The organism is Candidatus Enterococcus murrayae (assembly GCF_017315985.1).
GTDB lineage: Bacteria > Bacillota > Bacilli > Lactobacillales > Enterococcaceae > Enterococcus_A > Enterococcus_A murrayae.
The window spans coordinates 173,015-227,072 of record NZ_JAFLVR010000001.1 but is presented as its reverse complement, the minus strand read 5'-3'; the positions used below and the strand labels follow the sequence as shown (position 1 = coordinate 227,072).

Here is a 54,058-nt window from a genome sequence, read left to right as displayed (position 1 = left end):
ATATAATGTTAGTAGGGACTTTTAATAATGCAGAGAGGAATTGATAAAACGCTTGATACGTTATTTTATTAAGGTTTGTGTCATTATAATAAAACATTCGGCGTTTTTATTATTAAGCTTTGCACATTAAAATGCAATATAAGAACGGATTATCGTTCACTCAAAAAGGTGGTTCTCATGGAAAATACAAAACAAAATAAAAAACAACAAATGGATGACGCTAAGAGAACATTTTTGTCGGGAGAAAATTTTTATGCACAACATTTATTAGGTGTTCATCTAGAGAATGATGGGTATATCTTTAGAGCATGGGCACCAAATGCGTTAGCTGTGTCCCTCGTTGGTGATTTCAATGATTGGCAAGATTTGCCCATGGAAAAGGATGAATCAAGCGGAATCTGGCAGGTATTTACTAATAAAGCAAATGAGGGTGATCTCTACAAATTTAAAGTGAAACAAGCAGACGGCCGAGAAATTTTAAAAATAGACCCCTTTGCTGTCCGATTTGAGAAAAGACCTGGAAATGCAGCAGAGATCTATCATTTCCCTGAAAAGAAATGGAAGGATGGATTATGGCGCGGACGCAATAAACGTATGAACGCTTTTAAGAGACCGCTGAATATATATGAACTGCATGCTAGCTCATGGCGACATCATGAGGATGGGACACCTTACAGCTTTGCCGATTTAACGAAGGAGCTGGTCCCTTATTTAGTTGAAATGAATTATACTCATGTGGAATTTATGCCGTTAATGGAGCATCCATTAGGGCGTTCTTGGGGATATCAATTGATTGGCTATTTTGCCTTGAGTTCTTATTATGGTACACCAGCAGAATTTCAAGATTTTGTTGAGGCTTGTCATTTGAATAATATTGGAGTGCTAGTTGACTGGGTACCTGGCCATTACTGTATTAATGAAGACACGCTACCTTATTATGACGGTACGCCACAATTTGAATACACTGATCCGGATCGTGCTAAAAATAATCGTTGGGGATCAATTAATTTTGATCTTGGGAAACCACAAGTTCAAAGTTTTCTGATTTCTAGTGCGATGTATTGGATTGAGATGTTCCATATTGATGGCATAAGAGTTGATGCTGTCTCAAGTATAATTTATCGTGACTATGATGATGGCCCATGGACGCCCAATCATGAAGGTGGAAATCGTAATTTTGAAGGATATTACTTTTTACAAAAGCTAAATGCTGTCATCAAATTAGCGCATCCAAATGTTTTAATGATTGCGGAGGAAAGTTCTTCTGAGACTCCTGTGACTGGGATGATTGAAAGTGGTTCGTTAGGTTTTGATTTTAAATGGAACATGGGTTGGATGAACGATGTTTTACGTTTTTATGAGATGGATCCGATATATCGAAAAGATAATTTTAATTTGATTACATTTTCTTTCATGTACATGATGCAAGAGAATTTCATTTTACCATTGTCGCATGATGAAGTTGTTCATGGTAAGAAGAGTTTGATGCACAAAATGTGGGGTGATCGCTATAAGCAATTTGCACAGTTACGGAATCTATATACTTATTTTATGACTCATCCAGGTAAAAAATTACTATTTATGGGAAGTGAATGGGGTCAATTTTTAGAGTGGAAGTTTGATAAAGGACTTGAATGGAAAGATTTGTCGGATTCAATGAATCATTCTATGCAGCATTTTACTGCAAAACTGAACGACTTCTATAGAAATCAAACTGCTTTATGGGAATTAGAAGATTCTTATGACACGATTGAAATTATTGATGCCGATAATACTGAAGAGTCTGTCTTAACCTTTATGAGAAAAGGAAAACGCAAGAAGGATTTCTTGATTGTCGTTTTGAATATGACTCCGATTGAACGGCAAGATTTCCATATTGGTGTGCCATATTCAGGAACGTATAAAGAAATTTGGAACACTGAAATGAAAGAATTCGGTGGAACTTGGACGAAGCATAATGAGGATCGTCAAAGTGAATCAATTAATTTTAAAGAGTACGCTCAGTTGATCAAAACGACTGTGCCAGCTTTAGGAGCTATCATTTTAAAACCAGAATCAATCAATACACGTAAGAAATAGAAGGGAGGTCGATGGAGGAAAGTCCTTCATCAAAATAAAATGAAAACAGAAATTTTAGCAATGATTTTAGCCGGCGGGAAGGGATCTCGCCTCGGTAAACTAACACAAAAAATTGCAAAACCTGCTGTCCCTTTTGGCGGTCGTTATCGAATTATTGATTTTACTTTGAGTAATTGTATTAATTCAGGAATTAACAACGTTGGGGTGGTCACCCAATACCAACCTTTAGCGTTAAATAATCATATTGGAAATGGTTCCAGTTGGGGCTTTGATGGGTTAAACTCAGGTGTTACGATCTTACAGCCGTATTCTAGCAATGATGGAAGCAAATGGTTTGAGGGAACAGCACACGCAATTTATCAAAATATGGATTATATTGATCAGATGGATCCACAGTATGTTTTGGTATTGTCGGGTGATCACATCTATAAAATGGATTATGAAGCGATGTTAGAGGATCATAAGGCGAATAATGCAGCACTAACAGTTGCAGTAATTGAAGTGCCAATTGAAGAAGCTTCTCGATTTGGAATCATGAACACTGATGAGAATGATCGAATTATTGAATTTGAAGAAAAACCAGAAGAACCGAAAAGCAACTTGGCTTCAATGGGAATTTATATTTTTAACTGGAGTCGTTTACGCAGCGTATTATTGAATAGCTATAAAAAAGATGATCAAATGCTAGACTTTGGTAAGCACGTGATACCAGCATACTTAGAAAGTGGCGAGAATGTTTTTGCCTATCGATTTGACGGCTACTGGAAAGATGTAGGTACGATTGACTCTCTCTGGGAAGCTAGCATGGAATTCATCGATCCAGATCATAGTTTAAATATTCGAGATAAAAACTGGCGTGTTTTAGCAAAAAATACTATTTCGCCACCTCACTTCTTGACTGAAAATGCTGATGTAAAGAATTCATTGGTAGTAGATGGCTGCTATGTCGCTGGATATGTGGAACACAGTATTTTATCTGATGATGTTCAGGTCAAAGAAGGAGCTAAAGTAGTCGATAGTGTTGTTATGCCAGGTGCGACAATTGGAAAAAATGTACAAATCACAAAAGCAATTATTGGTGAGAATGCGATCATTGGTGATGATGCTGTTGTGGATGGTTCGGACGAAATTGCAGTTGTTGGATATTCAGAAGTGATTGGAGTGTTGACAAGTGAGAGCGAATAAAATGTGTGCCATTCTGGGAAATGTATATGAATGTCCAGAATTATTACCATTAACTGAAAAAAGACCATTGGCTACATTACCTTTCGATTGTAAATATCGGTTGATTGACTTCAATTTGTCGAATGCAATTAATGCCAATATCAAATCTGTCTATATGGTTTTCAATCAAGGAATGACAAAATCCGTATTTGATCATATCGGTGGCGGACGCGAGTGGCATCTAGATAGTGTCGATAGTCGTTACTTTATCCACTTTTACCAAGACTTTTTGAAAAAGAAAGCAGAAGGCCGTCCCTATTTTGAATCAATAATCGATTATTTAAATAAATCAAAATCAGAATATACTGTCTTTATGGGGAACCGCATGCTATGCAATATTGATTTAGAGGCAGTTTTAAAAATTCACCTACAGAGTGATAGTGTTATGACTGTCGTCTACAAGAAAATGCCGAAGGAACAAATTTATCGCCAAGATGAAATTTTAGAAGTGGATGAACACGGTATAATAAACGGACATCATAACTTCTTAGAAGATAAAACCGATGATGAAATACTCAATCTTAGTATGAAAATCTTTATTTGCCGTACAGATTGGCTGATCAATGCTTTACACGAAGGGCAAAGTTTGGGTGGTCCCGTAGCATTAGTTGATTTCTTGACTTTAGCAATGAATCAAGTAAAAACAAATGCCTATGAGTATACTGGTTTTCTGAGTAATATTTTTGATATTAAGTCTTATTATGATGCGAATATGGCAATGTTAGATCCAAAAAAATTCACATCTTTATTGTATTCTAAGCAAAAGATATATACAAAATTAAAAAATGAAGTGGCTACGTATTATTCTCCAACTTCGGAAGTTAAAAATAGTCAATTTGCAACGGGTTGCCTTGTTGATGGCAAGGCCCACGGCTCTCTTTTCTCAAGAAGTGTTGTAATCGAAAAAGGTGCTGAGGTCGTAGATTCAATCATAATGGCAAGCTGTAGTATTCATGAAAATGCGTATATTAAACATGCGATTTTAGATAAAAATGTTGTCGTTGAGCCAGGAATAAAAATTATTGGTTCGGCAGAGCAGCCAGTTGTGATCAAGAAAAATACACATGTGCTAAGCGACGTTTACGGAGGCGAGTAAAAACGTGAAGACATTATTTGTAGCAGCGGAATGTGCACCCTTTTTTAAAACAGGAGGATTGGGTGATGTTGCGGGGGCTTTACCGAAAGCGTTGAAGGAAAAAGGCACGGATATAAAAGTTGTTTTACCATATTTTACAAAAATGCCGGATCGCTATAAAGAGCAACTGGAGGATCTATTTTCTTATGATGTCTATGTTGGTTGGCGCAAGCAGTATTGCGGTGTTAAATACTTGCGAATGAATGACATTGACTATTATTTCTTAGATAATCTCTATTACTTCAATCGGCCGGAATTGTACGGTTATTATGACGACGGGGAACGCTTTGCTTTTTATCAACAAGCAGTCATCGAGTTGATGGAGAAAATTGAGTTTATTCCTGATGTGATGCATTTGAACGACTATCATACATCCTTTATACCGTTTTTACTAAAAGAAAAATATCGATGGATTCAAAAACTCAATCAAATACGTACCGTTCTTACTATTCACAACATTGAATTTCAAGGGCAATACGATCGAGAAGTGCTGCATGATTTATTTGGTATAGGGAGTGAGCGGTATGATGATGGAACTATTCGCTTTAATGATTGTGTGAACTTTATGAAAGCTGGTATTCTTTATGCAGATCGTGTAACTACAGTGAGTCCATCTTATGCTGAAGAAATCAAAACGGCTGAGTTTGGAGCGGGTTTAGATGTGATTTTACGAATGGAAAGCGGGAAGCTGCATGGAATATTGAATGGGATTGATTACGATTCCTTTGATCCAGCAAAAGATCCAGCGATTTTTGCAAATTATGATGCAAAACAGCTTAATAAAAAAACGGAAAACAAGGTTCAACTGCAAAAATTATTAGATTTGCCGGTTCGTCCGGATGTGCCTTTGATTGGGATTGTTAGCCGATTAACTTATCAAAAAGGTTTTCATTTGCTCTTGCAAGAGATGGAAAATTTGATGCAATTTGATGTACAACTGGTTTTAATTGGAACTGGTGATCCTAATTTTGAAAACCAATTCGAATATTTTGGAGAAAAATTCTCGCATAAGACAAGTATTCATATTGCATTCGATGTAACTCTGGCACAAAAGGTTTACGCAGGGGCGGATATGTTTTTGATGCCTTCAGCTTTTGAGCCTTGTGGTTTATCGCAAATGATTTCTATGCGGTATGGTACGTTACCGATTGTGCATGAAATTGGTGGTCTAAGAGATACCGTCCAACCGTACAATCCGATTACAAACGAAGGAACAGGCTTTGGATTTAATATTTTTGAACCATTCTATTTAATGAACACGTTAAAACAAGCAATCGAGCTTTATCACGACCACCAAAACATTTGGCAAAAGATGATGAACGAAGCGATGTCGCGTGATTTTAGTTGGGATGGGTCTAGTCGTCAATATTTAGAACTATACAAACAAATGTAGGATTCGAAAAGCCAGAATCTAAGCCTCGAGCTATGGATTTTGGCTTTTTCTATCATAAATTTTGCTATAACAATAATTAAATCTTATTTATAAAAAGTGTAGGTTGGAGATGAAAAAAATGAACAAAACAGAATTTAAGCAATCATTCAGTCGCCGTTTGGCTGAAAAATTTGCGATGGGTGTCACAGATGCTTCGCCAAACGAACTTTATCAAACGTTGGGTTCATTAATGACTTCGGCATATTCACAAAATTGGCAGCAGACATGGAAAGACTATCGCGAAGCAGAGCAAAAGCAAGCTTATTATTTTTCTATTGAATTTTTGCCGGGAAAAATGTTAAAGAGTAATCTATTGAATATGGGCTGGCTAGATCTGGTAACAGAGGGCTTAAGCGAGTTAGGCATCAATTTAGATGATTTGGCAGAAGTTGAACCTGATATGGCTCTAGGAAACGGCGGATTAGGTCGATTAGCCTCTTGCTTTATGGATTCGATTGCTTCAATGGGATTGCCAGGAAATGGTAATGGTATCCGATATAAATATGGACTTTTTAAGCAGCGTTTTGTTGATAATTATCAGGTAGAATTGCCAGATGAATGGCTTCAAAATGGAAATCTTTGGGAGGTACGCAAAGAAAGCAAAGCGGTGGATGTACGCATTGGCGGAGATGTATACATGAGCCATGATGAATTTGGTATTTTAAAGCCGAACTATCATGGCGGAATGATTTTACGAGCTGTTCCATACGATACAGGGATGGTTGGCTATCAGAATGGTACCGTTAATACAATGCGACTGTGGTCAGTAGAGATCTCACCAGAGGAAGAAGAGCGTTATCGTAGTATTGAAGATCGACGAGCAGTAGAAGATTTGACTTCAGTACTTTATCCTGATGATTCTAATGAAGCGGGAAGAAAACTACGTCTATCACAAGAATACTTTTTCGTTTCAGCAGGTGTACAGAGTATATTACGCTATTATAAGCAACTCAATAAGCCCATCGATGACATCAATCAATATATCGCAATTCATATCAACGATACGCACCCGGCGATGTGTGTTGCCGAATTCATGCGTCTTCTAGTTGATGAACAGGAATTAGGATGGGAACGGGCTTGGAATTTAACTCAGGAAGTGATGAGTTATACCAACCATACAATCATGGCTGAAGCCTTAGAAAAATGGTCGATTAACATGATGAAGAGTGTCTGTCCTAGAATCTATCAAATTATAGAAGAAATTGATAGGCGTTTTGTCGAGGAGATGACCGGTGTTCATGATTTTGATTTAATTCAAAGAACAAGAATTATTCAGAACAACCAGGTGCATATGGCCCATCTTGCGATTATTGGCTCTCATTCGACAAATGGTGTAGCCAAGTTACATTCGGATCTCTTAAAATCAGTTGTTCTGCACGATTTTTACCTGATTTATCCAGCACGTTTCAATAATAAAACAAATGGTATCGCGATGCGCCGTTGGACACAGTTAGCCAATCCTGCATTGAGTAAAGTACTTGATAAAACCATTGGAAACTCTTGGAGGAAAAAGCCAAGCGATCTACGTTTATTATTGAATTATGAGGAAGACGATCAAGTACTTGATATGTTGGACCAGGCAAAATTAGAGAATAAAGCACGTCTGGCTAACTATATTCAAGAGCATTATGGAATCAAAGTAAATACACATGCTATTTTTGATGTTCAAATCAAACGATTGCATGCTTATAAACGTCAATTATTAAATCTATTGCATATAATCAAATTGTACTTAGATTTAAAAGAAAATCCTGAATTACCAATTGAACCGCGAGTGTTCATTTTTGGGGCAAAGGCTGCGCCAAGTTATCATTACGCAAAATCCATTATCAAAGTGATAAATGAGACTGCACGTTTGATTAATCAAGACACGACGATAAACGATAAACTGAAAGTTGTATTTTTAGAAAATTATAATGTAAGTTTGGCGGAACGGATTATTCCAGCAGCAGATGTTAGTGAACAAATTTCTTTAGCATCAAAAGAAGCTTCAGGGACATCTAATATGAAGCTAATGTTGAATGGAGCGGTGACGATAGCGACTTTGGATGGTGCGAACGTTGAAATTCGAGATGCTGTTGGTGATGAAAATATTGCTATTTTTGGTTTGACTGAGTCTGAAGTTTATCAATATTATGAGAATAAAAATTATTCTTCGGCAGAAATTTATCGAGAGAATGCCGTCATACACAAAGTAGTTAAAACACTAATCGACGGAACTATTCCCAATATTTTTGCGGAAGGTCAAGAGATCTTTGATTCGTTGATCAAATATAATGATGAATTTTTTGTCTTACGTGATTTTGAAGATTACTGTTCAGCACAAGAATCAGTGAATCAAGCTTATCAAGAGAAACGTCGTTGGCTGCAAATAAGCTTACGTAACATTGCTAATGCAGGACGCTTTTCTTCAGACAATACGGTTCAACGCTATGCAGACGATATTTGGCAAATAGAGCCTGTATTTGCCCACGAAGACGATCGAGGTGTAACGCAGCATGACTCATATTTACTTTAATCCATGGATAGAACGCTATAAGCAACCATTTGGAGCTGTTCAAGAAGGAACGATGGTCAAAATCTGGCTATCAGTTCCTGAGCAGCAAAAAACAAAAGTCTTTTTGATTGTACGAAAAGAAGGAAGTTCAGTGGGACAGAAAATATTTCCAATGGAACCTGCTTCAGAAGATCGCTTTCATTTTCAAACGATCATGGATCAAGGATGGGGACTATATTTTTATTATTTTAAAGTGGTACACGAATCGGAAGATTACGAAACGATCCAATACTATGGCTTCAATGATCAAGGCGGCGAAGGAAGAATCTACAGTTCGGAACAAGAAGTGGTGCCTTATCAGTTAACCTGCTATCAAAAACCAGAGATCGCTCCTAAATGGTATCGGAATGCTGTTTTTTATCAAATTTTTCCTGATCGATTTGCAAATGGAAATCCTGATCGAACAATCAATCAGCCAAAAAAGAATTCTTTCATTTATGCGACTGAAGAAGATGAACCATTTTATATTAAAAATCAGAAGAATGAGATTGCTCGCTGGGACTTTTTTGGAGGGAACTTTAAAGGAATTCAAGAGAAAATTCCTTATTTACAAGAACTGGGAATTACTGCTTTATATTTGAATCCGATTTTTGAGGCTACTTCTAATCATCGTTATGATACGAATGACTATTTCAAGGTAGATGGTGTTTTAGGTACTGAAGAAGATTTTCGTAGTTTAATAGCTGCTTTGCATACAGCTGGGATTGCTGTAGTGTTAGATGGAGTGTTTTCTCACGTAGGTAAAGATAGCCGTTATTTTAATATCTCTGGTCTTTACGGCGAAAATACTGGAGCTGCACGTGATCCGCAAAGTAAATATCACGATTGGTTTACGTTTAATCATTATCCTGATGACTATAAGTCTTGGTGGGGAGTGGCCGATCTACCAGAAGTACGCAAAGAAAACCCTAATTATCAGGAATTCATTTATGGTGATTTGGACAGTGTTTTGTCCAAGTGGACCTCGATAGGGGTTGATGGCTGGCGTTTAGACGTTGCTGATGAGTTGACAGATGATTTTATCGCGGGTATTCGAAAAAACCTTTTATCCTATCAAGAAAAAATTTTGATTGGCGAGGTATGGGAAGATGCATCAAATAAGATTGCATACGATACACGACGAAAATATGTTTTTGGAGATCATTTACAAGGAGTAATGAACTACCCATTACGGCAACAAATTTTAGATCTCTTAAAACGAACACGCTCATTAAAGAATATCTGTGAGGAAATGATTCGATATCAAGAAAACTATCCAGCAGATTTCTATTATAATCAATTAAATAATATTGGGACTCATGACACTGAGCGCATTTTAACTATGCTCAATGGTTCTGTTGAGGCATTGGATCAGGCATGGGGACTAATGTTCATGATGCCTGGGATTCCTTGTGTGTATTATGGAGATGAAGCTGGATTGACGGGTGGTAAAGATCCTGATAATCGAAAATTTTTCCCATGGCAATCCATTGATCATCGTTTATTTAAAAATTGTCAAAAGTGGATTAACCGGAGAAAAAAACACGATGTGCTAAAGCATGGACATTTTTTCCCTTTTTATTCTCAAAAGCAACAAATTTTCGGAATCATTCGCTATACCGAAGAAGCCTATGTGATCTATGCACTCAATTTATCAGATGAAGAGCAAAGTTTAAATGTAGGAGAATTATCAAGCCCGCGTGCTTATCAAGGAGATTATGAAGTACTAGCGCGTATTTTGGATGGTGAAGTATTGGCTCCAAGAGGTAGCTTATTTGTGCATGATGCCGATTAATTCTGATGATTTTCTCTAGTTCTTCTGTTACTTAGGAATTTAAAAGCATTTTTTCAGCATTTATGCTAAACTATGCTATATCAGAACGATAAGGATGATATTATGCAAACTTACAGCAGAAAAAAGAGCCGTTTTCCTGCTTTTGATGATGAAGCAGGGGTTAAATTAGTACAAACCAATCAGCGTGTCTTATTTGATGGACAAGATGACTTAATTACAAGTTATCGCTTGGAAGCAAAAGATATTTTTGAGCGACCAATGCCAAAAGCTAAACGGACACGTCGTGTTAGCTTAGACGAGGAACCACGTAGAGAGCTAGATCATCATAAAGCAAACTTACCAATGTATCAGGGAGAACGAAAAGAATCGAAAAAGGTAAAACTATTTGAGGAGCGTAAACCCAAAGAGGCGACTACGTCCAAGACAACGTTTAATACGCGAAATGGTCGCAGTGCAACACCTTTCTCACCAAAATTTGTTCCTTCTTCTTTGATTCCAGATGAACCAGCTAATGCTATTTCACCAAAAGAACTAATGCAGCGAATGGAAAAATCGCGGCAATCTTATATTTTGTTTGCGCCTGAAAATGAGCAGAAGCAACCGGCGATCGAAAGAAAAAATTCTCGTCAACGTTTAGATCGCTCATTACGAGGGATTATGCAAGAGGAAAGCTCTAGTATCGAAAATAGTAAATATTTTCATGAGTAAAGCAGAAGGTGCCGACAGGTATCCTTCTGTTGTTTTACGATGATAGGAGAGAAAAAAGAACATGAATCCATTTGAGGAAAAAATTGGCCAATTACGGGCGGGAGATATTGAGAAAATAGAAGTAACACGTGATGAATTTTTCTTGTTTCGAGAGGCGTGGATTAAACAAGAAGATAAAAAGTTTTTTCGTGGTATTGCAGGGTTAAAGGGAAATATCACGTACGTCTATGATACAACGATCGTGTAAACTATTGACTTTTTCATTTTAGCCCGCTATCATGAGAAAAGATTCTGCGGTGATGTTGGAATTGGCAGACAAGCATGACTAAGGATCATGTGAGAGCGATCTCGTGTGGGTTCGAGTCCCATTCGCCGCACTTGGATGTACCGATTATGGTGCATCTTTTTTTTGAGGAATAAAACAGCAGAAATACGTTTGCATTTTATCTTTCGGCTAAAAACCTTTTGTGTATTTTGATCGCAAGAGTTGCTTGTCAACTAGTCATCAGATAAAATTAACTTATTAAAATGTGAATTCGCATATTTTGGAGGAAGTGGCAATGGAAGCGATTGGTCAAGTCTTAAAAGAGTTCAGAAAAGAACACGGCATGACACAAAAGGATCTTTCTGAAGGGATTTGTTCTCAAAGTGTCTTGAGTCGAATTGAAAATAATGAAGAGATTCCTAATATTATCGTGATTCAGCAATTATGTCATCGGCTGGGGATTACGATTGATCAATTGATGCTGGATTTCTTACCGGAAGAATTGTTCCTGCGTAAGTATTTCAATAAAATGTTTATGTATTTGCGTATCGGAAAGTATCTAGAGATACGAACGACATTGGATTATCTAGATGAACGACAAATTACTCACTTAGATAAAGATCGCCAGTTAGCCTGCTTTTTTAAAGGTGTTTGTGCTTATTTTATCGATGAGGCTCCAGAAAAAGCATTAGAGCAAATTGTTCAGGGGCTTTCAATCTGTGTATCAAAAAAATATACTGGCTATTTTGACAGTAAAATTTTGCTTTTAAGTTTTGCTGGAAAAATGAATTCTGTGCTTGGGCGAGTGAATGAAGCACAAAGCTACTACAACCAAAGTTTTGAACTATTTCAAACGATGATGGCTGATTATTCAGAGCGAAGTGAATTGAGTAATCTTTTTGTAAATTATGGTACTTTTTTGGTTAAGCAAGAGCGTTTGGATTTGGCTGAGAAAGTTGTTGATATGGGATTGAAGTGGAATCGTCAACAATGCAGTTATTATAAATTAAGAGAACTTTTAGAATTAAAAATACGGATGTTAGAAGCTCGAGATGAGCTTCATACAGTGATCAACTATCGAAAAATGCTGCGAGCGATTGAAAAAATAAAAGATTTATAGAATGGTCTACACCATTCTTGACTTATTATGAATTCAGGAGTAACTTTAAAGTACTAAGACAAAAAGGGAGAGCTCACAATGAAAACATTTATTTATGCTGACAAATTCTTTTTAAACTCTGGTGTTAAAGGTGCAGGTTATTTAGATGTCACTGCTGGCATTTTTGGAACATATACGAAAGAAAAACCAGAAGGAGCAGAAATAATCGACCAATCTGGAAAATGGATTGCTCCTGGTTTAGTTGATACTCACATACATGGCTATAAGAATCACGATGTAATGGACAATGATGCTGAAGGAATCAAAGTTATGTCTGAAGGTCTGCTGTCATGTGGTGTTACTAGTTTTCTACCCACAACTTTGACATCTTCAAAAGAACATTTGAAAGATGTTGCTGAAACAATCGGTAAGGTTTATCAAGAGGTTGATGGGGCAAAAATTCAAGGGATTTATTTCGAAGGACCATTCTTTACTGAAGAGCATAAAGGTGCACAAAATCCTAGTTATTTTGGTGATCCAGATTTGGATACTTTCCATGAATGGCAAGAAGCATCAGGTGGTTTGATTAAAAAAATTGCTTTGGCTCCTGAACGTAAAGGGGTAAGAGAATTTGTTAAAACTGTGACTGATGAAGGTGTTGTTGTTTCGCTTGGACATTCTAACGCTACAATAGAAGAAGCCCAAGAGGCGGTGGAAGCTGGTGCAAGCGTCTTTGTACATGCTTATAATGGTATGCGCGGATTTAATCATCGTGAACCTGGCATGGTTGGTGCTTTGTTAACTTTACAGCATGTGTTTTCTGAATTGATTTGCGATGGTCATCATGTACATCCACAGGCTGCTGAAGTATTGATGGAAAAAGCGGGTCATGATCATGTTGCGTTGATTACTGATTGCATGATGGCAGGCGGTATGCCAGAAGGAAATTACAATTTAGGCGAATTTCCAGTAGTTGTGAAGGAAGGAACTGCACGACTTGAATCGGGAAACTTGGCTGGAAGTATTTTAAAACTAAAAGAAGCAATCAAAAATGTTGTTGAATGGGAGATTGCAACGCCAGAGCAAGCAATTATGATGGCATCATATGTACCAGCTGTCAGCTGTAATATTGATGATAAATGTGGTATGATCGCTGAAGGCCGCGCAGCTGATTTTATCGTCTTGGATTCTAATATGGATTTAGTTGCCACGTACCTTGATGGTGTTGAACGTTATCACGCTTAATTATTTTAATAAACTCGGTCTAGTTGGCCGAGTTTTTTGTTTTATACTAGTTTATTATGGTTAAATTTTTTTGAAAAATGTATAAAGGAAAGGAGAAAGTACGTGAAGTCAAATTCTGAACACAACTCGATAACAAGTAAAGACAGTTTTCTTAGGATTATTGATTTATTGAACGAGCTCGATATTCGTTATTGGATAGAAGGAGGCTGGGGTATTGACGTTCTCGTCGGAAAACAAACGAGACCTCATCGAGATATCGATATTGATTTTGATGCTGAAGAGGAGCAGTTGCTGCTTAATAAGTTGATCGAAATGGGCTACAAAATAATTACCGATCAACGGCCAACACGTGCAGAACTGTATCATCCTAATTATGGATACATTGATATCCATCCATTTATCATTAGTGATGCAGGTATAATGCAACAAGCAAACCCCGAGGGTGGGTATTATGAACTGGATGCGGAGTGGTTTTCCAAAAGAATATTTGAGGGGCGGCAAATACCTTGTGTTTCTGTGGAAGGGCAAAGAATTTTTCATAGCGGCTATGACCTAAGAGCAGTAGACCATGCTGATTTAAAAGCTTTAAAAAGAGCCTTCCCGCAGGAGTTTGAATGCTAGATGTGACATCTAAAAAATTATCATCGAAAGTAGTTAATCACCGCTATTACTTAAATAAGCTTGTACTTCTTGATGACTGAGTTTTCTTACTTCTGTTTTAGAAAACTCTTCAAAGTGTACTTGGCGATAGAGAGCGTAATGTTTTTTGGCATATTTTTTCTTGTTGTTTGCTAAGTATTCTGTAAAATCATCGTCATTAAGAAAAATCTTATAGGATTTTCGATTTGATTCACTGATGATTTCGTAAATTCCGCAGGGCATGTGGTATAAGTAATCGGCGGCTCGTAGATATAATTGTGCGATTTCTAAACTTTTAAATGGGAAATCAATTCTGCGCAGTTGGCGATTACTATCTTTTTGGATGCAGATACATCTGCCACAAGTACCGCAAATGTACTGGTCATGATTTTCTAAACACTCTCGTTTGCCAAGTAGTGGGGTTGCGCGATCGCTTACTGCGTAGCATTCGATACATACTTTCATAAAGCACCTCCTTATCTCTATTATCATTTCAAAAACTGGTATTTTCAATCACTTAATAGAAAAATCATCGTAATTTTTTTAAGCTGATGACATCTGTCGTTGGCTTTTTTTTAAGCTATGTTAAACTAAAAAGAGCATGAACAGTTTTTGAAAATGGGGGATATGGAATGGCTTATATTGACGTGATCGATGAAAGCAAACATTATAAAATGGGTGAAACGGTCATTAAAGCAAATGAAAAGATTAACTTTTCGATTGAGAAAGGTGAAGTTGCGGTAATCCTTGGACCAAGCGGAGCAGGAAAATCGACTGTGTTAAATATTTTAGGTGGAATGGATAGTTGTGATGAAGGGAAAATAATAGTGGATGGCACAGATATTGCTGCTTTCAATGACAAGGAACTAACTACATATCGGCGCAATGACGTCGGCTTTGTTTTCCAATTTTATAATTTAGTTCCTAACTTAACTGCGAAGGAGAATGTTGAGCTGGCTTCTCAAATTGTCACAGATGCCATGGAACCCGAAGAAGTATTACATTCTGTCGGATTAGGAGAACGGATGGATAATTTTCCTGCCCAATTATCTGGTGGAGAACAGCAGCGGGTTACGATTGCTCGTGCCTTGGCGAAAAGACCAAAGTTGTTATTGTGTGATGAGCCTACAGGTGCTCTGGATTTTGAGACGGGAAAACAGATTTTGAAAATATTGCAAGAGACAGCTAGAAAAAATGGAACAACCGTTGTAATCATCACACATAATTCAGCGATTGCGCCCATGGCTGATCGAGTGATTCGAATCAATGATGCTCGAGTACGTAGTGAAGAGTTGAATGAAAATCCTCAGTCAATTGAAGATATTCAATGGTAAGAGGTGATTAAAATGAGAAAAGCGATGCGACGTTCCAATTGGCGTGAAATTCGGCAATCAAAAACACGTTTTTTTTCAATTCTAGGCATTATTTTTTTGGGTGTCGCTTTTTATGTTGGCTTACGTGCTACAGGACCAGACATGCTGAAGACGGCCGCAAGCTATTACAAAAAGCAGAATTTAGCTGATATGCGTGTTGTTTCTTCCTTAGGAATTTCTGATAAGGACATTGATATTATCAAAGAAATTGAAGGTGTAAAGGCGGAAGGCCGCTATTTTAAAGATATTAATCTTAGTAAAAAAAATCAGATTTTTCGAATATTCAGTTATGACACAAAACAATCAATGAACCGAGCAGTTGTTACGCAAGGACGACTACCTAGAAAACCGAACGAGATTGTTTTGGATGAGTTTGCCAGAAAAAAAGGCTATAAATTGAATCAAAACTTTGAATTTACAGCTGACGATCCTGATAAAGCATTTAACCGACAAAATTTTAAAATTGTCGGTTTTGTTAAAAGTCCGGAGTTTATTGAAAATATCTCTCGTGGGAATACGATGATCGGAAAAGGCTCAATTGATTGCTTCGCTTTTATTCTGCCAGATAATTTCACTCAGGCAGTGTATTCAGAGGCTTTAGTAGAATTTAGAAATTTGAAAAACAGTGAAGCCTATTCAAATCAGTATAAAAGAAAATTAAAGCAAAATAAAATGAAGTTGAAAAATCAATTAAAACAGAAAGCTACTGAGAGCTTGGCAGAAAGAAAAATAGAGCAGCAAGTGTTGCTTGATCAGGAGAAAGAAAAATTTCAGAAGCAAACAGCGCTAAATTTCAGTGGACTTTCCTCAGAACAATTCTCAGAGCTAGCTGTGAGCCATCCTGAAATAGCAAGACAGCTGGAGACTATAGAGAAGCAACAGAAAAAAATCGATTCTCTAGCTGCTCCTCAGTATCATCTTTTTATCAGATCAGAGAACCCAGGCTATAGCGAATATGAGGATAATGCAAAACGAATTTCCTCGTTAGCCTCGGTTTTTCCGTGGATATTCTTTTTGATCGCTGCTTTAGTGACCTTGACCACGATGACTAGAATGGTCGAGGAAAAACGAAATGAACTTGGGACATTTAAGGCTTTAGGCTATCGCAATGGAGAAATTGCTGAAAAGTTTTTACTCTATGCTACATTAGCAGGTGGACTTGGAACATTGCTAGGTCTTGCAGTCGGTTTTTATTTACTGCCAATAATCATCTTTAATGCTTACGGACAGTTGTATAATATAGAAAACGTTGTGACACCGTGGTATTTAAATTATGCTTTAATTGCTTTGGCAGTATCATTAGTGTGTTCTGTGGGTTCGGCTTGGATTGTCTTGCGTTACGACTTACAAACAACACCGGCTATTTTAATGCAGCCCAGAGCGCCTAAAAATGGCAAACGAATCTTTTTAGAACGACTGACTTTTATATGGGGCCGACTTTCTTTTAGTCAAAAAGTTACATTGCGTAATTTATTTCGTTACAAACAACGGATGTTGATGACTGTGATTGGAATCGCTGGCTGCATGTCGATGATTATTACTGGATTTGGTCTGCGCGATTCGATTGGCGAGATTGTTACGCTGCAATTTGACAAGCTCTGGCACTATCAAGGCACAACTGTTTTTAAAGCAGTCCCTTCGGCTAAAGAAGAAGAGACGTACGTAAGTGAATTAAACACTTTTTCGAATTATCAGGATCACTTGTTTGTTTCTATAGAAGCTTTTACCGCCCAAAAAGCAGATGTTTCAAAACAAGAAATTAGTCTTTCTGTACCTAAAGAAATTAACCGGCTGGATACGTTCTTATCATTTAGGAATCGTAAAACGGGGAAAATTTATTCGTTGGATGATAAAGGCGTTATCATAAACGAAAAATTGGCTAAGCTATTTGATTTAAGAAAAGGAAGCAATTTAGAAATCAAATCGGTTTCAGGAAATATGTATTCGGTAAAAGTTGCTTCAATCGCAGAGAACTATGTAGGTCATTTTATTTATATGACACCAACTTATTATCAAAAAATTTTTAATAACCAACCAAAATACAACACCGATCTCTTGCTTTTCAGCAATGAACCGAGTAAGCGTATTGAAGATCAGATGGCAAAGCAACTAATGGAGAATCCAGATATTTCTAATGTAAGCTTTATGTCGAAGTCAAAAAATGCATTGAAGGATACTGTCAAGAGTCTCAATATCATTATGTGGGTGCTAATTGTATCAGCGGGATTATTGGCTTTTATTGTGTTGTACAATTTGACTAATATCAATATTTCAGAACGAATTAGAGAATTATCTACGATTAAGGTACTGGGCTTTTATGATAATGAAGTGATTCGCTATGTTTATCGTGAAAATATTTTGTTAACTTTGATGGGAATTCTCTTGGGCCTATTTCTTGGGAAAATCGAACATAGATACATTTTACAGACGGTTGAGTTAGATATGACGATGTTTTCACCAGATATTCAGCCGCTTAGCTATATTTACGCGAGTATGATCACTTTGTTTTTTACGCTGATTGTCGGTATCATCATGTATTTCCGATTAAAGAAAATAGATATGATTGAAGCATTGAAGGCGAATGATTAAAAGAACAAAAAGGAGCAATCTCATTTTTGATGAGACTGCTCCTTTATTTGTTTACGTACATCGTACAGCATTTTATTTAAATCTGCTTCTTTTTTGCGCAACTCAACTAGATCCTCTTTGATCTGCTTTTCTTTTTCATCTGTCTGAGGAGAAATGACTCCATTCAACGAGATGCCAATGATTGTTCCAATAAACGTATCCAATACTCGATTCAATGCGTAAAGAAAGGATTCGCCTTGTGGAATACTCAAGGCAATCAAAAGCATGGTAGCAATTGCTGAAATAATTCCAGAATTATTATTAAGTCCATCAGAAATTACGATTACTAAAATTACAAATAAAGGCAACACGAATAGTTCTACGAAAAAATCATTTTTGAAAAATGCTTGGACATAGTAAAAAATTAACGCCAGCAACCCGCCTAGCGAGTTTCCTAATACTCGTGAACGGCCAAAGGAAATACTAGTCGTCAAATCCTGCCGCAAAGAAAAGACGGCAGCTAATGCAGCGATTAAAGGTGATCCACGGTCGGTCACATGGAATAATAAAATGCACAGCAGCACGGCCAGTGCAGTTTTCATCGTTCGCATGCCCAGACGAAAACGACCAATTTGCAATTTTTCTCCCTCTTTCTTTTCTTTATATATAATAGTTTAGCGGAAGTTTGACAAAAAAACAAAAGGCATTACTTAAGTAACACCTCTTGTCAAAAATTTTCTATTGTTGGTACCAAATTTTCTGCATTTGATCTAGAATCTCAATCACGTCTTTCGTATAGAAGAGCGATTTATTAGGGAGAGTCCCCTTAATCATTTTCACCATATTTTCGATTTCATAATTCATAGCATTTCCTGTGAAGCCAGATTCAATCAATTCTTTAGTTCCATCATTGAAGAGTAATTCGGCTTTATCTGCTCTAGGATAGTCATCGATGGTTAAATAACCATTTTCAAAAGCGACGATACCTTTTTTCGGCATTTTTGCTTGAAAAGTCAGACTAACAGCAGCCAGTTCATTCCTTTGATTTTGTAAAATTGTTACTGATTGCTCATCGACTCCAGTTGCAAAAGGAACCATTGTTGAAGCAACAACATCTGGTTGCTCAGACAAGAACCAGCGAGCAAAAGACACTGCGTAGGTTCCGATATCAAGCAAAGCTCCTCCGGCCAGATCAGGATTAAAGAAACGGTTTGTTGGATCAGGATCTTTATAACTACCAAAGGGGGCTTGGATCATTTTCAACTTTCCTAGTCGACCGCTATCCATTAAAGCATGGAGTTCTTGGTATAAAGGCATATTAAAAATCGTCATAGCTTCAGCTACTACTAATTGTTTTTGTTCAGCTAGTTCGATGACTTCCTGCAACTCTGATAAATTCATGGTGATTGCTTTTTCGCACAGAACATGTTTGCCGGCTTGTAACGCTAGCATGATATGTTCATGATGCTGGCGATTTGGGACAGCGATATATATAATTGAAACATCATCATCAGCCAATAACTCATCGTAGCTGCCATATGCCTTTGGTAGATTATATAGTTTCGCAAAATCCTCCGCCTTTTGTTGGCTGCGTGAAGCACAGGCGGTTAAATTGCTCGTTGTTTGGTCAAAATTTTTCGCAAAATCATGAGCGATTCCCCCCAGCCCAACAATTCCCCATTGTAAGTCTGTCATAACGTTCCTCCTTAATTTGAAGTTCAAACATTTATTTTTCGGCTTAATCAATCACTATGAATAAGAGATCAAGTAGAAGCTTCATTGAAAGTATAGCAGTAAATATTAAAATATTTCAATCGATTTGCCAAAGGACTGTATTTTTTCTAAAAATTCAGTAGAATAAGAGAGGAGGGATTTTTTCGTGAATAAAATATATTTAGATTTAGTAATGAGCGCAATTTTTGAACAATTTCATACAGAACAAGATTTTTATCAAGATTATTTAGGCGTCAATGAAATTCAATGGCAACAGTGGAAGGCCGGTCAAAATAATTTAACTCCTGAAGCCAATCAAAAGATTAAGAATCTATTTAGCGATTATGAATGGATGTTGAGTCAAAAAGTTATTCGTCAAACCTTTTTGTTCCCGGAAAAGCGTCCAACAGCGGTTGCAGAATATCGTGAGATGAAAACGATCGTTGCTCAGAAATGGATCGCCAGCGGCTTAGCTCAAGTTGAGATGATTCCTTTTAAGAATAAAAATGAAGAGGAGAACCACGACTATATCGACCTGCGAGTAACCATTGATTACAATAATTGGGGATATAGTGATATACTAAGTTTTCGTTTGCCGGCCCATATCCAAAATCAAATTGCCAGCGCACATAAAAAGACCGCGCTGCTTGATTGGGTAAACGAAAATCTTACAGAGACATATACGTCATTGGACGATTAATGAGAGGATTTTTAATTTGAAGAAAACTGTAGGACTACTTTCAGTCATTATCATGTTTGGAATGACCGCCTATTCGCTTTTTTATAGTGCACCTGCAGAATCAGATGCGAAGAAAGCAACAGCAACTACCTATTCATTTGAAAATAACAAGACAACTACAAAAAAGAAGAATGCTGTACAAAAGGCGTTGCCTGATTCTAATGCAAAAGATTGGAATCTTGTTTTAGTCGGACCAAAAAATAAAATTGAAAATGAAGTTGCTGAAAGCCAGTTAACTACGCTGTCAGATAACAGCCATCAAGTCGACAGTCGAATAGCCGCAGACTACGAGGCATTTTCGGAAGCAGCAACGAAAGCTGGATTCCCTTTAGTAATCATTTCAGCTTTTCGCTCGGTCGATTCGCAAAAGGAAGTTTTTAATACAAATGTGAATGGATTGGTCAGCGGAAATGGGATGACCGAACAAGATGCGATTTCAAAAACGAAAGAGACTATTACAGAACCTGGATATAGCGAACACCATACTGGACTTGCTGTTGATATCGTGGATCAAGATTGGTATAACACTTATTCGACACAAGTATTGGATGCTTCTTACGGTGGTCAGCCTGGAGCAAACTGGATTGCAGAAAATGCGCCAAAATATGGGTTTATCATTCGCTACCCCAAAGATCGGCAGGATATAACTGGTATAACTTATGAGCCATGGCATATCCGGTACGTTGGTAAGGAAAATGCTGAATATATTACCAAACATGATCTGACGCTTGAAGAGTTTTTGAAACAGTTGTCAGCTAAGTAAGGAGTTACTATGCCTAAAAAAACATATAAAAAACGAAAGGCCAAAATTTCGATCCCGCTTATTTTCGCGGGAATCTTAGTGATTGGGTTAGCTTTCGTTTTTTCTTTACATACATTATCTGATTTTGGAGTTGAAAATGAACAAGGAGAGGAAACACTTTCCCGTCAAGAGTTTATTGACAAACTTGCTCCACACGCGAAGGAGTTGCAACAAGGATACGGCGTTTTACCTAGTATTATTCTCGGACAAGCCATCTTGGAATCTAATTGGGGACAATCACAGCTTGCCAGCCAATATAAAAACCTTTTTGGCATCAAAGCTTCGGGAAATCAGCCTAAAGTCAGCCTCGAGACAAAGGAGTATATGAATGAGCAATGGATTACTATCCAAGGGGAGTTCAAAGTATACAATTCTTGGAATGAATCTTTAGACGATCATACGATGCTTTTTGTCAATGGGACGAATTGGGATCCTAAGCTTTATGCAGGGGTCTTAACGGCTACTGATTATCGCCAGGCAGCACAAGCTCTGCAAACAGCGGGATATGCCACCGACCCTGATTATGCGAACAAAATCATAAGTGTCATTGAAACATATAATTTGGAACAGTACGATCATTCATAGTAAACTCAACATAGGAAGTTGATAGGGAGATGAATTTGAATGGCAGATAATTACGTACCTGAAATTATGACTGAATTGCGACAAGATATTGTTCGTGTACCAAAAGTCATCCAAAACGCAACAGGAATCAGTATTTTTGGTAAAAGGATTCGTTCGATAATTTTTACGACGGATATCGCAATTATTCGAAATACAGATGCAGATGCAGTGATTGCTGTATATCCATTTACTCCGCACCCGGCAATTACTAAAAGTATTATTGAAGCAGCTGACATTCCAGTATTTTCAGGTGTCGCCGGAGGACTAACACACGGATCACGTTCAGCATATATGGGAATGTTTGCAGAATCTCAGGGAAGTCTAGGTGTTGTAGTAAACGGACCAACTCCAGTAGAGACGATCCAGGCTATTTATGATGTGGTTGATGTGCCTGTGATTGCGACAGTTACATCAAAGTACTCGAAGATTGAAGAAAAGCTGGCAGCCGGTGTTGATATAATCAATATAAGTGCTGGAAAAGACACTGTTCAAGCTGTGAAATACTTTAGAGAAGCATATCCAGAACTCCCGATCATTGCTACTGGCGGTCCAGATGAAGAAACGATCGAAGCGACGATTGCTGCAGGGGCTAATGCGATAACCTATACACCGCCTTCAAATGGTGTATTGTTTAGCAAGAAGATGGAAAAATATCGTAAAATGGAATACGATGAGGAGCATCAATAGAAAAGACGCTGAAAACTACTCTGGTTTTCAGCGTCTTTTTAGCTTCATTTAAGTTAGGATTGAGATACTCACCTTAATATAAGCTAGTAAATGAGGTGAAAAAAATCAAACGCTTAGTAAAATGGATACTCACAATTATCATACTTTTTGGTAGCAGTATTATCTTTTTTTCTCAAAATAAACGATTGCACGCAGATAGTAGCGAAGTGAATAAGGAGGAGCAGACAGAAATTTTAACGGTTGATAATGAAAACACGAAAACAAAGCTCATAGATGTTCCGATCGAAAATCAAAATTCAGGGATAATCCCTTTAGAAAATGGCTGTGAAATCACCGCGCTATCAATGTTGCTAAATTATTATGATTATGGAACCAATAAAAATGATTTAGCGGAATTGTTGAACTATGTACCTGTTTATGAAAATGAAGCGGAAGAAATTCGAGGGAATCCTCACGAAGGATTTGTTGGAAATATTTACACGGGCTATGAGGCAATGGGCGTAGCTGTGGAACCAATTGCCGAGGTTGCAGAAAAAATAGTTTCAAAAAAGCAAAGTGTTGTTGCTAGCAGCAACACTGAATTTACTGATTTAGAAACTTTAATTCAAAAGGGGACTCCCGTCTGGGTTATTACAACAGTAGACTTTAAAATTCCAACGGCCAAAGATTTTAGGACATGGGAAACAACTAGCGGTGAAGTAACTGTTTCACCACTTTGCCATTCAGTCGTCATTGTTGGAGTAGACGATCAAAATGTTTATGTAAATGATCCCTATGGTTATAAAAATCGAATCGTTGATAAAGAAGATTTCGAAAACGTTTTTGATAAAATGGGAAGACAATCACTTTATTTAAAATAAGTTAAAAAAGGCACGGGAGTTACTCCGTGCCGCTATTTATGCAAAAATATGTTGGAAAGTTGGTAATAATTGATCGAAAGAAGTTAATTCAATATCGTGAATTTGTGATGTTCCTTTTGGTAATTGCCGATTACGATGGTTCAACCAAAGTGATTGCCAGCCAGCTCGTTTTGAACCGATTACATCGTTATTAAAGTTGTCACCAACGTATAAAGAACACTCAGGATTTAGATCAAACTGTTTTTTACCAAGGTCAAAAATCTCAACATCAGGTTTTTCATAACCTGTTGCTTGTGAAATAATAATATTGTCTTCGTTGACCCAATTCAATAACCCCAATTGTAAAATTTTTTTGTATTGGTGATCGGTTGGTCCGTTTGTGATGATGCTGATGGGCACTTTTTTGTCTTTTAAAAAATCTAGTGTTTTTTCAACTTCTTGGTGCATAGTGATAGCATCTAGTTCATCCTCATAAACATCTTGGAACATTAATGCCTCATTATCGGTGATGTGGGGATAATCCAAATCCTTCAAAGATTGGCTGATCCGATGGGATCGCATGAATTCTAATGTCCATTCTTGTGTAATGACCTTGTTAAAGTTTGCATCACTATGAACACGGAAACGAGTATAAAGCGGAAGCATATCTTCTTCACTTACTAAAGGAAATAAATTTTGAACAGCCTTGCGAAATGGTTCTTGTTGATCGTAAATAGTATCATCGATATCAAATACGACAGTTTCAATCAAAATAGACACGCCTTTCATTTTCAGCAAATTTTCAAATAATTACAGTAGCTATTTTAGTACAAAAAATCACACAAAAAAAGAGGTAAATCCTTGATTAGAAAAGGTTTTTACTACTAAAAAAGACAAACCGCAGTCTATCAATTTTCAGTTTTTTTAACTAAAAAAAGATTTCTTTTTGATTTCTAATCTATTATGATTAGAAGAAAGGATTGGAAGGATGGGGGAAGAAGAATGCGCAGAAAAAAAAGACAAGTAACGGATTTAGATTTAATCAAAAACTTTGTGAAAAAGACACAAGTTGTACGAATTGCATTAAATGGTGAGGAGTATCCTTATGTTGTACCAGTAAATTTTGGTTATGAATGGGCTGAGGAGAAACTAATACTTTTTGTTCATGGGGCAAATGATGGAAAAAAAGTATCGATGCTCCAAGAAAATCCTAAGGTTGCCATTGAGATGGATGGAAATCATAAATTAATAGAAGGCACGATGAATGCAGCCACTTATTCCTATGCATATCAAAGTTTAATTGGGTTTGGAAAAGCCGAATTAGTAGATGAGTTAGAGGAGAAGCGACGAGCTTTGCATCTTTTGATGGCACATGCAGCTGAAGACGCTCAATTTGACGAAATACCTGAAGGAATGTTAAAACGAACTGGTATTATCAAAATAACTTTAGCTTCGTATACAATGAAAGAAAACCTTCACCCAGAAAACAAATAAAAAAGATTCAAAACCGATAAAAATTTCGGTTTTGAATCTTTTTTTATTTGTTACTTTTCTTTAGTCGATACTCCTCAAAATAGGCAGCATTGCCGTGACTTTGAATTTTGGCATAAATTCCCATCACTATCGCGCCGATTGTATTGGTTAAAAGATCTCCCATCGTATCCATCAAAGCAGCCCGTCCTACTAATAACTTGCCTGCTGACGTAGCATATCTTTGAAGGTTCATATCGGCAGCTGAATCGCAGAGAAACTCCCAAAATTCCCAGAAGACACCACACACACCAGCAAATGCAAAACCAAAAAGTAGAAACAGCCATGGTGATGATTTACTGATATCTGCCTCTTTCATAAAGAAGCCAATCAAGCCATAACCTAATGCAGTTAGGACCATTGGGCTAACAGTATGCAAAATTTTGTCCCAAAAAGAAATAATCGAGATCATGTGCAAGGAAGTTCCTAAAAAGACGGAGATAATTAAAAAGAACCAATAAAAATAAATCACTTTTTCGGGTAAAATGATCTTGAACAATTTTTCAATTAGTTCTGGTAAAAATATCAACATAATACCAGCTAAACATTCGATTACAAAAATTATCCCTTGTTTTGTTGAATATTTGCCAATCGAAAATTCAAAAATATTATAGACCAGGCAAAGGGCCCCAAACACCAACAACGCAATCCGATATTTTTTATAAGTCACGGAAATCACTACCTTCTAAAAAAGATTTGATTTTTTGCAAAAGAGCCTCTTCATTACTGACGATAGTACCATTCAATTTGATCAGACCAACTGTATACAAATTAAGATAATGAAATTGATTTTCTGCAGGCGTCTGAAGTGCATCGATCTTTTGCTGATTATCTGCACCTTGTTGACGGGAATCGGTGTACAGAGCAATGATAGGAATTCCTTTTGCATAAGCGACACCGATTTCTGATGCAACACCTGCATCAATTGTCAGACCATCTAATAGAGCGATCATCAAATCACTCTTTAAAACTTCCTCGGTATCCGCAAGAGCAATCATCTTACTGTCAGCGTAGGCAGTTTTATCATTGATGCCTTCATTTTCCTGTGGTAGGTAAATTGTCAGGTCTGCATCAAGTTCACGGATTTTTTTTACTAAATATTGATTATAAAATAAGTCACTTTGTGCAAATAACGGTGCGGCAAAATAAATATGTTTAGAAGTAGTCACTAAAATAAGCCTCCATATCTGGTATTGTTGTTTCTAATAATTCAATTGCTTTTTTGTCAGCATCCAGCCGTTCGATACGAGCAAGATAAGCAGGACGACGGTAATTCATCAACATACAGGTCAATGTTTGAATGTTCAGTCGGATTCTTTTGCCATTAGGTTGATCGCTAATCTTCAATTTGCCAGTATCATCCCAATTAAGTGCGAATAGTCCATTATTCCACTCAGCAATAGGATCATCGACTTCAAAATAAAAGGGTTCTACAGATTTTTCAAAGGGATACTCTAATAGGAACTCTTTCACATCAACAATTCGTGCCATAAAAAAAGGAGCAATGGTTTCTGTGATCTCGCTGTCATCAAGTAAGAAGGAGAGTGGTTCGTTTTTGAAAATATCTCCTTTGACCCAATATACCATTGAGAAGTGAGCACTAATAAAATTCCATAAACCGTTTCGTGCTTCTTGATTTAAATAAAACATTTCCTTAATATGAAAAATTTCATCTGAGATCCAGTAAAAAAGCACGCCTGTCGGCTTCTTGTTGACATCATAGTAAATGGCTGCGATTCGCTCTTCCTCGTTTTCGAAACGCCAGTATTCTTCCCAGTTCAATTCTTTGCGAATCATTGCTCCATGATTATTTAAAGCAAATTCGTGATACACTTGGTAAACATCAGGATCATCGACTTCCTTACGTTCAACAATGCCTGGAAGATCAACTTGCTTAGGCAATTGTGTATCCTTGATTTTGAAGCTGAGCTTATCCGACATAATTTCCCAGCCTTTGCGACGATAATATGGGATGTTGTAAGGGTACAAGTAGGAAATCCATTGACGGTCTTCACGCATTTGGATCAAGGCCTTCTCAATCAAGTCCTTCATTAGTCCATGGTTGGCATATTCAGGATAAGTCCCAACCCCAGTTACACCCCCCATTTGAAAAAGCTTCCCGTGAATATTTACTTCACAAGGGTAAATGGCAATCTGAGAAATCAAATTTTCATCGTGGAACCAACCAAAAACCTTAGATTGCTCCAGCACAGGTTGCTTCGCTCGAACCATTTCCCGCTTACTTTCGTATCCGCTGTTTTCGATATCACTTTCTGTTACTTGAAAAACATAGCTGAGCAATTCGTCATATTGCGCTAAATGTTCCTCACCAACTGGCTTCAAGACTAATTGTTTCTTAAAGTCACTGTCCATTCTTTCATCTCCTGATTCTTGCTGTGAAATTATTGATCTTAGAAAAAATAAATCGGATTCTATTCTAATGGGCATTCGACAAAATATATTCTTATAAGACTACTCTTCATTTAAGAAAGTTTTTTTGGAAATGCACTTAATCATCAATACGCCCCCGTTTTACAAACGTGCTTGAGCAAGAGTAAAGTTGGCGGATTGAGCCCCGATTTTAGTTTACATCTTAAGTATAGCAAAAGCAGGATTATATTTCTCTTACCGACTTTGGGAAATAGGGGAAAAGACTTTTTTTCTATTAGAAACGTTGGTATAATTGACAGTGCTGATTAAAAGAAATGAGGAACTTTGATGAATATAGAAGAAATGAAGAAACGCCAAGGGATGATTCGAAATTTTTCGATCATTGCACATATCGATCACGGAAAATCTACGCTAGCTGACCGGATCTTAGAACAGACAAATACTGTAAGTTCCCGTGAAATGCAGGAACAGTTACTAGATTCAATGGATCTTGAACGTGAACGTGGAATTACAATTAAGCTAAATGCGGTAGAACTGCATTATACAGCCAATGATGGTCAAACTTATATTTTTCATTTGATTGACACACCAGGACATGTCGACTTTACTTATGAAGTTTCACGAAGCTTAGCTGCCTGTGAAGGTGCAGTATTAGTCGTTGATGCAGCTCAAGGAATAGAAGCGCAAACATTAGCAAATGTCTATTTAGCTTTAGATAACGATTTAGAAATTTTGCCGGTTATCAATAAAATTGATTTGCCAGCTGCTGATCCAGAGCGAGTACGTAAGGAAATTGAAGACGTGATCGGTATTGATGCTGAAGATGCTGTTCTAGCAAGTGCAAAAACGGGTATTGGTATCAGCGAAATCTTAGAACAAATTGTAACAAATGTCCCAGCGCCAAGTGGAAAATTGGAAGCTCCGTTGAAGGCATTGATCTTCGACTCAGTTTATGATAGCTACCGAGGAGTCGTACTGAATGTTCGTATCACTGATGGTATTGTTCGCCCTGGTGACAAGATTCAATTAATGAGTAATGGTAAAACCTTCGATGTGACAGAAGTTGGAGTCTTTTCACCAAAAGCGGTACAGCGAGATTACTTGATGGTGGGGGACGTTGGATATATAACGGCTAGTATAAAGTCTGTCCAAGATACTCGTGTTGGGGATACTGTAACTCTTGCCAATAATCCAGCTGAAGAAGCATTGGCCGGCTATCGTAAAATGAATCCAATGGTGTTCTGTGGATTGTATCCAATTGATACTTCTCGTTACAATGATTTGCGTGAAGCATTGGAAAAATTACAATTAAACGATGCGGCTTTACAGTTTGAACCGGAAACTTCTCAAGCTTTAGGCTTTGGTTTCCGTTGCGGATTTTTAGGGCTCCTGCACATGGATGTTGTGCAAGAACGTTTAGAACGTGAGTTCAATTTGGAGTTAATCACAACGGCACCGTCAGTTATCTATCATGTGAACTTAACTGATGGAACGCAATTAATTGTTGATAATCCGTCTGATTTCCCTGATCCATCAAAAATTCAGAACGTTGAAGAACCGTTTGTAAAAGCCAATATTATGGTTCCAAATGATTACGTTGGTGCCGTAATGGAGCTCTCACAACGCAAACGTGGTGAATTCATCACGATGGACTACTTAGATGATTACCGTGTGAATGTTGTTTACAATATCCCATTATCAGAAATTGTGTTTGATTTCTTTGATAAACTAAAATCTAGCACAAAGGGTTACGCATCATTGGATTATGAAATGGCTGATTATCGAGAAAGCCGTCTTGTTAAAATGGATATTCTGTTAAATGCTGAAAAAGTCGATGCATTAAGCTTTATTGTTCACCGTGAGTTTGCTCAAGAGCGCGGTCGTGCAATCGTTGATAAATTGAAAACCTTGATTCCGCGTCAACAATTCGAAGTGCCGATCCAGGCAACAATCGGTACTAAAATTGTTGCTCGTACTGATATCAAAGCTTTACGTAAAAATGTGTTGGCAAAATGTTACGGCGGGGATGTTTCTCGTAAGCGTAAGTTGCTGGAGAAACAAAAAGAAGGTAAGAAACGAATGAAACAAATTGGTTCAGTAGAGGTACCTCAAGAAGCCTTCATGGCTGTGTTGAAAATGGACGAGGACGAACCTAAGAAGAAATAGGCACGAATTATGCTTATTGTTTTGAGGCGTTGGATGAGAATGTCCTTCGCCTCATTTTTTTAAATGATTAAAAATTTATTTTTAAGGACCAACTAATAAGGAAGGATCTAATTATGGATCGAATAAAAGCATTATTAGCAGAAAAATTTGGCTATACGCAATTTAGAAGCGGACAGGAAGAAATTATCCAAAAAGTTCTGCAGCATCAAAATGTCTTAGGGATCATGCCTACTGGTGGCGGGAAATCGATTTGTTATCAATTGCCGGCACTAGTACTTGATGGGTTGACGCTGGTAATTTCTCCTTTGATCTCCCTAATGAAGGACCAAGTAGACAGCTTGAATGAGATAGGAATCCCAGCAGCTTTTATCAATAGTACATTATCCAATTTAGAAATGAACGAACGGCTGAAGCAAGCGGCTCGAGGAGAGATCAAGCTGCTATATGTTGCTCCTGAGCGTCTAGAATCAGTGGATTTTCGCGAATTATTACGATATGTTCCTATCGAGCTTTTAGCGGTTGATGAAGCTCATTGTATTTCACAATGGGGGCATGACTTTCGTCCGAGTTATCTAAAATTGGCAGAAACAATTGAGAACTTTGATCAACAGCCAACGATTATTGCGTTAACCGCTACGGCAACACCACAGGTAGCAGATGATATTTCTAGTTTGTTACATATTTCGAAAGAGAATGAAGTGAAGACAGGTTTCGCCCGTGAAAATCTAGCTTTTCAAGTTGTAAAAGAACAAAAGGATCTTTATTTACTGGAATACTTAAAACTTAATAGAGGGCAGTCTGGAATCATTTATGCTTCAACACGAAAAGAAGTCGATCGTTTATATCATTTGTTGAAGCATCATGATTTCGCTGTAGGGAAGTATCATGGAGGTTTGAATGGGGACGATCGCTTGAAAAATCAAGAGGACTTTCTTTTTGATCGAATTGAGGTGATGATTGCAACGAATGCTTTTGGTATGGGAATTAATAAAAGCAATGTTCGTTTTGTGATCCATGCACAGATTCCAGGAAATCTGGAATCTTATTACCAAGAGGCCGGTCGTGCCGGAAGGGATGGTTTGCCGAGTGAAGCAGTATTGCTCTATGCACCTCATGATATTCAGATTCAACACTTTTTCATTGAACAATCTCAATCGGAAATAAATTATCAACAAAATGAATACACGAAATTACGAGAAATGAATCAATATGCACACACACAAATGTGTTTGCAACGCTATATCTTGAAATATTTTGGCGAAGATCAGGCAGATTGTGGAAGATGTAGTAACTGCTTAGATGAGCGAGAACAAGTTGATATTACAGTTGATACGCAAAAAGTATTGTCTTGTGTGAAGCGTATGGGAGAAAAATTTGGAAAAGCACTCGTCGCGAAAGTCTTGACGGGATCGAACGATCAAAAAATAAATCAATGGAAGTTCCAACAGCTGCCTACATATGGGCTAATGAAAGATCATTCGCAAAAAGAGGTTGCTAACCTGATTGATTATCTTACAGCAGAACGCTATTTGATTCCTTCCGAAGGTCAATACCCTGTGTTGACAGTTTCTGAACAAGGGATTTCTGTTCTTTTGGGCAAACAAGAAGTATATCGCAAACAGGCACCAGTGAAACAATTGGTGGCAGATAATGAACTTTTTGAAAAAATGAGAACTTTGCGATCTCAGCTCGCTCAAGAAAAAAATTTACCGCCATATGTCATTTTCTCGGATAAAACATTAACAGAATTAGCCGAAAAGCAACCTCAAACATCGTTAGAATTCTTACAAATTAAAGGAGTAGGAAAAAGTAAACTAGACAATTATGGCGATCAATTCTTGGCGCTTCTAAAAAAGGAAAACTAATTATTGCAGATCGAGTTTCTTCATCTTGAGGAAAAACGATCTGTTTTTTAGTTGAGGAATAAGATAAAAAGCTATTGCACTGAGCTGTGAGCACAATGCAATAGCTTTTATTGAGGAAAAAAATCTCGGTAAAACTGTTTGAACAGAAAAATCGTTTTGAATGAGGATAAAGATCAAATTATTTCAAATATTTGTGGAACGACTGTATCAATTCTAAGCAATTCATCTTCCGAAAGAATTTTTCCATCTTTACGCCAAATATTCACTCGACGTTGTTCCTTTTCAAGTGCATAATTTTCTGTAACATATTTAGCTCGGGGATTATTCAAAAATTTTTTAATAAACTGCGCGCGTAATTGGTTAAGTGACAACCCATTTTCTCCTTGTTTTAAGAAGGGGGACTCATAATGGTAAACACGTTGATCAGTTGAAATCGTTCCTCGCATAGTAATCTCCTTTAGTCATTTTAGTGAACCTATTCTAGCAGTAATTTTCGTTAAAAAAATAGAGTTATGGAAGTTCGTTAACTAATTGAAGCAATGAATTAGTGTAACTTAATCAAAGATACGCTAAGCAAGTTTGTTTTCTTTAAAAATAAAGAAGAATGTCTATATAGAGTCCAAATGGGTTGACCATGATTTAACAACAGTAGGTCCAACTCGTTCATTTAGAATTTATGGATGATTATCTTTGATAGTTGTGATTTTGAAGATAAATGCTTGAGAGAAATCTTGAAATTTTGTCATAATTTTTTTTTCATTATGGATGATAGAAAGATGTAGTGTTTGAAAATATTTTTTAATTTTACTATTTTTATAAAATTGTATTCGAACAAGATCCATCAATAGAACGGTAATCCCTCCAGCAAATCCACAGTTATACAGGTTGATTCCTGCTGTCAGATACTGTGTATTTCTGGTAACTAATGAAAAAAAGCCGCCAGAAAATGTACCTGTAACTAAACCATATTTTCGAGTCATCGGTGCAAGAGTGCTGGCAAAAAGGATGATGACAATATTGTTCGTTGTTGCAAGATCCTGATAGAAAAGCAATGCGGTTAGAAATACTCCAAGCGCTGGGAAAAAGAAGTAACGAAATTTAAAATTATACATACTAAAACCAGCGAAAGTTAAAATGGCACCGACCAAAATTCCGCTCAAAGGAACTTTTAGTACGAGCGTGAGAATCACTGCAAGATATCCATATAAGGAAAAACGAGCAATTTTCTTTAAGTCTGAGAGCAGATACTTTGAACGAGTGATATTTTTTTTATAGAAATAAAGAAAGACGAGAAGAGGTACAGTGAAAAGAGCAACAAGAAAATAAAACAAAGCGCGGTGATGCTCAAAAGAAAGAGCATGCGGAACAATTTTTATAGCTAAGACATTTCGAGTAGTCAAATTTCCGATGACACCGATAAAACCAGCAGAAAATCCCATATTATATAAATTTAATTCTTTTGTGTGAACTTTTAGAAACTCAAAGATTGGTAAAATCAAGTATCCAATCAATAGCCCCGCAATTAAAGCAATCATTGTATTAGGAATAATGAAATGATCCGGCGCACTATAAATGGTACTAACAATTGGTGAGAGACAAGTACTTAATAATCCCATAACTAATAGATCTTGTCTGCCAGAGTGATGAATTCGCAGATAAAGCAAACATCCAAAAATAATTGGAGCTGAGTTTACAATATTTTTTCCGAAAAAAGAAAAACCAGAGAGCATCATGATCACTGAAACAGTAAGTGAACAAAAATGATGTTTATGTTTACGCAAAAGAAACAGACTACTTAAGGTTAGAATCCCGCTATTTAGAAAAGCAGGTCCAACACCAGCAATATGCACATAATCCGTTACCAAATTACTCGGTGAACTGATAATGTGCTGCATTCCTATAATTAACTTTTGAGGACTGGCTAAGAAAAAGGCAGTCAATGTAATAGTTAAACCATATGAAATTAAAAAGACAAATATAAGATTTGTAGAAAGCAACGCTTGATTGGAACTTTTCAAAGAACCACACTCCTTTAAGTGACTTGAACGACAGTTACCCCCATATTTTGAAACTCCTCTAAAACTGTATCTGAACTAAATTTATCTGTGATTAAGTAATCAAAAGAGGAAACATCAGCTATTTTAAATTTAGATGTTATTCCGATTTTTCGGTGATCCGCTACTAAAATTTTACATCGGGTTGTTTTTTTAACCATCATTTCGTTGATAGCAGCCTCATTGATGAATTTGGTAGTGACCCCATTCTCTAAATCAACCCCATTACAGCCAATAATACACACATCTGCATTAACAGCAGATATAGTATTGATTGCGACATCTCCCACTAAGGACTCCTTTGGATAGCGCATCTCACCACCTGTCAAAACATAATTATAGTTGGCATTTTGCAATGAATAATTGATTTTCAAATTATTTGTTATGATTGTTAAATGCTCAGCATGCATAAAATCGACGGTCTTTAAAGCAGTCGAACTGGAATTAATAAAAATCGTGTCATCATCATGTATATACTTGTTTGCTTCTTGAGCAATGGCCTGCTTTATTCGAACAGGACCAGAATGATCATTATCAAGCTTGTTATCAAAATTAAAAATACAATAGCCAAATTTACGAATAATATCATTTTTTTCCTCTAACAAGTGAAGGTCACGACGAATCGTACTAAGCGATACATCTAAAGCCTCAGCTAACTCTAAAGTGGTCATGTGTTCATTCTTTTCTAAAATATCTAAAATGTCTTTATGTCGTTTATCAATATTAATGATCGAATTTTTCAATTTTCTTCCCCTTGCATAAAATAGTGATATAAATAATATGGTCTGTACAAAAAAATGAAACCGTTTTATATGATTTTATTATACATTTTTAGATAGATGATTTATATAGAAAATCTTAAAAAAATCAAAAATTCGTATAAATAGCGATTTATATGATTTTTTTAAATAGGACTTTAGCCCTATATCATTTAGTGCTGAAGCTATGTAAAATATAAGTAACAAGTTACCTAATTTAGCTGTTAGGAGATATAATTATGAGTGTAAAGAATTTAACAGAAGCATTTAAAAGAGGTCGAGATAAACAACAACGAGCGATTTTTGCTAGTTTATTTATTTTAAGCAATCGATTACAGACATCGTTCGATAAAGTAGATCCATTTATAACTATGAAGCAATTTATGGTTTTAGTGATGATCAAGCAAGCTCCTGATAAAACACTTGACTTGACTAGTTGTGGCGAGCTATTGGGATGCTCTAGGCAAAATATCAAAAAATTAGCAATAGTATTAGAATCGAAAAAGTTAATCATGATCTCTCGAAACAGTAATGACCGAAGAAGAACAAACTTAGCTCTAACAGCAAAAGGAGAAGAATATTTCCAATCAGTAGCTCAGCTGCACAGCAAGGCGCTCGGTATTATTTTTGAAGAATATACAGATCAGGAGTTAGAACTATTTTTTTCTGTTTTTATGAAATTGTATGATGGGACAGAAAAGCTAGAAGCAACAGAAAATGAAATAATCAAGGAGGAAATAGAATGACCAGTATCGTGATTTACGCAACAAAAAAAGGAAGTACTGGGCTTTATGCAAAAACCTTTGCTGAAAAAAATGATTATCAGATTTTTGAATATACACAAGCCCCTCCAGAGGAACTGGCAAGTGCGGAAAAGATTTTCTATTTTGGCAGTGTTTATGCTGGAAATGTACTAGGTTTGGATGAACTGAAGAAAAAAATTTCTACTAGCCAGCAAATTACTATTATCTCAGTTGGGCTAACTTCAAAAAATGATCAAGAAAAACTGGCTGAGATCCATAATGGGATTATGAAAATATTTCCAGAAGCGAAGATGTTTCATTTAAGGGGACGACTTGAAAAAGAACAACTGAAATTACCAGAAAAGCTTATAGTTAAAATGATTAGTAAAGCTAGTAAGAAAAAAGCAGCTCACGAGAAACTTAACATTGAGGAAGCTATTGAAAAAGTTGCTGATATCGGTAGTGTAGATTATATCAATTTGGAGGAATTAGAGATCATTAAGTAGTAAAAAGGGGGACAAACAAATGAAAAAGCTGATTACTATTTTTCTGGTCATAGTGGTCCTTATTTTGTGTGTGAAAATCGGTGCAAGTATTTTAACAAAAAATACTTTAAGGAAAGTGAAAATCAATGAGATTGATTTATCACGAGTAACAGATGGTGAGTATGAAGGAGCTGCAACGATTAAACCAGTATCTGTAAAGGTAAATGTATTAGTAGAAGACGGCAAAATCGCTACTATTAGAATGGTTGATCATGTGACAGGTTTAGGAAAAAATGGCGAGAAAATCGTCGATAAGATTATAGGCGAGCAAAGTTTAGATGTGGATGCTATAAGTGGGGCTACTCAAAGCAGTGTTACGATCATGAAAGCGGTCGAGGATGCTTTGTCAGAGAATAATTAAGATTTCTGACGAACGTTAATATTAAAAAAGGTGCTCTTTCTGTTTAGCGGAAAGAGCACCTTTTTTTATCACTATAAATAATACTTAAATAAATCTGGCAGATCAACACGAACAAGTTCTTCTGAAGCTAAAACTAGCTGATTTTTTGAATTATAAACAGTCCCTAAGTGGTGGATCACGGAGAGTCCGCTTTGTACATTGAATAGCTTAGACTGCTGATCGGTTAATTGATTGATTGATACTTGATTCATGCCCTTATATTTTGGATCGATATTAAAAGTATCTAGGAGTTGATAAAGTGAGCCTGATAAATCATTTTCAAATAAGAAAGTATATTCTAGCGGAAAATAATTTTTTTCAAGCATAATCGGTACGCCATCAATTTTACGAATACGTTCGACAGTTATAACGTTATCGGAACTAAATAATCGATCAAAATCAATGGGAGCAGGAAGCTCCTGAATAGAGCGAACCTCAGAAGTTAGTTTTTTTCCCTGATCTTGACAAACTTGAGTTAATGACAAGCTTCTTTGTTGAGTCTTGCTGTGTTTTTTTACGAAGGTGCCTTTTCCTTGGAGACGGAACAAATAGCCTTCTTCCACTAATTCGTCAATTGCCTTGCGAACAGTAATTCTGCTTACATTAAAGCTTCTTTGAAATTGTGCTTCAGAAAGCAGTTTGTCGCCAGCTTTGAGTTCCTCTTGTTTGATTTGTTGAAGAATGGCTTCTTTGATCTGTAAATAGAGAGGTTTATTCTTATCAACAATTTCTTGAACCATCATCACACCGCCTTTTCTTTATTATAAGCAAAGTAATCTGATAGTTCAACTATAGTACAAGTTTAATTTATTGCCATCAACTCGTATTGAAATAATCTCCAACATGTATTATACTTGTATTGCAAAAGGTGGAAATTACTAAAAAGAAAGTGAGGAGTTACAATGGAACTAAGAAGTATCATCGAGGAAATAAACAAGGAGCAGCAGGCAGTTGGCGGGATTAAAAATGTGGTGTGGTTAGCAGCAGGTGGAAGTTATGGCGGTTTTTATCCAGGGGACTATTTTTTAAATCAAGAGGCGTCAGAAATTCGATCTAGAAATATCACTAGTAATGAGTTTGTTAAAGCACCACCGGCTTTTGTTGGAAAAAATACATTGGCAGTTATTTGTTCAATGCGGGGAACTCCTGAAACGATCGAAGCAGCTAAGCTTGCCAAAAAACTTGGCGCAGCAACCATCGCCTTATATGTAGATGAATCAGAATTAACGGAAATCTGCGATTACCAAATTGGTTATGATTCTGTTGCAGTAGACAGCAGCGATTTTTCTAAAACCAACTCTGCTTACGGATTAAAAATTGCAATGCTAGTAATGGATGTCGTTGAGGGATACGAGCATATTGAGCTTGCACTGGAAAATTTTAAAGCGGTTAACAACATTTATAATCAAGCAGTTACAAAGATTCGAACCAAAGCGATTAAATGGGCGATTCAAAATCGTGAATCAACATCCGTTCATGTCATGGCGAGTGGGGCAACATTTGGAGCGGCCTATGTTTTCTCGATTTGTAATATCATGGAAATGCTGCAAATTGATTCTCCAACTGTTAATTGCTGTGATTTCTTTCATGGACCTTTTGAAGTAATCGATGAAGAGACTTCAGTCTTCCTTCTTATTGGTGAGGGCAACAATCGATCAAATGATGAACGAGCGGATCGCTTTTTGAAGGAGTTTGGTGGAAAGAAAGTTTTTCGGTTGGATGCACAAGATATTGGTATAAACAAGTTTGATTCAAAAGTTAGTGAACACTTCAATCACTTGATTTTCTCTCCAATTTTAAACAATGTCTTTATGCGTGAACTGGCTTACCAAATCAAAAAGGATTATATGACACGGACTTACATGTGGAAGGCACAATATAATTAATCAATCCTATCACTCAGCAACTAAGTTTCTGCTGAGTGATTTTTTGCATGATAGTATAAAAGAAAAAAGATTTGATTTTGAACATTTCTAAAAAACAGCAATCGCCTCGTTCAATTTTCCTTCAACACTTTCTCCACACAATTTTTCCATCACTCTTCAAAGTGTTGAAAGCGCTTGTTTTTTCCTTGGTACTAGTAGTTTTAAAGCTTCTAACAGAAGTTGGCACGGTAGTTGCTTAATATAAAAGCGAGAAGAGTTATAAGGAGGATAGGGAATGAACAAGATTATTTTAGCAAGCCACGGAGAATTTTCACAAGGATTAAAACAGACGGCATCAATGATTATTGGCGATGAAGGAAATATTTTCGCGCTATCTGCATTTCGCGACGAAGATGAGCCTATCAAAAGTCAGGTAGAACATCTACTAGAAGAAATAGGTCACGATGATGTTTACATTTTGACGGATATTTTTGGCGGGAGCGTCAACAATGATTTGTTAATGATTCAAAAGGAACATCAGGAAGTCCATTTACTCGCGGGGATGAATTTACCATTGGTGATTTCTATTGCCACCCAGACTGAAAAAATAAAATCAGATCAGTTGACAACAATTATTGAAGAGAGTCGCCAAGGAATAATTGATTGCAAACAGTTATTAGTGACAGAGATTAATATTGGAGGAGACGATTTATGATTAAACTAGTAAGAATTGATTACCGATTGTTACACGGACAAGTAGTTTTTTCCTGGACTAAGTCGCAAGGAATCAATCGCATCATCGTAATCAATAAAGAAGCTGCCACGGATGAATTCAAAAAAATGTCTTTGAATCTAGCTAAACCGACAGGAGTAAAGTTGAATATCTTTACTGTCGAAGAGGCATTATCAAAAATGATAAAAGTAGAAACATTAAAAGAAAATATTATGTTGATTTTCGGAAATACAAAAGAAACTTTAGCTTTTTGTGAAGCATATCCAAAAATCAAAGAAATCAACTATGGTGGAATACCAAAGACGAACAACGGGAAGCAATTTGGTAGTGCGATTTTCTTAAATGAAGAGGAACAGGTAGAAGCAAAAAAATTGAAGGAGATGGGAATAAAGCAATATATGCAGCAGATACCAACCTCTAAATCAGAAGATTTAAATAAATTAATTTAAAAGGAGGGCTTTAAATGTTGGTTCAATCAATAGTTTTAGGATTGATTGGTGTATTTGTCATGTTAGACTCTCGGCTGTTAGGACGATTAAATTTTGAACGTCCGCTGATTGTTGGGACCCTTGTAGGTTTAGCTTTGGGGGATCTGGAAAAGGGGTTGTTGGTGGGAGCTTCGATTGAATTGATCTCACTAGGAGTTGTTCAAGTTGGAGCTGCCGTACCAGCGGATATGACATTAGGCGCAGTTATCGCAACAGCATTTGCAATTTTATCTGGTTCAAACGCCGAAACAGCTTTAACAATTGCGATTCCGATCGCGATTTTAGGACAGCTTTTGGGGATTTTGATGCGGACTGTTTTAGCCAGTTTGACACACCGAGCCGATTCTTTAATTGAGGAAGGGAAATTTAAAAGCGCACAGCACATTCACATAGTCTGGGGAACGATTTTGTATTCAGTGATGTATTTTGTACCAATCTTCTTAGCTATCTATTTTGGTACAGACTTAGTTAAGACGATCGTTGATGCGATTCCTGAATGGATTACTGATGGGTTGAGTTTAGCAAGTAAGCTTCTGCCGGCATATGGGTTTGCTTTATTGCTGCAAACGATGCTGTCTAAAAAAATGATGCCATTTTTAGTTTTAGGTTTCTTGATCACTGCTTATTCAGGATTAGGAATTACAGGAGTCGCTTTATTTGCCGGAATTGTCGCTTTTGTCATGTATCAAATTGAAGCAAATAAATCTGGTGGAAACGGTGGTAATGGTGCAACAGAAGAACCTGATGCATTAGATGATCTATAAAAGGAGGTTAACAAAATGGCAAAAGAAAAAGATCAAAATGGTCGAAAATACTGGCAATTCTTTTGGCGCTCATGGGCTATTCAGGATTCTTGGAACTATGAACGTGCTATGAATATGGGTTTCTTATACGGAATTGCTCCAACATTGGACCGTATTTACAAGGATCCTAAAGATGAAGAGTTGAAAAAAGAAGCCTATCAACGTCATATGCTTTATTACAACTGCACCCCACAAACAAGTGCTTTTGTATTAGGCTTAGCAGCTTCGATGGAAGAACAATATTATGAGGACCAAGAAGGGTTTAACCCAGATACAATCAACTCAGTAAAAACGTCATTGATGGGACCATTGTCTGGAATTGGTGATTCCTTCTTCCAAGGAACTGTTCGTGTTTTGGCGTTTGGATTAGGAATTAATTTGGCACAGCAGGGAAGTATTTTAGGGCCGATTTTAGCCATGATTATTTCCTTTGTTCCATCTTACCTAGTGACTTATTATGGTGGGAAATTTGGTTATAACATGGGGAACAAATATTTGGCTAAACTTTATGAAGGCGGTTTGATGGACCGGGTGATGTATGTCTGCTCGATTATCGGTTTGATGGTTATTGGTGCAATGATCGCCAGCATGATTGGAATTACGACACCCATCAAATTCGGTAAAACATTTGTATTGCAAGATGTTTTGGATAGTATCATGCCTCAAATGTTACCGTTTGCCTTAACGATGTTTATGTATTGGTTGCTGCAAAAGAAAGTAAATACAAGCATTATGCTTTTAATTTGTATTATTGGCGGCTTGATTTTGAGTGCTCTAGGGATTTTTGTTTAATTCTGGTAGTTGAAGCAGACTCGTGATGTGGTGCAAACATCACTGTTTCGTTTCTCTAAATAAAAAAGAAAACTGAGGAGGAATTCAGAAAGATGAATTCAACGATGGAACCAAAAGAAATTATTAAAGAGATTGTCGGAAAGCAAGAAGTGAAACACGTTGTTTTCGTTGGCTGTGGCGCGTCAAAAGCAGATTTGTATCCAGCAAAATACTTTTTAGATCAAAATGCGAAGCAATTACGCATTAGCCACTACACAGCCAACGAATTCAACTTTGCTACACCAACTTCGGTCGATGAGAACACAGTTGTGATCTCAGCTTCACTTGGAGGTGCAACTCCAGAAACAGTAGAAGCCAATGCCGTTGCCAAAGATAAAGGTGCTACAGTAATAAGTTTAACACGAATAATCGACGCGCCGTTAACAAAAGATGCAGATTATGTGATTTATCATGGATTTGCTGAAAACTATGCAACCAAACTTGAAAAAACAGGCTATTGTCTGCTTTTAGCAGTAGAACTACTAAACCAAGTGGAAGGCTATGAGCATTATGATAAGATGATGAATGCTTTTGCTAAAATTTATGACTTGGCACAAGAAAGTGCAGAATCGGCCCGCAAAGCAGCGAAACAATTTGCACAACGTTTTAAAGACGAAAAAGTTATTTATATCATGAGTAGCGGTGCTACACATGAAGTAGCCTACTCATCATCTGTTTGCCTGATGATGGAGATGCAATGGATCAATTCGGGAACTTTCCATGCTGGCGAATTTTTCCATGGACCATTTGAAATCGTCGATAAGGATGTACCATTTATCTTGTTGATGAACGATGGAAAAACACGAGCGATTGACTCACGAGCGTTAGCCTTCTTGGATCGCTTTGATGCAAAAACCGAAGTGGTCGACGCTTTAGATTATGGATTATCTGCTCACGTAGATAAAGAAGTTTTAGACTACTTCAATCCATTTGTTATTACCGCAGTCTTCAGAGTATATGCGGAAGAGCTATCTTATGCTAGAGAACATCCACTTACAAAACGTCGTTACATGTGGAAACTTACTTACTAATCATAAAATTATGGCGAAAAAACTGAGATATGTCTTCTCGGTTTTTTCGCACTATTAAAAATTTTAGTCTCGTAGGCGAAAAGAAATGCTATACAATAGAAGTGAAGGTACATCAAATCGATTAAAAGCAGGTGACGAAATGAAAAAGGAATTGGATGAATATTTATATGAATTAACAATGAATCTGAAAGAAGGATCTGAGGAGCGTTTCTCAGCTTATAAGATCGCTGAGTCACTGCAATTAAATCGAAGTACCATTAGCAGTTACTTGAATCAAGCATTTCGTGAAGGAGAACTAGTAAAAATCAAGAGTTATCCTGTTTTATTTTTACATAAAAAAGCTTTAGAGGATGCTTTGATTGAAGTGAGTAAATTAGAGTACGATTCGCTAAAAGAGTTATTTGCGCAAGATAGTGGAAATGCGATCGAAGAGATCATTGGAGCCAACGGTAGCTTAAAAGAAGCAATTGATCAAATCAAAACAGCTGTTTTATATCCGCATAACGGCTTGCCAATTTTGCTGATGGGCGTAAGCGGCTCAGGAAAGACCTTTTTAGCAGAAAAAATCCATGAATATGCTAAAGAACAGCAGGTAATTGATCAAAAAGCGCCGTTTATCGCCTATAATTGCGCTCAATATTTCAATAATCCTGAGTTATTATCATCTGCACTATTCGGACATACTAAAGGCGCCTTCACTGGAGCAGATCAAGAACATAACGGACTGATTGAAAAGGCGGATGGAGGTATTTTATTTTTAGATGAGGTACATCGACTGTCAGAAGAAGGTCAGGAAAAATTATTTACCTTTATGGATACTGGAGAATTTTCACCGATGGGAGACACGAGTATTCGACGAAAGGCTAACGTCCGTTTAATTTTTGCTACCACTGAAAATGTCTATTCGGCTTTCTTGCCCACTTTTTTAAGACGGCTGCCGGTAATTGTTACCTTGCCTAAATTTCAAAACCGACCGCAGTCTGAGCGTCTACGATTGATTGATTCCTTTTTTATTGCAGAAAGCAGTATTTTAGACAAAGAGCTGCAAGTTTCCTACCAAATGGTTGATTTTCTATTGAATAGTGATCTAGAAGGAAATGTAGGGAAAATCAAAAATATTATTAAGTATGCTTGTGGTAATGCCTATGTTCATCAAAATAATAAGGAGACTATCGCGGTTCGTTTAAAAGATTTGCCGTTGGAATATAACCTGAAATTCAAGGAACAGTTTAGCAAGCCGAAAAAGCGGATGTCTAACCGAACCTATTTACCGAATACAAAGCAACAAATCCATTTGGAGAGTAAAGAAACACAGCTTCTTCGTAGTTTTTTTGCCGAACTGGTATCAGAGTTCAAAAAGGTCCAACAAAAAGAAAGCTTAGCACAAAAATTTATTGAAGATAATGTCAATCGTGTTACGCAAATGATGGACGAATTTATTTTCCAAGGAACTTACGAGAAAGAAGAATCCCTTTATTCGGTCTTAACTTATCATATTCGCCAAACTTTGGATATGATGTATGAAAATTATGGATTCGAGCAAGATGGCAATCGAGTAGTTTCTTTAGCTAGTTATCTTTATCTGAAGGATAATACTGATATCCTAAGCAGCGATTATGAGTGGCAGGAACTAAAAAATGGGCTGATAGAATTTTTAGCTTCTTTCTTAGAAACGCCATTTTGGTATGCAAAAAAATTATTGACCTACTTGTCACAGCAATTAGACCAGCAAATCTTAGAAGAAGACATTGTTTTTGTTACATTTTACTTTTACAGCTTACAAATCAATGATTTAAGAAACGACGTGAAATGTATCGTATTAGCGCATGGCTACTCGACAGCCAGTAGTCTAGCTAACGTGGTGAATCGTATGTTAGAAAAAAATGTTTTTCAAGCATATGATATGCCCATCAACATCACTCTTGATAAAGTAGAAAGTCAGATTATTCGTTATATTAATGATTACCGAACAGATTCTGGTTTGATTTTATTAGTAGATATGGGCTCTTTCAACCAATTGGGCGAGCGGTTGTCAAATCATATCAAGAGTCCGTTAGTTATTATTGATAACGTGAGTACACCGCTTGTCTTAGAGGTTGGACAGCATATTGTAAACGGCGATAGCGTGACCGAAGTGTATAAGGCAATAAACGTGGAAAATCGAATTCAAAAGCAATTGATTATTCCAGAAATCAATAAGAAAAAGGCAATCATCACCTGTTGCTATACTGGCATGGGAAGCGCTACACAAATTCAGGAGATATTACAAAAATGCTTAGGTGATTCAGCTAAAGAATTGACAATCCTCCCTTATGATTATAAAAAATTAGCGGAAAACAAAATGTATGAGACACCTTTTCAGTTGTACGATGTTCTCATGATCGTGGGTACAGAAAATCCTAAGATCAATCAAGTCCCTTACATTGGATTAGATCAGCTGATCAATGGGGAAGCTGTTTCTGAATTTGCGACATTGCTGCAGGCACAGGTTGACATTAATAGCGAAGCCTTTAAGAATCAATTAATTTTCAATTTTTCTATTAATAAAATTGTAGAAAATTTGACAATTTTAGACGCGACGAAGGTTCTCCAGCTGGTTCAAAAGGCAGTTAAGGAACTAGAAAAACTAATGGAAATTGAATTTTCAAATAATCAGTTGTTCTTACTATATATGCATTGCTGTACCATGATCGAACGAATTTTACGCAAAGAAAGTGTAGATGAACAAGAGGACATCGAAGAATATGTACAAAAGGAAGGTCATAATATGGAATTGATCCATCAGGCGTTCCAAGAAGTCGAAAAGGAATATACGATCGAGATCCCTTTGCTAGAGCTTCGATTATTAAACGATATTGTGAAGGACTAGGTGAAAAATGAAAAAAGCAGTAATTTTTGATATGGATGGTGTGTTGATAGACAGTGAGCCGTTCTATTTTGAAAGACGGATGGAGTATTTTAAAGAAAAAGGTATCCGACCTGGATCAAATAAGTTTGAAGATTATGTTGGCAATTCTGAAAAACAGACTTGGGAGATACTGGTTCCAAAAGATGAAACAAAAAGGAAACAGCTTCAACAGGATTACCTTCATTATAAAAAGAAAAATCAAATCGATTTTTCAAAAGCATTGAGAAGTTCTGTTTCTAAGGTATTAGATGAATTATTAGAAGCTGGTTTTTCTTTGAGTTTGGCATCGTCTTCCCCCCGTAGTGAAATCGATCAAATGTTATCTGATTGCAAGCTGATGGACTACTTTTCTTATACGATCAGCGGTGAAGAGGTAAAGGAAAGTAAGCCAAATCCTGAAATCTATTTGGTTAGCCAAGAAGTATTAAAATGCGACGACTATCTAGCCATTGAAGACTCACCTCTAGGAATTGCTGCTGCGAAAGCGGCAGGAATCTACACGGTTGCTTTGCAGCAAGATTTTTTGTTGGATCAAAAAGCAGCAGATAGTATCATTAGTGACCTGAAAGAAATTCTGACACTGCCGCAATTAACACGTTAATAACAGCGAGAACTTCTTATCAAAATCGATAAGGAGTTTTTTTGATAAATTATTTTATTGCAAATCTACTTTTTTTGTATTAGAATTACGTCAATCAATAATCATGCATTGAAGAGAAGAGTAGTTGACTGGGAAACGATTAAAGAGACCCTCGGCAGGTGAAAAGAGGGATTGTGGAGAATCAATGAAGATGAGCTCTGAGCCTTTAGTTTGTTCACGCAAGCTGGACGGGAAGCGACCGTTACATCGCCGGGTATGTTTGTACCGTTGAGGTATTGTCTGCGAAGGCAATACAAATAAGGGTGGTAACGCGAAAATATTCGTCCCTTTATTTATCAGTAATCTGGTAGATAAAGGGATGGATATTTTTTTATTTGTCAAAAAAAAATTGGGAGAGTGTTTGTATGAAAAAATTTGGGTTTGTTCTATTGATCTTAAGTTGTATGACCCTCTTAGCTGCCTGCGGTTCCGGTTCAGCTGAGAAAACAAATAAAATAAAAATCGGGGCCTCGCCAACTCCTCATGCTGAAATTCTGGAACATATCAAACCAGAACTAAAAGAAAAAGGCATTGACTTGGAGATTGTAAAATTTGACGATTATGTTTTGCCGAACAAGGCGTTGGAAAATGGAGATATAGATGCAAATTATTTTTCAACAGTTCCATACTTTAATTTGCAGAAGAAAGAGAACGGCTATAAATTCTCAAATGTTGGAGCAATTCATCTTGAACCGATGGGAATATACTCTGGAAAGATAAAAAAAGTTAATGAAATACCAAATGGAGCAAAAGTCATTGTTTCTAATGTACCTTCTGAATGGGGAAGGGTACTAAATGTCTTTGTAAAAAACAATTTGATAAAAATAAAAGCAGACATAGCAATTGATAAGGCAACTTTTGATGATATAACAGAGAATCCTAAGAATTTAGTATTTGAGCACAGTGTTGATCCGACCTTGCTCACCTCGGCTTACGAAAATAATGAAGGAGACTTAGTAGCTATTAATTCAAATTTTGCCTATGAAAAGGGGTTGAATCCTGTAAAAGATTCATTGATGATCGAACAAAATGATTCTCCGTATGTAAATATTGTAGCAACAAGAACTGAAGACAAAAGTAGTAAAGAAATCAAGACCATCGTGGAAGCTTTACATGAACTAAAAATCCAAAAATGGATAGAGAAAAAATGGGGCGGTTCAATTGTGCCCGTCAATAATTAATCAAGAGAAAGAGTTGGTGAATATAATGGAACGAGCAATTTTTGCAGGTGGCTGTTTTTGGTGTATGGTAAAACCCTTTGATACTCTATCAGGAATCGAATCAGTGATTTCTGGTTATACTGGCGGTGAGAAAGAAAATCCAACATACTTGGAGGTGAAGAGCGGCACGACGGGTCACACAGAGGCGGTTGAGATCATTTATAATCCTGAATTAATCTCCTATGAAGAACTGGTAGAAATTTATTGGCAGCAAACCGATCCAACAGATGCCTTTGGTCAGTTTGAAGATCGTGGGAGCAGTTATCGTCCGGTTATCTATTATTTTAACGAGCAACAAAGAAGAATCGCGAAAAAAAGTCGAGATGCACTGCAAAATAGTGGGCGATTTAATCAGCCGATCGTAACGCAGATTGAAGCAGCGAGAACTTTTTATCCTGCCGAAGTTGAGCACCAAGATTACTACCAAAGAAATCCAGAAAATTATCAAAAAAATGCAGAGCGAAGAAAAAAATTTATTCGTGAATTCTGGTAAGTTCAGCAACCGTGAATGCTCTTATTTCAAAAAAGTATGAAAACTGAGAGGAGTTTATTAGACTCAGCAACGCATGAGTTAAAGGAGATGACTAACTAATGATAACTTCACGAATTGACACAATTTTCAATACCAATATTGAAAAGGTCTGGCAGATCGTGACAAATGCAAAATGGAGGAGTGATCTCAATAAAATTGAAATGATTGAAGATTAGAAGATTTTCATTGAGTGTACGAATCAAAATTATTCTACAAAATTTATGATCACTGATTTTTACTTACTGGAGTTATTCTCATTCAGGATGGAGAATGGCTAGGTGAATTTTAGCGTTGGACAAGAAAAAGACAAAAATTGTCTTTGCTGAAGAAGTGAATGTAAAAAAATTTTTATGAGACCTTTTATCAAAAGTTTAAAAAAAGAAGAAAACCTGTGTTGACGATCTGACTAGTTTTTCAGGAGAGTAACTTTATAGTGACTATTATATGGAAAACAACCATCCGCTTCCTTATAAATGAAGCGGATGGCTTCTATTCTAATAATTCTTTTTGAAATACGCAGCTTCAGAGGAGCGTTGTTTCAATTGCTCCATATTAATAATCTGAAATCTTCGTTTTTCACGTTTCAAAATGCCAGAATCACATAATTTGTTCAATAAACGCAGTAAATGACGATAACTAACTCCAATAGTAGCAGCTACATCAGTCAAATTATCAAAAAAATAATACTTATAAGAACCTTGAAGTATATAGGTGCATAAGCGTTGTTCTCCTGAGTATAGTGCATTAGAAGTGTAATTATGGGAGCTATTAATCAGATTCTCCGAAAGTCCTTTAGCTAACGTCGTCATAAAAGTTAGATTTTTGAAAATTGTATCTTGATCATCTTGAAACGGAACGATGATAACTTCAAAGGGCGAAAGAGTAATGACCGAAGCTGTAGCGTAAACTGTATTGGACATCAATTCAACGTCACCAATCAAACCACTTGATAGATAATAAGCTAGAACTAAATCCTTACCACTAGGGGCACTTGTACAAACTTTGGCCTTGCCTGAGACAACGATCATAATGTATTTATACTCAACACCTTGAGAAAAAATCGTTTCTCCCGATTTGAAACGACGAACCTCACAAACAAATTGATGGTCTAATAAACCATACTTACTGAGCAAATCAAGATGATGTTTATCTAAATTACCTGTCATAGGATGTCCCTCATTTCTGCTATTACTTCATTAAATATTGAAAATGGTCTTTATATGCATTTTACTATTAATTTGATTTGAATGCTCACAATCGATCGAAACAATTATGTCGAGTTCTTAAAAAATAGAAATTTAAATTGAAAACAAAATATTTTCAAAATAAAATTCAAATTAATATTACGTTGTAATGATTCGTCATTTTTATGTTACCAGTCTTTTTAATGATGTGATAATCCTATAATTTCAACCAAATATTTAAAAGAGAGTGTTTTTTTTTAGAACGTAATTCTTGTGGCAAGATGTTTATGCTTTTTTCAAAGTTATTTTAAATGATTTGTATTTTTGTAAAAATCTTATGTGAAGTATGCTACAATTATTCTGTATTGAAAACGATTGCAAATAAAGGAGGATAATTGTATGACAAAAACTGTAATAGTAGGTACAAATCATGCTGGCATTGCTGCAGCCAATACGCTTTTGGACAATTTTGAAGATCAAGAAGTGGTGATGATTGATCGAAATAACAATCTCAGCTACTTAGGGTGTGGAACTGCACTATGGGTAGGAAGACAAATCGACTCTTATGAAGGTCTGTTTTATACTAAGCGGGAAGATTTTGAAGCAAAAGGTGCTAAAATTTTTATGGAAACAACTGTTGAGAGCATCGATTATGATCAGAAAGAGGTTCGCTGTTTATCAAAAAATGGGGATTCCTTTGTTGAAACATATGATAAATTGATTTTAGCTACTGGTTCTGTTCCGATTTCACCAAAAGTTCCAGGGCGTGATTTGGGAAATATTCATTTTTTGAAGCGATTCCAAGATGGGCAGGCAGTTGATGAGCTTTTAAATACTGATGATGTTGCTAACGTTGCAGTTATTGGCGCCGGATACATTGGTGTAGAAATTGCTGAAGCAGCAAAACGTCGTGGCAAAAACGTCCTATTATTCGATGCGATGGAACGTTCTCTACCAAGCTATTATGATAAATGGTTTACTGATGATATGGATGCTGTTTTGAAGGAGCATGAAATTGACTTACATTTTGGTGAATTAGCTATGGAATATAAAGGGAGCGGTAAAGTTGAATCAATTGTGACTGATAAAGGTGAATATAAAGTTGATTTAGTTATTAATGCGATTGGATTTTTACCAAATAATGATTTAGCAAAGGATCATTTGGAACTATTTAAGAATGGTGCCTATCTCGTTGATCGTCACCAGCAAACAAGTGATCCAGACGTTTATGCTGTAGGAGATTGTGCGACGATTTATTCAAATGCACTTCAAGATACGACTTATATCGCGTTAGCAACTAACGCGGTACGTTCTGGAATCGTTGCTGGATACAATGTTGGTGGAGTTGGGCTAGAGTCGACTGGGGTACAAGGATCAAATGGTATCTCAATTTTTGGACTGCATATGGTTTCGACTGGCTTATCAGTAGAAGCAGCAGGAAAACATGGAGTTGCTGTCAAGTATACTGACTTTGAGGATTTACAGCGACCAGGATTTATGAAGAAAAATGCCAATGTAAAAATCCGAATCGTGTACGAAGAGGATACTCGCCGAGTAGTCGGTGCTCAATTATCATCTACTGAGGATATTTCTGGTGTGATTCATATGTTCTCACTAGCAATTGAAGAGCAAGTAACGATCGATAAATTGAAACTCTTGGATATTTTCTTCTTACCTCATTTCAATCAGCCATACAATTATATTACGATGGCTGCTTTAAGCGCAGAATAATTAGTAAAACGGAGCTGTTGCATTTTTGCGACAACTCCGTTTTCTGTTTACTCGGCCATAGTTAAAATATCTAGAATTTTTTGATAATTTTGATCTTGAAAGATTTGATAATTCAAATTTTTATATAATTTGACAGCATGGTGACTCCAGGTTTGTGTATTTAGATAAAGATCTTGATCAGGATAATTCTCGTGAAGAATTTGAGTGACGCGAATCGCTAGAGCTTTTGCTAATCCTTTCCTCTGTTCTTCTGGAATAACACCTAACCAGTGAAGACGGGGATAATCATCTTTTGTCCACCATGCAGTAAAGGTAGCAACTTTTTCGCCTAAAGGATTTTCGACGAAAAGCATTCTCTTTTTCAACTCATTTTGAAAAGGGGTGAAGGATTTTTTGAAATAATCTGCTGCGTCCTTTTCTGTATCAAATTCTAAGACGGCTGTTTCGATACGACACCAATCCTTTTCATCACCTGGTTGATAGAAAACTATCTGATACCCTTCAGGTAGTTGAATTTCTGGTAACGAAGTAGCATTTGACGGGCGGAACATTGTGAATGGAATAAAAGGAACTGATTTATCCAACATAACAAGACCTCCATTTTTCATCTTACCAAAATCGTATCACGCTAGAAATACAAAAGCTAGTCAGTATCTTATTATTTCAATAAAAATGCTTGTTCCCTAGAAAAATATCTATTATTAAAAAAATGGAGCCATTGCGTGAGATAGGTATTATATAATGGATAGAGAATTCAGAATTGTTCGGGCTTGTCAAGGGATCTCCGCAATTTTACAGCCAGAGATTTATTGCAGCTTATGAATAATGAAAAAGTTTAGGAGGCAATTTTATGGTGAGAAGAGTATTTTTTAGTTTTTATTATGAGAATGATTTATCAAGAGCAATGGTGATTAAAAATAATTGGGCTTTAAAAGAAAATGAAGAGTCTGGTTTTATTAACAAGGCTGAGTTCGAGCGAATCAAACGTGATGGCGAGGAGAGTATTAAACGATGGATAGATAAGCAATTATCTGGCACTTCAGTAACAGTCGTATTAATTGGGAGTGAAACATTAGATTCCAAATATGTTCAATACGAAATTGAGCAAAGTCATGAAAGAGGCAACGCAATTATTGCGTTAAAAATCGGCAAAGTCAAAAATTTAAGTCAGAAAACATCTATCAGTCAGTCGGTAGTAAAGATCATTGGAAAGAAGAAAAACGGCGAGCTGCTTTGGTTTGATGAGATTATAGACAGAGAATATGATTACATCAAAAATGATGGATTCAACAATCTTGAGAAATGGATTGAAAATGTTGATAAAGTGAAAGAGAAATAAAAATTTCTTTTCCGATTATCTATTTATCTATGTGGATTTCTAGAGAAGGTTACTGACTATTTTTAAAGGAGAGAATGAAGATAATAAAGGGGAAAAAGGATACAGGCTTTCTGAGAGAGAGAAAAAGGACAAGCAATTGAACGAATAAGTTCAGTTCTTGTCCTTTTCAACTATTTTGATAATGCCAAAGCCAGTGCTTTTTGCACGGCCACGATATTTTTATCTTTTCTAAATTGAATCGTTTCTGCAGGTAGTTCGGCACTAGAAATCCAAATTTTTAATTCCGCATCTAAATCGAAATGTCCGCTGGTCTCTACTGAAAAGCGTGAGATTGAGCGATATGGAATTGATTTATACTCAACCTTCTTGCCTGTCATGCCCTGCTTATCAACTAAAATTAAGCGAAAGTCAGTAAATACGATCAAATCGCGAACTAGTTTAAAGGCCAAGGAAACAGTTTCACCTGTTATTAGTACATCTTCTAATTTTTTTTCAACAGTCAGATTATTATGCTGACTGGCATTTCCCATTAATCCATCAAAAATACTCATAAAGGCACCTCTTCTTATTATTAGATAAAGTAATTTTAGCTGATAATTCATAGAAAAACCACTCCTAACAAATAGAATAAGCTCGAAATAAAAACCATTGTTTTCACAATAAAACTTTTTGTTTTTTTAAATAAAATGTTCTTGCTTATCGAATAGGGTTTCGTTATACTCGGAAGGGAAAAGAGCCCGGTTTCAAAATTGGGAGGTAGGAGGTGTTCTCATGCTTAAAAACTATCAACGGTGACTGTGAAACCAATCATTACTTAGAGTTTCTAAGCAAGTAGAACAAATGACTTTCCTCCGACTCACTTTTTTTGCAACCAGCTAAAAAGGCTATTCAGTGTGCAGAAAAATAATAACATGGAGGAACATACTTAATAAGTATGTTTTTTTGTTGTGTATAAATGAAGTCTTTGTGGCTACTGAAAACGTTTCAAGTGAAAATACAAACTTTAAAGGAGCAGAAAGATGAAAAAATTCTTAGCAGTAATTAGCTGTTTGTTATTAACAGCAGTAGTCGTTTATTCAAAAACTGAAGAGGTTCACGCAGCAGATAAATCTGTAAAAGTGCAACGCTTGGTGAAGAGCAAAGATATTAAGTCAGATGATTTCTTTGTTGATGCTAAATGGTTAAAGAATAAAATGAAAGATGACGATAAAACGGTTGTGATCGAAGCTTCCTATGGCGAAGGAAAAGACTACAAAAAAGCTCATATTCCAGGAGCGTTTCATATGGATACTATGGAAATTGAAACCGAAGAAAGCACTTGGAATATCCTAGATGCTGAAACGTGTAAAGAAGTTTTCCTAAAACGCGGCGTAACAAAAACAACTCCTGTAGTAGTATATTCCAGTGATATTAATGCTGCTGCCCGCATTGCTTTTGTAGCTTATTGGTTAGGTGTTGACGACGTGAAGATTTTAGACGGCGGTTTAAAGGCTTGGGAAAAAGCAGATTATAAGGTTGAAAAAGGCAATGAAGAGGCTAAAGCAGCAAAAGACTTTGGAGCTGATGTTCCTGGACGTCCTGAAAGCTTAATCTCAACATCAGATGATTTGCTAGCAGCTAAAGATAAAAATCCTGATTTAGTTCTTGCAAGCATTCGTTCATGGAAAGAATTTACAGGAAAGACAAGCGGCTATGATTATATTGAAAATGCGGGTGAACCCGAAGGCGCAGTTTACGCGAAATCGAGTAAAAGTAGCGCGGACGTGGCTCAATTAATGAATAATGATGGTACAGTCAAAGAACCGACCAAGATTTTTGCTGCTTGGGAAAAATGGGGAATTACTCCAGATAAAGAAGTTGCTTTTTATTGTGGAACGGGTTGGCGTGCAGCAACTGCCTTCTTTATTACTAAGCAAGAAGGTTGGAAAGATGTTAAATTGTTTGATGGTGGATGGTATGACTGGGATATCGCTCATCAAAAGGATCCTAGTAAGTATCCAGTTCAAGTTGGCGACCCAAGAGATAAAGACAAAGTGAAAATATTAAACTAATGAAAGTCTTAAAGTATTTGCTTCACCTATTACAACTAGGATTGATTTACCTTGTCTATTTAATGGATGATCTTTATAAAAATCATTTGGGTTTTATGCGAAATGTTTCTTTTTATTCGCATAAAGTAGATTCCAGCGCGTTCGGCAGCAAGTTGTTTTTGTTGCCGCTCGTGCTGGTGTTAATTGCATTGCTATTAGCCATTAGAAAAAGAGGACTTGAAAGTAGTATTTTGCTTATTTTAGGAGCAATTTTTCTGATTTGGCAAACAATTTTTAGATTAGAAACAACACCGATTTACTATTTAGTCAGCAGTATTTTGTGTTTAGGATTTCTATTACAATTACTGATTGTTTCATTGAAAAGGAGCTAATCGAACCGATGGATTACTCAGAGAAAACAATTGAAATGGCACAAATAATCGCAGAAAATTGTACAAGTTGTAAACGGTGCATGAAAGATTGTTTGTTCCTGCAAACATATTGCGAAGATCCGCAAAAAATGTTTCACCGATTTCTTGAAGAAGGACTTGAACCAATTATTCCATATTCTTGTATGTTATGCGGTCGCTGCACTGTAGTATGTCCGTTGAAATTAAAATTAGATGAAGCTTTTTTAGCGATGCGACAAGATTTAATCAAAGAAGGACTACCCTTAAAACAGTTAAAAAGTGTTGAGATGCATCAGAAACTTTCAACGAGCAAAGTATTTTCAGCAGTGAATCGAGGGGATATGAAATGAAATATGGTT

Annotated in this window: 54 protein-coding genes, 1 tRNA gene and 1 other annotated feature (1 of these 56 only partly in view); of the genes, 41 read left to right on the top strand and 14 right to left on the bottom strand. The window is 36.6% G+C overall.

From position 1 onward, the window contains the following. The first annotated feature begins 177 nt into the window (after window positions 1-177). From glgB to JZO85_RS01145, 12 genes are all read left to right on the top strand, one after another. The gene (gene glgB, locus JZO85_RS01200) at window positions 178-2,079 is read left to right on the top strand and encodes a 1,4-alpha-glucan branching protein GlgB (protein WP_207106670.1); all 1,902 of its coding nucleotides are present in this window, start codon (window positions 178-180) and stop codon (window positions 2,077-2,079) included. 39 nt (window positions 2,080-2,118) lie between these two features. After that, window positions 2,119-3,264 (top strand): glucose-1-phosphate adenylyltransferase, encoded by a 1,146-nt coding sequence (locus JZO85_RS01195; protein WP_207106669.1) that lies wholly within the window; start codon window positions 2,119-2,121, stop codon window positions 3,262-3,264. Continuing rightward, the gene (gene glgD, locus JZO85_RS01190; protein WP_207106668.1) at window positions 3,251-4,399 is read left to right on the top strand and encodes a glucose-1-phosphate adenylyltransferase subunit GlgD; all 1,149 of its coding nucleotides are present in this window, start codon (window positions 3,251-3,253) and stop codon (window positions 4,397-4,399) included. The genes JZO85_RS01195 and glgD overlap by 14 nt, the downstream gene beginning before the upstream one ends. Window positions 4,400-4,403: 4 nt before the next feature. Continuing rightward, complete coding sequence (gene glgA / locus JZO85_RS01185) at window positions 4,404-5,831, top strand: glycogen synthase GlgA (RefSeq protein WP_207106667.1); 1,428 nt, start codon at window positions 4,404-4,406, stop codon at window positions 5,829-5,831. Between the two features lie 118 nt (window positions 5,832-5,949). Further along, window positions 5,950-8,388, top strand: a complete 2,439-nt coding sequence (locus JZO85_RS01180; RefSeq protein WP_207106666.1) for a glycogen/starch/alpha-glucan phosphorylase — start codon at window positions 5,950-5,952, stop codon at window positions 8,386-8,388. Further along, window positions 8,369-10,201: a glycoside hydrolase family 13 protein gene (locus JZO85_RS01175; protein WP_207106665.1), complete on the top strand. Its 1,833-nt coding sequence runs from the start codon at window positions 8,369-8,371 to the stop codon at window positions 10,199-10,201. Before JZO85_RS01180 ends, JZO85_RS01175 begins: the two co-directional genes overlap by 20 nt. 102 nt (window positions 10,202-10,303) lie before the next feature. Then, window positions 10,304-10,909, top strand: a complete 606-nt coding sequence (locus JZO85_RS01170) for a hypothetical protein (RefSeq protein WP_207106664.1) — start codon at window positions 10,304-10,306, stop codon at window positions 10,907-10,909. A gap of 61 nt (window positions 10,910-10,970) precedes the next feature. Further along, window positions 10,971-11,156, top strand: coding sequence for a hypothetical protein (locus JZO85_RS01165; RefSeq protein ID WP_207106663.1), 186 nt, complete (start codon window positions 10,971-10,973; stop codon window positions 11,154-11,156). A 46-nt stretch (window positions 11,157-11,202) separates the two neighbouring features. Next, a tRNA-Leu gene (locus JZO85_RS01160) sits at window positions 11,203-11,286 on the top strand. 183 nt (window positions 11,287-11,469) lie between these two features. Continuing rightward, the gene (locus JZO85_RS01155; RefSeq protein WP_207106662.1) at window positions 11,470-12,294 is read left to right on the top strand and encodes a helix-turn-helix domain-containing protein; all 825 of its coding nucleotides are present in this window, start codon (window positions 11,470-11,472) and stop codon (window positions 12,292-12,294) included. A 78-nt stretch (window positions 12,295-12,372) separates the two neighbouring features. Next, the gene (nagA, locus tag JZO85_RS01150) at window positions 12,373-13,518 is read left to right on the top strand and encodes an N-acetylglucosamine-6-phosphate deacetylase (RefSeq protein ID WP_207106661.1); all 1,146 of its coding nucleotides are present in this window, start codon (window positions 12,373-12,375) and stop codon (window positions 13,516-13,518) included. A 102-nt stretch (window positions 13,519-13,620) separates the two neighbouring features. Continuing rightward, window positions 13,621-14,139 (top strand): nucleotidyltransferase domain-containing protein, encoded by a 519-nt coding sequence (locus JZO85_RS01145; RefSeq protein WP_207106660.1) that lies wholly within the window; start codon window positions 13,621-13,623, stop codon window positions 14,137-14,139. Between the two features lie 33 nt (window positions 14,140-14,172). Here the strand turns inward: JZO85_RS01145 and JZO85_RS01140 are convergent, their stop codons facing one another. Next, window positions 14,173-14,622, bottom strand: a complete 450-nt coding sequence (locus JZO85_RS01140) for a hypothetical protein (RefSeq protein WP_207106659.1) — start codon at window positions 14,620-14,622, stop codon at window positions 14,173-14,175. A 167-nt stretch (window positions 14,623-14,789) separates the two neighbouring features. Here JZO85_RS01140 and JZO85_RS01135 point away from each other — a divergent pair, with 167 nt between their 5' ends. Further along, the gene (locus JZO85_RS01135; protein ID WP_207106658.1) at window positions 14,790-15,491 is read left to right on the top strand and encodes an ABC transporter ATP-binding protein; all 702 of its coding nucleotides are present in this window, start codon (window positions 14,790-14,792) and stop codon (window positions 15,489-15,491) included. A 12-nt stretch (window positions 15,492-15,503) separates the two neighbouring features. Further along, the gene (locus JZO85_RS01130; protein ID WP_207106657.1) at window positions 15,504-18,119 is read left to right on the top strand and encodes an ABC transporter permease; all 2,616 of its coding nucleotides are present in this window, start codon (window positions 15,504-15,506) and stop codon (window positions 18,117-18,119) included. Window positions 18,120-18,139: 20 nt separating this feature from the next. Here JZO85_RS01130 and JZO85_RS01125 read toward each other — a convergent pair whose 3' ends face one another. Both JZO85_RS01125 and JZO85_RS01120 read right to left on the bottom strand, forming a co-directional pair. Then, on the bottom strand, window positions 18,140-18,736 hold the full coding sequence (locus JZO85_RS01125) for an FUSC family protein (protein ID WP_207106656.1): 597 nt from the start codon (window positions 18,734-18,736) through the stop codon (window positions 18,140-18,142). A gap of 100 nt (window positions 18,737-18,836) precedes the next feature. Next, window positions 18,837-19,793 carry a Gfo/Idh/MocA family protein gene (locus JZO85_RS01120; RefSeq protein WP_207106655.1) on the bottom strand — a complete coding sequence of 319 codons (957 nt, stop codon included), beginning with the start codon at window positions 19,791-19,793 and terminating at the stop codon, window positions 18,837-18,839. 184 nt (window positions 19,794-19,977) lie between these two features. Here JZO85_RS01120 and JZO85_RS01115 point away from each other — a divergent pair, with 184 nt between their 5' ends. The 5 genes from JZO85_RS01115 to JZO85_RS01095 all read left to right on the top strand — a co-directional run bounded on the left by JZO85_RS01115 (window position 19,978) and on the right by JZO85_RS01095 (window position 23,523). Next, complete coding sequence (locus JZO85_RS01115; RefSeq protein WP_207106654.1) at window positions 19,978-20,511, top strand: hypothetical protein; 534 nt, start codon at window positions 19,978-19,980, stop codon at window positions 20,509-20,511. 52 nt (window positions 20,512-20,563) lie between these two features. Beyond that, window positions 20,564-21,313 carry a M15 family metallopeptidase gene (locus JZO85_RS01110; protein ID WP_242550145.1) on the top strand — a complete coding sequence of 250 codons (750 nt, stop codon included), beginning with the start codon at window positions 20,564-20,566 and terminating at the stop codon, window positions 21,311-21,313. A 9-nt stretch (window positions 21,314-21,322) separates the two neighbouring features. Beyond that, window positions 21,323-21,937, top strand: coding sequence for a glycoside hydrolase family 73 protein (locus tag JZO85_RS01105; protein WP_207106652.1), 615 nt, complete (start codon window positions 21,323-21,325; stop codon window positions 21,935-21,937). A 39-nt stretch (window positions 21,938-21,976) separates the two neighbouring features. Continuing rightward, window positions 21,977-22,663, top strand: coding sequence for a beta/alpha barrel domain-containing protein (locus JZO85_RS01100; RefSeq protein WP_207106651.1), 687 nt, complete (start codon window positions 21,977-21,979; stop codon window positions 22,661-22,663). 95 nt (window positions 22,664-22,758) lie between these two features. Then, window positions 22,759-23,523 carry a C39 family peptidase gene (locus JZO85_RS01095; protein ID WP_347401773.1) on the top strand — a complete coding sequence of 255 codons (765 nt, stop codon included), beginning with the start codon at window positions 22,759-22,761 and terminating at the stop codon, window positions 23,521-23,523. Between the two features lie 36 nt (window positions 23,524-23,559). On the opposite strand, the gene JZO85_RS01090 is transcribed toward JZO85_RS01095, so the two are convergent. Then, on the bottom strand, window positions 23,560-24,291 hold the full coding sequence (locus JZO85_RS01090; RefSeq protein ID WP_207106650.1) for an HAD family hydrolase: 732 nt from the start codon (window positions 24,289-24,291) through the stop codon (window positions 23,560-23,562). Between the two features lie 213 nt (window positions 24,292-24,504). On the opposite strand from JZO85_RS01090, the gene JZO85_RS01085 reads away from it, so the two are divergent. Then, window positions 24,505-24,996 carry a pyridoxamine 5'-phosphate oxidase family protein gene (locus JZO85_RS01085; RefSeq protein WP_207106649.1) on the top strand — a complete coding sequence of 164 codons (492 nt, stop codon included), beginning with the start codon at window positions 24,505-24,507 and terminating at the stop codon, window positions 24,994-24,996. Window positions 24,997-25,039: 43 nt separating this feature from the next. Here the strand turns inward: JZO85_RS01085 and JZO85_RS01080 are convergent, their stop codons facing one another. From JZO85_RS01080 to JZO85_RS01070, 3 genes are read right to left on the bottom strand one after another with little or no spacing between them, the layout of a single operon-like run. Further along, window positions 25,040-25,702 carry a DUF2238 domain-containing protein gene (locus JZO85_RS01080; protein ID WP_207106648.1) on the bottom strand — a complete coding sequence of 221 codons (663 nt, stop codon included), beginning with the start codon at window positions 25,700-25,702 and terminating at the stop codon, window positions 25,040-25,042. Then, window positions 25,692-26,201: a nucleoside 2-deoxyribosyltransferase gene (locus JZO85_RS01075; protein WP_207106647.1), complete on the bottom strand. Its 510-nt coding sequence runs from the start codon at window positions 26,199-26,201 to the stop codon at window positions 25,692-25,694. The genes JZO85_RS01080 and JZO85_RS01075 overlap by 11 nt, the downstream gene beginning before the upstream one ends. After that, on the bottom strand, window positions 26,188-27,405 hold the full coding sequence (locus JZO85_RS01070; RefSeq protein ID WP_207106646.1) for a GNAT family N-acetyltransferase: 1,218 nt from the start codon (window positions 27,403-27,405) through the stop codon (window positions 26,188-26,190). Before JZO85_RS01070 ends, JZO85_RS01075 begins: the two co-directional genes overlap by 14 nt. Before the next feature lie 345 nt (window positions 27,406-27,750). Between JZO85_RS01070 and lepA the strand changes: the two genes are divergently transcribed. Both lepA and recQ read left to right on the top strand, forming a co-directional pair. Further along, window positions 27,751-29,589, top strand: coding sequence for a translation elongation factor 4 (lepA, locus tag JZO85_RS01065; protein WP_207106645.1), 1,839 nt, complete (start codon window positions 27,751-27,753; stop codon window positions 29,587-29,589). 113 nt (window positions 29,590-29,702) lie between these two features. Continuing rightward, window positions 29,703-31,454 (top strand): DNA helicase RecQ, encoded by a 1,752-nt coding sequence (gene recQ / locus JZO85_RS01060; RefSeq protein ID WP_207106644.1) that lies wholly within the window; start codon window positions 29,703-29,705, stop codon window positions 31,452-31,454. Between the two features lie 173 nt (window positions 31,455-31,627). On the opposite strand, the gene JZO85_RS01055 is transcribed toward recQ, so the two are convergent. The 3 genes from JZO85_RS01055 to JZO85_RS01045 form a co-directional block, all read right to left on the bottom strand. Continuing rightward, window positions 31,628-31,900: a hypothetical protein gene (locus JZO85_RS01055; protein WP_207106643.1), complete on the bottom strand. Its 273-nt coding sequence runs from the start codon at window positions 31,898-31,900 to the stop codon at window positions 31,628-31,630. 228 nt (window positions 31,901-32,128) lie between these two features. After that, complete coding sequence (locus tag JZO85_RS01050) at window positions 32,129-33,472, bottom strand: DUF1576 domain-containing protein (RefSeq protein ID WP_207106642.1); 1,344 nt, start codon at window positions 33,470-33,472, stop codon at window positions 32,129-32,131. A 14-nt stretch (window positions 33,473-33,486) separates the two neighbouring features. Continuing rightward, window positions 33,487-34,251, bottom strand: coding sequence for a DeoR/GlpR family DNA-binding transcription regulator (locus tag JZO85_RS01045; protein WP_207106641.1), 765 nt, complete (start codon window positions 34,249-34,251; stop codon window positions 33,487-33,489). A gap of 254 nt (window positions 34,252-34,505) precedes the next feature. On the opposite strand from JZO85_RS01045, the gene JZO85_RS01040 reads away from it, so the two are divergent. The 3 genes from JZO85_RS01040 to JZO85_RS01030 are packed head-to-tail and all read left to right on the top strand — an operon-like array spanning window position 34,506 to window position 35,915. Continuing rightward, the gene (locus JZO85_RS01040; protein WP_207106640.1) at window positions 34,506-35,012 is read left to right on the top strand and encodes a MarR family winged helix-turn-helix transcriptional regulator; all 507 of its coding nucleotides are present in this window, start codon (window positions 34,506-34,508) and stop codon (window positions 35,010-35,012) included. Continuing rightward, window positions 35,009-35,515, top strand: coding sequence for a flavodoxin domain-containing protein (locus tag JZO85_RS01035; protein WP_207106639.1), 507 nt, complete (start codon window positions 35,009-35,011; stop codon window positions 35,513-35,515). Before JZO85_RS01040 ends, JZO85_RS01035 begins: the two co-directional genes overlap by 4 nt. 19 nt (window positions 35,516-35,534) lie before the next feature. Next, complete coding sequence (locus JZO85_RS01030; RefSeq protein ID WP_242550139.1) at window positions 35,535-35,915, top strand: FMN-binding protein; 381 nt, start codon at window positions 35,535-35,537, stop codon at window positions 35,913-35,915. 71 nt (window positions 35,916-35,986) lie between these two features. On the opposite strand, the gene JZO85_RS01025 is transcribed toward JZO85_RS01030, so the two are convergent. Beyond that, entirely contained in the window at window positions 35,987-36,697 is a 711-nt protein-coding gene (locus JZO85_RS01025; protein WP_242550138.1) for a GntR family transcriptional regulator, read from the bottom strand. 159 nt (window positions 36,698-36,856) lie between these two features. Between JZO85_RS01025 and JZO85_RS01020 the strand changes: the two genes are divergently transcribed. From JZO85_RS01020 to msrA, 10 genes are all read left to right on the top strand, one after another. After that, window positions 36,857-37,840, top strand: a complete 984-nt coding sequence (locus JZO85_RS01020; RefSeq protein ID WP_207106638.1) for a sugar isomerase — start codon at window positions 36,857-36,859, stop codon at window positions 37,838-37,840. Between the two features lie 274 nt (window positions 37,841-38,114). Then, a complete protein-coding gene (locus JZO85_RS01015) occupies window positions 38,115-38,534 on the top strand; it encodes a PTS sugar transporter subunit IIA (RefSeq protein ID WP_207106637.1) in 420 nt (139 codons plus the stop codon). Beyond that, window positions 38,531-39,001, top strand: coding sequence for a PTS sugar transporter subunit IIB (locus JZO85_RS01010; RefSeq protein ID WP_207106636.1), 471 nt, complete (start codon window positions 38,531-38,533; stop codon window positions 38,999-39,001). The genes JZO85_RS01015 and JZO85_RS01010 overlap by 4 nt, the downstream gene beginning before the upstream one ends. Before the next feature lie 14 nt (window positions 39,002-39,015). Further along, entirely contained in the window at window positions 39,016-39,804 is a 789-nt protein-coding gene (locus tag JZO85_RS01005) for a PTS mannose/fructose/sorbose/N-acetylgalactosamine transporter subunit IIC (protein WP_207106635.1), read from the top strand. Between the two features lie 15 nt (window positions 39,805-39,819). Continuing rightward, window positions 39,820-40,635, top strand: a complete 816-nt coding sequence (locus JZO85_RS01000) for a PTS system mannose/fructose/sorbose family transporter subunit IID (RefSeq protein WP_207106634.1) — start codon at window positions 39,820-39,822, stop codon at window positions 40,633-40,635. Window positions 40,636-40,727: 92 nt separating this feature from the next. Continuing rightward, window positions 40,728-41,705, top strand: coding sequence for an SIS domain-containing protein (locus JZO85_RS00995; protein WP_207106633.1), 978 nt, complete (start codon window positions 40,728-40,730; stop codon window positions 41,703-41,705). A gap of 139 nt (window positions 41,706-41,844) precedes the next feature. After that, window positions 41,845-44,574, top strand: a complete 2,730-nt coding sequence (locus JZO85_RS00990; protein ID WP_207106632.1) for a sigma 54-interacting transcriptional regulator — start codon at window positions 41,845-41,847, stop codon at window positions 44,572-44,574. Between the two features lie 7 nt (window positions 44,575-44,581). After that, a complete protein-coding gene (locus JZO85_RS00985) occupies window positions 44,582-45,214 on the top strand; it encodes an HAD family hydrolase (RefSeq protein WP_207106631.1) in 633 nt (210 codons plus the stop codon). A gap of 99 nt (window positions 45,215-45,313) precedes the next feature. After that, window positions 45,314-45,545 (top strand) — a binding site (T-box leader). 73 nt (window positions 45,546-45,618) lie between these two features. Further along, a complete protein-coding gene (locus tag JZO85_RS00980) occupies window positions 45,619-46,434 on the top strand; it encodes a MetQ/NlpA family ABC transporter substrate-binding protein (protein ID WP_207106630.1) in 816 nt (271 codons plus the stop codon). Between the two features lie 25 nt (window positions 46,435-46,459). Beyond that, window positions 46,460-46,966, top strand: coding sequence for a peptide-methionine (S)-S-oxide reductase MsrA (gene msrA, locus JZO85_RS00975; RefSeq protein ID WP_207106629.1), 507 nt, complete (start codon window positions 46,460-46,462; stop codon window positions 46,964-46,966). A 533-nt stretch (window positions 46,967-47,499) separates the two neighbouring features. Here the strand turns inward: msrA and JZO85_RS00965 are convergent. Continuing rightward, window positions 47,500-48,171, bottom strand: a complete 672-nt coding sequence (locus JZO85_RS00965; RefSeq protein ID WP_207106628.1) for a Crp/Fnr family transcriptional regulator — start codon at window positions 48,169-48,171, stop codon at window positions 47,500-47,502. Window positions 48,172-48,588: 417 nt separating this feature from the next. On the opposite strand from JZO85_RS00965, the gene nox reads away from it, so the two are divergent. Next, window positions 48,589-49,920, top strand: coding sequence for a H2O-forming NADH oxidase (gene nox, locus JZO85_RS00960; protein ID WP_207106627.1), 1,332 nt, complete (start codon window positions 48,589-48,591; stop codon window positions 49,918-49,920). Window positions 49,921-49,967: 47 nt separating this feature from the next. On the opposite strand, the gene JZO85_RS00955 is transcribed toward nox, so the two are convergent. Next, complete coding sequence (locus tag JZO85_RS00955) at window positions 49,968-50,507, bottom strand: GNAT family N-acetyltransferase (protein WP_207106626.1); 540 nt, start codon at window positions 50,505-50,507, stop codon at window positions 49,968-49,970. 263 nt (window positions 50,508-50,770) lie between these two features. Between JZO85_RS00955 and JZO85_RS00950 the strand changes: the two genes are divergently transcribed. Next, window positions 50,771-51,259, top strand: a complete 489-nt coding sequence (locus JZO85_RS00950; RefSeq protein ID WP_207106625.1) for a TIR domain-containing protein — start codon at window positions 50,771-50,773, stop codon at window positions 51,257-51,259. Window positions 51,260-51,429: 170 nt separating this feature from the next. On the opposite strand, the gene JZO85_RS00945 is transcribed toward JZO85_RS00950, so the two are convergent. Beyond that, window positions 51,430-51,810, bottom strand: coding sequence for a PH domain-containing protein (locus JZO85_RS00945; RefSeq protein ID WP_207106677.1), 381 nt, complete (start codon window positions 51,808-51,810; stop codon window positions 51,430-51,432). A gap of 468 nt (window positions 51,811-52,278) precedes the next feature. Here JZO85_RS00945 and JZO85_RS00940 point away from each other — a divergent pair, with 468 nt between their 5' ends. The 4 genes in view from JZO85_RS00940 to JZO85_RS00925 are tightly spaced (at most 8 nt apart) and all read left to right on the top strand, a layout consistent with a single transcriptional unit that may run on beyond the window. Next, entirely contained in the window at window positions 52,279-53,310 is a 1,032-nt protein-coding gene (locus tag JZO85_RS00940) for a sulfurtransferase (protein ID WP_207106624.1), read from the top strand. After that, window positions 53,310-53,681 (top strand): hypothetical protein, encoded by a 372-nt coding sequence (locus JZO85_RS00935; protein WP_207106623.1) that lies wholly within the window; start codon window positions 53,310-53,312, stop codon window positions 53,679-53,681. Before JZO85_RS00940 ends, JZO85_RS00935 begins: the two co-directional genes overlap by 1 nt. Window positions 53,682-53,689: 8 nt before the next feature. Next, on the top strand, window positions 53,690-54,049 hold the full coding sequence (locus JZO85_RS00930; protein WP_207106622.1) for a 4Fe-4S dicluster domain-containing protein: 360 nt from the start codon (window positions 53,690-53,692) through the stop codon (window positions 54,047-54,049). Next, on the top strand, window positions 54,046-54,058 hold the beginning of the coding sequence (locus JZO85_RS00925; protein WP_207106621.1) for a heterodisulfide reductase-related iron-sulfur binding cluster. It continues 743 nt past the right edge of the window; only the first 13 of its 756 coding nucleotides appear in the window; it begins with the start codon at window positions 54,046-54,048; its stop codon lies off the right edge, out of view. The genes JZO85_RS00930 and JZO85_RS00925 overlap by 4 nt, the downstream gene beginning before the upstream one ends.

Excerpts from the sequence above, each read along its gene's own strand:
- glgB (WP_207106670.1), top strand. The coding sequence starts at position 178 with ATGGAAAATACAAAACAAAATAAAAAACAACAAATGGATGACGCTAAG.
- JZO85_RS01195 (WP_207106669.1), top strand. The coding sequence starts at position 2,119 with ATGAAAACAGAAATTTTAGCAATGATTTTAGCCGGCGGGAAGGGATCT.
- JZO85_RS01180 (WP_207106666.1), top strand. The coding sequence starts at position 5,950 with ATGAACAAAACAGAATTTAAGCAATCATTCAGTCGCCGTTTGGCTGAA.
- JZO85_RS01175 (WP_207106665.1), top strand. The coding sequence starts at position 8,369 with ATGACTCATATTTACTTTAATCCATGGATAGAACGCTATAAGCAACCA.
- JZO85_RS01170 (WP_207106664.1), top strand. The coding sequence starts at position 10,304 with ATGCAAACTTACAGCAGAAAAAAGAGCCGTTTTCCTGCTTTTGATGAT.
- JZO85_RS01165 (WP_207106663.1), top strand. The coding sequence starts at position 10,971 with ATGAATCCATTTGAGGAAAAAATTGGCCAATTACGGGCGGGAGATATT.
- JZO85_RS01155 (WP_207106662.1), top strand. The coding sequence starts at position 11,470 with ATGGAAGCGATTGGTCAAGTCTTAAAAGAGTTCAGAAAAGAACACGGC.
- nagA (WP_207106661.1), top strand. The coding sequence starts at position 12,373 with ATGAAAACATTTATTTATGCTGACAAATTCTTTTTAAACTCTGGTGTT.
- JZO85_RS01140 (WP_207106659.1), bottom strand. The coding sequence starts at position 14,622 with ATGAAAGTATGTATCGAATGCTACGCAGTAAGCGATCGCGCAACCCCA.
- JZO85_RS01135 (WP_207106658.1), top strand. The coding sequence starts at position 14,790 with ATGGCTTATATTGACGTGATCGATGAAAGCAAACATTATAAAATGGGT.
- JZO85_RS01130 (WP_207106657.1), top strand. The coding sequence starts at position 15,504 with ATGAGAAAAGCGATGCGACGTTCCAATTGGCGTGAAATTCGGCAATCA.
- JZO85_RS01120 (WP_207106655.1), bottom strand. The coding sequence starts at position 19,793 with ATGACAGACTTACAATGGGGAATTGTTGGGCTGGGGGGAATCGCTCAT.
- JZO85_RS01110 (WP_242550145.1), top strand. The coding sequence starts at position 20,564 with ATGTTTGGAATGACCGCCTATTCGCTTTTTTATAGTGCACCTGCAGAA.
- JZO85_RS01105 (WP_207106652.1), top strand. The coding sequence starts at position 21,323 with ATGCCTAAAAAAACATATAAAAAACGAAAGGCCAAAATTTCGATCCCG.
- JZO85_RS01100 (WP_207106651.1), top strand. The coding sequence starts at position 21,977 with ATGGCAGATAATTACGTACCTGAAATTATGACTGAATTGCGACAAGAT.
- JZO85_RS01090 (WP_207106650.1), bottom strand. The coding sequence starts at position 24,291 with ATGAAAGGCGTGTCTATTTTGATTGAAACTGTCGTATTTGATATCGAT.
- JZO85_RS01085 (WP_207106649.1), top strand. The coding sequence starts at position 24,505 with ATGCGCAGAAAAAAAAGACAAGTAACGGATTTAGATTTAATCAAAAAC.
- JZO85_RS01070 (WP_207106646.1), bottom strand. The coding sequence starts at position 27,405 with ATGGACAGTGACTTTAAGAAACAATTAGTCTTGAAGCCAGTTGGTGAG.
- lepA (WP_207106645.1), top strand. The coding sequence starts at position 27,751 with ATGAATATAGAAGAAATGAAGAAACGCCAAGGGATGATTCGAAATTTT.
- recQ (WP_207106644.1), top strand. The coding sequence starts at position 29,703 with ATGGATCGAATAAAAGCATTATTAGCAGAAAAATTTGGCTATACGCAA.
- JZO85_RS01055 (WP_207106643.1), bottom strand. The coding sequence starts at position 31,900 with ATGCGAGGAACGATTTCAACTGATCAACGTGTTTACCATTATGAGTCC.
- JZO85_RS01040 (WP_207106640.1), top strand. The coding sequence starts at position 34,506 with ATGAGTGTAAAGAATTTAACAGAAGCATTTAAAAGAGGTCGAGATAAA.
- JZO85_RS01035 (WP_207106639.1), top strand. The coding sequence starts at position 35,009 with ATGACCAGTATCGTGATTTACGCAACAAAAAAAGGAAGTACTGGGCTT.
- JZO85_RS01030 (WP_242550139.1), top strand. The coding sequence starts at position 35,535 with ATGAAAAAGCTGATTACTATTTTTCTGGTCATAGTGGTCCTTATTTTG.
- JZO85_RS01025 (WP_242550138.1), bottom strand. The coding sequence starts at position 36,697 with ATGATGGTTCAAGAAATTGTTGATAAGAATAAACCTCTCTATTTACAG.
- JZO85_RS01020 (WP_207106638.1), top strand. The coding sequence starts at position 36,857 with ATGGAACTAAGAAGTATCATCGAGGAAATAAACAAGGAGCAGCAGGCA.
- JZO85_RS01015 (WP_207106637.1), top strand. The coding sequence starts at position 38,115 with ATGAACAAGATTATTTTAGCAAGCCACGGAGAATTTTCACAAGGATTA.
- JZO85_RS01010 (WP_207106636.1), top strand. The coding sequence starts at position 38,531 with ATGATTAAACTAGTAAGAATTGATTACCGATTGTTACACGGACAAGTA.
- JZO85_RS01005 (WP_207106635.1), top strand. The coding sequence starts at position 39,016 with ATGTTGGTTCAATCAATAGTTTTAGGATTGATTGGTGTATTTGTCATG.
- JZO85_RS01000 (WP_207106634.1), top strand. The coding sequence starts at position 39,820 with ATGGCAAAAGAAAAAGATCAAAATGGTCGAAAATACTGGCAATTCTTT.
- JZO85_RS00995 (WP_207106633.1), top strand. The coding sequence starts at position 40,728 with ATGAATTCAACGATGGAACCAAAAGAAATTATTAAAGAGATTGTCGGA.
- JZO85_RS00990 (WP_207106632.1), top strand. The coding sequence starts at position 41,845 with ATGAAAAAGGAATTGGATGAATATTTATATGAATTAACAATGAATCTG.
- JZO85_RS00985 (WP_207106631.1), top strand. The coding sequence starts at position 44,582 with ATGAAAAAAGCAGTAATTTTTGATATGGATGGTGTGTTGATAGACAGT.
- JZO85_RS00980 (WP_207106630.1), top strand. The coding sequence starts at position 45,619 with ATGAAAAAATTTGGGTTTGTTCTATTGATCTTAAGTTGTATGACCCTC.
- msrA (WP_207106629.1), top strand. The coding sequence starts at position 46,460 with ATGGAACGAGCAATTTTTGCAGGTGGCTGTTTTTGGTGTATGGTAAAA.
- JZO85_RS00965 (WP_207106628.1), bottom strand. The coding sequence starts at position 48,171 with ATGACAGGTAATTTAGATAAACATCATCTTGATTTGCTCAGTAAGTAT.
- nox (WP_207106627.1), top strand. The coding sequence starts at position 48,589 with ATGACAAAAACTGTAATAGTAGGTACAAATCATGCTGGCATTGCTGCA.
- JZO85_RS00955 (WP_207106626.1), bottom strand. The coding sequence starts at position 50,507 with ATGTTGGATAAATCAGTTCCTTTTATTCCATTCACAATGTTCCGCCCG.
- JZO85_RS00950 (WP_207106625.1), top strand. The coding sequence starts at position 50,771 with ATGGTGAGAAGAGTATTTTTTAGTTTTTATTATGAGAATGATTTATCA.
- JZO85_RS00945 (WP_207106677.1), bottom strand. The coding sequence starts at position 51,810 with ATGAGTATTTTTGATGGATTAATGGGAAATGCCAGTCAGCATAATAAT.
- JZO85_RS00940 (WP_207106624.1), top strand. The coding sequence starts at position 52,279 with ATGAAAAAATTCTTAGCAGTAATTAGCTGTTTGTTATTAACAGCAGTA.
- JZO85_RS00935 (WP_207106623.1), top strand. The coding sequence starts at position 53,310 with ATGAAAGTCTTAAAGTATTTGCTTCACCTATTACAACTAGGATTGATT.
- JZO85_RS00930 (WP_207106622.1), top strand. The coding sequence starts at position 53,690 with ATGGATTACTCAGAGAAAACAATTGAAATGGCACAAATAATCGCAGAA.